The organism is Pseudoalteromonas sp. CO342X (genome assembly GCF_004208915.1).
Taxonomy (GTDB): Bacteria; Pseudomonadota; Gammaproteobacteria; order Enterobacterales; family Alteromonadaceae; genus Pseudoalteromonas; species Pseudoalteromonas maricaloris.
Window position 1 is genome coordinate 115,344 of sequence record NZ_SGPH01000036.1, and the last position, 57,671, is coordinate 173,014.

Annotated in this window: 44 protein-coding genes and 1 pseudogene (2 of these 45 cut by a window edge); 13 read left to right on the plus strand and 32 right to left on the minus strand. The window is 44.5% G+C overall.

Translation table 11 applies throughout. The features are described 5' to 3' along the window. Both EXT47_RS17250 and EXT47_RS17255 read left to right on the plus strand, forming a co-directional pair. A protein-coding gene (locus tag EXT47_RS17250) for a TonB-dependent receptor (RefSeq protein ID WP_130127153.1) crosses the window boundary here: on the plus strand, window positions 1-1,131 show its end. 1,719 nt of this gene lie to the left of the window's left edge; only the last 1,131 of its 2,850 coding nucleotides appear in the window; the start codon falls outside the window, past its left edge; it ends in the stop codon at window positions 1,129-1,131. 38 nt (window positions 1,132-1,169) lie between these two features. Then, complete coding sequence (locus EXT47_RS17255; RefSeq protein WP_130127154.1) at window positions 1,170-2,459, plus strand: DUF3472 domain-containing protein; 1,290 nt, start codon at window positions 1,170-1,172, stop codon at window positions 2,457-2,459. On the opposite strand, the gene EXT47_RS17260 is transcribed toward EXT47_RS17255, so the two are convergent. Genes EXT47_RS17260 through EXT47_RS17285 form a run of 6 tightly spaced genes read right to left on the minus strand, consistent with a single transcriptional unit; the run spans window position 2,456 to window position 9,066 of the window. Beyond that, complete coding sequence (locus tag EXT47_RS17260; RefSeq protein WP_045987842.1) at window positions 2,456-3,160, minus strand: response regulator; 705 nt, start codon at window positions 3,158-3,160, stop codon at window positions 2,456-2,458. The genes EXT47_RS17255 and EXT47_RS17260 overlap by 4 nt on opposite strands. 2 nt (window positions 3,161-3,162) lie before the next feature. After that, window positions 3,163-4,791, minus strand: coding sequence for a sensor histidine kinase (locus EXT47_RS17265; RefSeq protein ID WP_039493375.1), 1,629 nt, complete (start codon window positions 4,789-4,791; stop codon window positions 3,163-3,165). Between the two features lie 21 nt (window positions 4,792-4,812). Continuing rightward, window positions 4,813-6,321, minus strand: a complete 1,509-nt coding sequence (locus EXT47_RS17270; protein WP_010606897.1) for a tripartite tricarboxylate transporter permease — start codon at window positions 6,319-6,321, stop codon at window positions 4,813-4,815. A 3-nt stretch (window positions 6,322-6,324) separates the two neighbouring features. After that, window positions 6,325-6,801, minus strand: a complete 477-nt coding sequence (locus EXT47_RS17275; RefSeq protein ID WP_039493372.1) for a tripartite tricarboxylate transporter TctB family protein — start codon at window positions 6,799-6,801, stop codon at window positions 6,325-6,327. A 60-nt stretch (window positions 6,802-6,861) separates the two neighbouring features. Beyond that, on the minus strand, window positions 6,862-7,824 hold the full coding sequence (locus EXT47_RS17280) for a tripartite tricarboxylate transporter substrate binding protein (protein WP_017218314.1): 963 nt from the start codon (window positions 7,822-7,824) through the stop codon (window positions 6,862-6,864). A gap of 12 nt (window positions 7,825-7,836) precedes the next feature. Next, a complete protein-coding gene (locus EXT47_RS17285; RefSeq protein WP_130127196.1) occupies window positions 7,837-9,066 on the minus strand; it encodes an OprO/OprP family phosphate-selective porin in 1,230 nt (409 codons plus the stop codon). 1,652 nt (window positions 9,067-10,718) lie between these two features. Here EXT47_RS17285 and EXT47_RS17290 point away from each other — a divergent pair. Then, window positions 10,719-12,128 (plus strand): sensor domain-containing diguanylate cyclase, encoded by a 1,410-nt coding sequence (locus EXT47_RS17290; protein WP_130127155.1) that lies wholly within the window; start codon window positions 10,719-10,721, stop codon window positions 12,126-12,128. Here EXT47_RS17290 and ylqF read toward each other — a convergent pair. Next, the gene (ylqF, locus tag EXT47_RS17295; RefSeq protein WP_130127156.1) at window positions 12,125-13,069 is read right to left on the minus strand and encodes a ribosome biogenesis GTPase YlqF; all 945 of its coding nucleotides are present in this window, start codon (window positions 13,067-13,069) and stop codon (window positions 12,125-12,127) included. The genes EXT47_RS17290 and ylqF overlap by 4 nt on opposite strands. Window positions 13,070-13,554: 485 nt before the next feature. Between ylqF and EXT47_RS17300 the strand changes: the two genes are divergently transcribed. After that, window positions 13,555-13,719, plus strand: coding sequence for a PoNe immunity protein domain-containing protein (locus EXT47_RS17300; protein WP_223193720.1), 165 nt, complete (start codon window positions 13,555-13,557; stop codon window positions 13,717-13,719). Window positions 13,720-13,733: 14 nt separating this feature from the next. On the opposite strand, the gene EXT47_RS17305 is transcribed toward EXT47_RS17300, so the two are convergent. Together EXT47_RS17305 and EXT47_RS17310 are read right to left on the minus strand one after the other, a co-directional pair. Further along, entirely contained in the window at window positions 13,734-14,597 is an 864-nt protein-coding gene (locus tag EXT47_RS17305; protein ID WP_130127157.1) for a hypothetical protein, read from the minus strand. Between the two features lie 127 nt (window positions 14,598-14,724). Next, window positions 14,725-15,894, minus strand: coding sequence for a GGDEF domain-containing protein (locus EXT47_RS17310; RefSeq protein ID WP_130127158.1), 1,170 nt, complete (start codon window positions 15,892-15,894; stop codon window positions 14,725-14,727). 255 nt (window positions 15,895-16,149) lie between these two features. Here EXT47_RS17310 and EXT47_RS17315 point away from each other — a divergent pair, with 255 nt between their 5' ends. After that, the gene (locus EXT47_RS17315) at window positions 16,150-17,112 is read left to right on the plus strand and encodes a GlxA family transcriptional regulator (RefSeq protein ID WP_130127159.1); all 963 of its coding nucleotides are present in this window, start codon (window positions 16,150-16,152) and stop codon (window positions 17,110-17,112) included. Between the two features lie 18 nt (window positions 17,113-17,130). Here the strand turns inward: EXT47_RS17315 and EXT47_RS17320 are convergent, their stop codons facing one another. Then, window positions 17,131-19,014, minus strand: coding sequence for a methyl-accepting chemotaxis protein (locus tag EXT47_RS17320; protein WP_130127160.1), 1,884 nt, complete (start codon window positions 19,012-19,014; stop codon window positions 17,131-17,133). Between the two features lie 84 nt (window positions 19,015-19,098). Here EXT47_RS17320 and EXT47_RS17325 point away from each other — a divergent pair, with 84 nt between their 5' ends. Next, window positions 19,099-20,259 carry a porin gene (locus EXT47_RS17325; RefSeq protein WP_130127161.1) on the plus strand — a complete coding sequence of 387 codons (1,161 nt, stop codon included), beginning with the start codon at window positions 19,099-19,101 and terminating at the stop codon, window positions 20,257-20,259. A 120-nt stretch (window positions 20,260-20,379) separates the two neighbouring features. After that, a complete protein-coding gene (locus EXT47_RS17330) occupies window positions 20,380-21,021 on the plus strand; it encodes an alpha/beta fold hydrolase (protein ID WP_130127162.1) in 642 nt (213 codons plus the stop codon). Here EXT47_RS17330 and EXT47_RS17335 read toward each other — a convergent pair. Next, entirely contained in the window at window positions 21,018-21,227 is a 210-nt protein-coding gene (locus tag EXT47_RS17335) for a hypothetical protein (RefSeq protein WP_010376516.1), read from the minus strand. The genes EXT47_RS17330 and EXT47_RS17335 overlap by 4 nt on opposite strands. A gap of 403 nt (window positions 21,228-21,630) precedes the next feature. On the opposite strand from EXT47_RS17335, the gene EXT47_RS17340 reads away from it, so the two are divergent. Then, window positions 21,631-22,104 carry a Dps family protein gene (locus EXT47_RS17340; protein ID WP_010376518.1) on the plus strand — a complete coding sequence of 158 codons (474 nt, stop codon included), beginning with the start codon at window positions 21,631-21,633 and terminating at the stop codon, window positions 22,102-22,104. Between the two features lie 291 nt (window positions 22,105-22,395). On the opposite strand, the gene EXT47_RS17345 is transcribed toward EXT47_RS17340, so the two are convergent. The 7 genes from EXT47_RS17345 to EXT47_RS17375 all read right to left on the minus strand — a co-directional run bounded on the left by EXT47_RS17345 (window position 22,396) and on the right by EXT47_RS17375 (window position 33,857). After that, entirely contained in the window at window positions 22,396-24,453 is a 2,058-nt protein-coding gene (locus EXT47_RS17345) for a S9 family peptidase (RefSeq protein WP_130127163.1), read from the minus strand. A 130-nt stretch (window positions 24,454-24,583) separates the two neighbouring features. After that, entirely contained in the window at window positions 24,584-27,736 is a 3,153-nt protein-coding gene (locus EXT47_RS17350) for an efflux RND transporter permease subunit (RefSeq protein ID WP_039493347.1), read from the minus strand. A gap of 15 nt (window positions 27,737-27,751) precedes the next feature. Continuing rightward, window positions 27,752-28,918: an efflux RND transporter periplasmic adaptor subunit gene (locus EXT47_RS17355; protein WP_130127164.1), complete on the minus strand. Its 1,167-nt coding sequence runs from the start codon at window positions 28,916-28,918 to the stop codon at window positions 27,752-27,754. A gap of 243 nt (window positions 28,919-29,161) precedes the next feature. Then, on the minus strand, window positions 29,162-29,452 hold the full coding sequence (locus tag EXT47_RS17360) for a hypothetical protein (protein WP_240701626.1): 291 nt from the start codon (window positions 29,450-29,452) through the stop codon (window positions 29,162-29,164). A 53-nt stretch (window positions 29,453-29,505) separates the two neighbouring features. Continuing rightward, window positions 29,506-31,890, minus strand: a complete 2,385-nt coding sequence (locus EXT47_RS17365) for an ABC transporter permease (protein WP_130127166.1) — start codon at window positions 31,888-31,890, stop codon at window positions 29,506-29,508. A 10-nt stretch (window positions 31,891-31,900) separates the two neighbouring features. Further along, the gene (locus tag EXT47_RS17370) at window positions 31,901-32,605 is read right to left on the minus strand and encodes an ABC transporter ATP-binding protein (protein WP_099029957.1); all 705 of its coding nucleotides are present in this window, start codon (window positions 32,603-32,605) and stop codon (window positions 31,901-31,903) included. 10 nt (window positions 32,606-32,615) lie between these two features. Continuing rightward, entirely contained in the window at window positions 32,616-33,857 is a 1,242-nt protein-coding gene (locus EXT47_RS17375; protein ID WP_130127167.1) for an efflux RND transporter periplasmic adaptor subunit, read from the minus strand. Between the two features lie 213 nt (window positions 33,858-34,070). Between EXT47_RS17375 and EXT47_RS17380 the strand changes: the two are divergent. Next, window positions 34,071-34,382, plus strand: a pseudogene (locus tag EXT47_RS17380) (hypothetical protein); the annotation flags it as partial. An 88-nt stretch (window positions 34,383-34,470) separates the two neighbouring features. Here the strand turns inward: EXT47_RS17380 and EXT47_RS17385 are convergent. Next, entirely contained in the window at window positions 34,471-35,085 is a 615-nt protein-coding gene (locus EXT47_RS17385; RefSeq protein WP_026001012.1) for a PQ-loop repeat-containing protein, read from the minus strand. Window positions 35,086-35,296: 211 nt separating this feature from the next. Between EXT47_RS17385 and EXT47_RS17390 the strand changes: the two genes are divergently transcribed. Both EXT47_RS17390 and EXT47_RS17395 read left to right on the plus strand, forming a co-directional pair. Next, entirely contained in the window at window positions 35,297-36,475 is a 1,179-nt protein-coding gene (locus EXT47_RS17390; RefSeq protein WP_130127168.1) for a lipopolysaccharide assembly protein LapB, read from the plus strand. Between the two features lie 210 nt (window positions 36,476-36,685). Beyond that, a complete protein-coding gene (locus EXT47_RS17395; protein WP_130127169.1) occupies window positions 36,686-38,488 on the plus strand; it encodes a PKD domain-containing protein in 1,803 nt (600 codons plus the stop codon). Between the two features lie 78 nt (window positions 38,489-38,566). On the opposite strand, the gene EXT47_RS17400 is transcribed toward EXT47_RS17395, so the two are convergent. The 6 genes from EXT47_RS17400 to EXT47_RS17425 all read right to left on the minus strand — a co-directional run bounded on the left by EXT47_RS17400 (window position 38,567) and on the right by EXT47_RS17425 (window position 47,458). Continuing rightward, window positions 38,567-41,380: a hypothetical protein gene (locus EXT47_RS17400; protein ID WP_130127170.1), complete on the minus strand. Its 2,814-nt coding sequence runs from the start codon at window positions 41,378-41,380 to the stop codon at window positions 38,567-38,569. 152 nt (window positions 41,381-41,532) lie between these two features. Further along, window positions 41,533-41,769, minus strand: coding sequence for a hypothetical protein (locus EXT47_RS17405; RefSeq protein ID WP_010376548.1), 237 nt, complete (start codon window positions 41,767-41,769; stop codon window positions 41,533-41,535). A 58-nt stretch (window positions 41,770-41,827) separates the two neighbouring features. After that, window positions 41,828-43,099: a PAS domain-containing sensor histidine kinase gene (locus tag EXT47_RS17410; protein WP_130127171.1), complete on the minus strand. Its 1,272-nt coding sequence runs from the start codon at window positions 43,097-43,099 to the stop codon at window positions 41,828-41,830. Continuing rightward, window positions 43,077-44,426: a sigma-54 dependent transcriptional regulator gene (locus EXT47_RS17415; RefSeq protein ID WP_130127172.1), complete on the minus strand. Its 1,350-nt coding sequence runs from the start codon at window positions 44,424-44,426 to the stop codon at window positions 43,077-43,079. Before EXT47_RS17415 ends, EXT47_RS17410 begins: the two co-directional genes overlap by 23 nt. A 61-nt stretch (window positions 44,427-44,487) precedes the next feature. Continuing rightward, window positions 44,488-45,339: a D-hexose-6-phosphate mutarotase gene (locus tag EXT47_RS17420; protein WP_039493321.1), complete on the minus strand. Its 852-nt coding sequence runs from the start codon at window positions 45,337-45,339 to the stop codon at window positions 44,488-44,490. Window positions 45,340-45,499: 160 nt separating this feature from the next. Beyond that, window positions 45,500-47,458: a methyl-accepting chemotaxis protein gene (locus EXT47_RS17425; protein ID WP_130127173.1), complete on the minus strand. Its 1,959-nt coding sequence runs from the start codon at window positions 47,456-47,458 to the stop codon at window positions 45,500-45,502. Window positions 47,459-47,725: 267 nt separating this feature from the next. On the opposite strand from EXT47_RS17425, the gene EXT47_RS17430 reads away from it, so the two are divergent. After that, window positions 47,726-49,021: a porin gene (locus EXT47_RS17430; protein WP_130127174.1), complete on the plus strand. Its 1,296-nt coding sequence runs from the start codon at window positions 47,726-47,728 to the stop codon at window positions 49,019-49,021. Between the two features lie 102 nt (window positions 49,022-49,123). Here EXT47_RS17430 and asnB read toward each other — a convergent pair whose 3' ends face one another. The 5 genes from asnB to EXT47_RS17455 all read right to left on the minus strand — a co-directional run bounded on the left by asnB (window position 49,124) and on the right by EXT47_RS17455 (window position 55,568). Further along, entirely contained in the window at window positions 49,124-51,139 is a 2,016-nt protein-coding gene (gene asnB / locus EXT47_RS17435; RefSeq protein WP_130127175.1) for an asparagine synthase (glutamine-hydrolyzing), read from the minus strand. 9 nt (window positions 51,140-51,148) lie between these two features. Then, complete coding sequence (locus EXT47_RS17440; RefSeq protein WP_039493315.1) at window positions 51,149-52,219, minus strand: aspartate carbamoyltransferase; 1,071 nt, start codon at window positions 52,217-52,219, stop codon at window positions 51,149-51,151. A gap of 109 nt (window positions 52,220-52,328) precedes the next feature. Continuing rightward, window positions 52,329-53,750, minus strand: a complete 1,422-nt coding sequence (locus EXT47_RS17445; RefSeq protein ID WP_130127176.1) for a sodium:solute symporter family protein — start codon at window positions 53,748-53,750, stop codon at window positions 52,329-52,331. Then, window positions 53,747-54,178: a hypothetical protein gene (locus EXT47_RS17450; protein ID WP_130127177.1), complete on the minus strand. Its 432-nt coding sequence runs from the start codon at window positions 54,176-54,178 to the stop codon at window positions 53,747-53,749. The genes EXT47_RS17445 and EXT47_RS17450 overlap by 4 nt, the downstream gene beginning before the upstream one ends. Before the next feature lie 142 nt (window positions 54,179-54,320). After that, window positions 54,321-55,568: a Zn-dependent hydrolase gene (locus EXT47_RS17455; RefSeq protein WP_130127178.1), complete on the minus strand. Its 1,248-nt coding sequence runs from the start codon at window positions 55,566-55,568 to the stop codon at window positions 54,321-54,323. A 233-nt stretch (window positions 55,569-55,801) separates the two neighbouring features. Here EXT47_RS17455 and EXT47_RS17460 point away from each other — a divergent pair, with 233 nt between their 5' ends. After that, window positions 55,802-56,212: a YbaN family protein gene (locus EXT47_RS17460; RefSeq protein WP_039493312.1), complete on the plus strand. Its 411-nt coding sequence runs from the start codon at window positions 55,802-55,804 to the stop codon at window positions 56,210-56,212. A gap of 23 nt (window positions 56,213-56,235) precedes the next feature. On the opposite strand, the gene EXT47_RS17465 is transcribed toward EXT47_RS17460, so the two are convergent. Beyond that, window positions 56,236-56,775, minus strand: a complete 540-nt coding sequence (locus EXT47_RS17465; RefSeq protein WP_039493309.1) for a carboxymuconolactone decarboxylase family protein — start codon at window positions 56,773-56,775, stop codon at window positions 56,236-56,238. Window positions 56,776-56,963: 188 nt separating this feature from the next. Further along, window positions 56,964-57,671, minus strand: partial view of a retropepsin-like aspartic protease gene (locus EXT47_RS17470; RefSeq protein ID WP_039493307.1) — the 3' portion only. The gene runs 168 nt beyond the window's last position; 708 of the gene's 876 nt are visible here — the last part of the coding sequence; its start codon lies off the right edge, out of view — the gene reads right to left on this strand; the stop codon is at window positions 56,964-56,966.

A 57,671-nucleotide genomic window follows, 5' to 3' on the forward strand; every position in this document is an offset into this window, starting at 1 on the left:
CAAGCCGCAGATGAAAAAATTAGAGCTTCCAAGAGCCCTAAAGATTCCTACGAGCTTTCTGAGTCAACGTTTGCACTTTATTTAGAGACCAATCTAGTCGGCGAGCTGTCAGAAATGCCTTATAACTTAAACCTAGGCGTAAGAGCAATCAAAACCGAGATCACCTCTGATGGCTACGTTTTTGATTACCCAAGTCTGGTATACAACGTAGAAGAAGACGAAGATGGCGACATTATCTATCGCATAGAAGGGGATATTGCCGATTATTACTCCGATTCTTACGTAGAAGATGATTACACTGATGTACTGCCTAGCATGAACTTTAAGTTAGAAATAACAGACTCACTGTTATTTAGAACCAGCGCGGCTAAAGTTATCACCAGACCTAGCATCGATTTTCTAACCCCATATAGCTCAATTAATTTCAGTAAGTTTGAGCTTAATCTTGCCAATCCTGGGATCAAGCCACTTAGAGCAGACCAACTTGATTTGGGACTAGAGTGGTACTTCTCTGATTATGGTGCACTCACCTTTGCAACCTATTACAAAGACATTAAATCGGTTATCGCTCAGGGGCGTGTCGGTACGATAAAAGTGGGTAAATTCATAAAAGACGGCGTTGAAGTTGACGGTCCGGAATTTACTCAAGTATCGCCACGTTCTGAAGCGGGAGCAGAGATAAAAGGTTTCGAAATTGCTTACCAACAGTCGTTTGAGGAATTGCTACCTGCACCATTTGATGGCCTAGGTATGCAAATCAACTATACATTTACGGATAGTAAATACGACGACCCCGAAAAAGACGAGCTACCATTCGCTGGAATGTCTGAGCATTCTTACAATGCGGTTATCTATTATGAAAAGGATGACTACCAAGCGCGTATCGCTTACAACTGGCGAGATGATTACCTGAAGTATCCAGATGCGTGGGGCGGCCCAGAATGGGCAGCGGATTATGGTCAGTTTGATTTCAGTGCCAGCTATAATCTTACTGCAAAGACACGGATTGACCTAAACGTGACCAACCTCACCAATGAGCGTCAATGGTCATACATTAAAACCCAAGAGCAAGTGAGCCACTTGAGCCGTTACGGCCGCAGTATCAGTTTAGGCATTAACACTTCTTTCTAATCAACATGGGGCAACGCGCCCCATTCAAGGAACTTAAGATGAAGAATACAATAATGACACCGATACTGCTGTGCGCCTCGCTATTTGTCTCAGCACAAGAGGCTTATATCAGCAGTTACGGCAACGCTTGGGTCAACAACGATATTGACGCCAGCAGGCAATATATAACTCAAGCCGGAATTGCCCCATGGCAAGATAAGCAGCTTAGGTTTAATCACTATTTTTATGCCAATAACGTTGGCACCTATACCCTCTATTTACACCTTGATAAACCAAGTGCACCAAGCACATTACTGGTAACGCATAACAACAAACAAGTGACGCTTAACCTCGATAGACAAAGCCCCACTAAGGTTAAAGTCGGTGACTTTGCCGTGACGCAAGTTGGCTATCAAACTGTCCAAATAGCAGGTGATACATTAGCCAATGGGCGAAACAGTACCTTCCCCGCCATTACCGGGCTCAGTCTCGATGGCGAGGCCATGACCCCCGCGCCTAACTATGTCAAAGAAGACTTTTACTGGGGTCGTCGCGGCCCTTCAGTACACCTTTCCTATACCGTACCTGACAAAAAGGACTATAACTGGTTTTACAACGAAGTAACGGTGCCATCTGGCTATGATCCACAAGGTTCGTATTTTATGGCGAATGGTTTTGGCGAAGGGTACTTTGGTATTCAGGTAAACTCACCCACCGAGCGCCGCGTGCTATTTTCGGTTTGGAGCCCATATCAAACGGATGATCCGAGCACAATTCCCGACAACCTTAAAATCAAATTACTCGCTAAAGGCGAAGGCGTTTACGTCGGTGAATTTGGCAATGAAGGTTCTGGTGGGCAAAGCTATTTACGTTATAACTGGCAACCGGATACGACATATCGCTTTTTAGTCAATATCGAGCCCAGTACAACTTATGAAGGCCATACTGAATATCGTGGCTATTTTTATGCGCCGGAAACCGGTCAATGGAAGCTGATCGCAGCCTTTAGCCGCCCTGAAACCAACACCTATGTTGCAAGACCGCATAGCTTTTTGGAAAACTTTTTACCCGAAGCTGGGCAGTTTGAGCGTAAGGCATTTTATAACCGCCAGTTTTTGCGTGACACCCAAGGTAACTGGGTTGAGTTAAATCAAGCTAAATTCACGTATGACGCCACCGCCAGAAAAGGGTCGCGTTTGGATTATCAAGGTGGTGAGGAGCAAAACCGTTTTTACTTACGTAACACCGGTTTCTTCACGGGACCCACGCCTTATCTCAGCGAATTCACTCGCCCTAGCAGCAATGATGCGCCGGTGATCCCATGGCAGTCACTACAGGCACACCCTTAATTTAAATAATAGCTTCTCTCTGGTCGGCCAATGCTACCGTAGCTTTGGTCGGCTTTTACTTCTTCTATACTAACCAAAAACTCTAAATAGCGCCGAGCGGTTGAGCGACTCACCCCCACCAATTCTCCCATTTGAGTTGCTGTAAACACCTGCTTGGGCTGACTTTGAAATGCCGTACGAATTTTTTCCAAAGTAAGTGGGTCAACGCCTTTAGGTAGTCTAGCCGTACTTTGTACGCTCGCCTGTTCACTACCAAATAAGGTGTCGACCATAGATTGCGTCACTTCATTAGCACCATCCAAACACTGCTGACGCGCCTCAAAGCGGGCGAGTGCGAGGTCGAGCCGTTCCAAGATCAGCGGTTTAACTAGAAAGTCGCAGACTCCCAGACGGATCGCTTTTTCTAGCGTCGCCACTTCTTTTGCTGCAGTGATCAACATCACTTCGCTTTTACAGCCTTGCTCGCGTAGCATCTTTAAAAACTCAAGACCGTTACCATCGGGTAGATAAATATCCAATAAAATTAAGTCGGCTTGTATCGCACTCAACAGTACCGTCGCGGTAGAAACATTGTCGCTACTGGCCACTACCCGGTATTGCCCTTGCCTTGCGCTACTTGGTGTTGCCGGTGTCACTAGGTATTGCGCTAATAATTGTGCCACAGCTACTTCATCTTCGATGATCACCACAGAATAAGTCATTGTTATTGCTCTTTTACTTGCTTGGGAATAAAGACCGTGATCCTTGCACCAAGTAATTCAGACTCCCCAACCTCTAAGGTTCCGTGGCAGGAATCAAGATTTGTTTTTACGAGATATAAGCCAACACCATGCTGGTCGCCGGACTTAGTACTAAACTGCGGCGTAAACGCCTCTTCGACGTTACCAATCAGTCCAGTGCCGCTATCTTCAACATCAAAGATAATATCCTGAACCGTTTCATCTACTGTTACGACCACTTTGGCAGGCCGCAACTGTGCCGTCGTTCTCGCCGCTTCGATGGCATTATCGATGAGATTACCTAATATTGAAACTATTCGTTCCAACATCTCTTTTTGGTGGATAGCACACAGCGCGCTGTCGGAACTCACCTCGAGTGCCACATTATGCTCTCGTGCTTTATGGTATTTACCGAGTAATAAGCCCGCGATCACTGGCTCTTGTATATAGGTGAGGAGGTTTTCAATTTGCGCTTGTGAGCCTTGGCTTTCTTGACCTATCAGCTCAATCGCTTTGTCATATTGTGCCATTTGGATAAGCGCGCCAATGGTATTTAACTTGTTTGAATAGTCGTGCGTTTGCACTCTCAATAGCTCTGCAAAAGCCTGTACTTTAGTGAGCTGCTTAGACACGTACTCTAGTTCATCGGAGGGCCGCATACTCAGTAAAATTCCTTCGTGTTGACCTTGCACTTGCAGCGCAAACCGCGACAACACCAAACGCTTGTCAGCAACAAATAGCTCAAAACCAACCAAAGGGCGATTGGGGTTATGCAACAAGAAATCGCTATGTTCTGGTAACAGATCGCTCAGGTGCAAACCTTGCTTACTCAAGCCGCGAGGCTTTTCGAGAATTTCGCACGCTCGTTGATTCAAACGGCGCACACGGCCATCGGGGTCGAGCGCGATAATCCCCGTGCGTACGGTATTCAGTATCGCCTCTTGCTCTGCAAATAAGCGCCCGATTTCATCTGGTTGCAGGCCAAAAATGGCTTGGCGGACACGTCGACCAATCCAAATCGCGGCAATGACACTGAGCAGTAACACCGCTGCAGCTCCAACAAAAACGGCAATGCTGCGCTGCAACACCAACGACTCAACGGATTGCACTAAAAAGCCTACCGAGACTAAACCTATCACCTCACCAGCGGGAGAGTACACCGGCACTTTGCCGCGAATAGACTCACCTAAACTGCCCTGTGCCGTTGAGATATAACTCTCTCCAGACAATGCGGCTTGGCTATCCCCTCCGACCATAGTGCGACCAATTTTTTGCTCATCGGGGTGGGCAATACGTCGCGTTTCGGTGTCACCAATGACGATAAAATCTGCGCCAGTTGCCTGGCGCAGCAGCTCAACATTAGTATTGAGGCGTTGGATCTGTGAGCTATCCCTATCTGTTATGAGTGCCGTCATAACATCTTCACGAACCGCCACCGCCTTAGCCAAAGCCAAGGCTTTTTCTCCCACTTCCTGGTGTAAGCTTTGCGTAATAACCTGATACACCAACGCGGTAAATAAGCATGCTTGGATCACACACAAGCCCACAACCCAAGTGATCAGTCGCGTTTCTAAGCGTTTTGGTCTGCGTGCTAATTTTTGTGATTGCGACACACGTATTTCCTCACTGCTGGGTTACTGCGCAACTTTTCGTTGCTGGAAGTACTCTTTTAACGGGATCAACAACACTAACATGGCAAGTGCAAATATGCCTAAAGTTAGTGGCCGCTCCCAAATAAAGCTAATAGAGCCATCCGAAATCATCATGGCGCGGCGGTAATTGCGTTCGATCATATCGCCAAGAATAAACCCAAGGAGCAAAGGTGCCATCGGGAAACTCAATAATCTCAGCACCACCGCCACCAAGGCAAAACCCACCATCATAAACAAATCAAAGGTATTAAATGACACCAGATACACGCCAATCAAGCTAAAGAATAAAATCATCACCGTGAGAACTGAGCGTGGCAGAGTCAAAGCCTTTGCAAAATAAGGGATCAGTGGCAAATTTAAAATCAGCAGCACAATGTTGCCAAAATACATGCTTACAATTACCGACCAAAACACCGTAGGATTATCCTGCATTAACGTAGGACCCGGCTGAATACCATAAGCGATCAGCGCCCCTAACATAATCGCAGTGGTGCCAGACCCTGGGATCCCAAGCGTTAACAAGGGCACAAACGATCCAGTACAAGCGGCATTGTTTGCCGACTCAGGTGCCGCTAAGCCGCGGATTTCACCACGCCCAAAACGCTCACGAATGGCTTTTGGTGCCAAATTTCGCTCTGTCGCATAAGCCATAAAACTCGCTATCGTTGCGCCAGCCCCCGGCAATACACCAATGATAAATCCTAAAATTGAAGAGCGCCCCACAACTGGCGCCATTTCTTTCACTTCAGCGCCAGATAATTTTGTTGAGCCGATAACGGGAGTGTCATCATCATTCGAACCTTGATTAGCTTTTTCTGGACGGATCACGTTGATCAGCGCCTCAGACAATGCAAAGGTTGCCATTGCGACCAACAAAAAGCTTACGCCGTCTAGCAAGTCCGCCTGACCAAAGGTAAAACGCTCAGTACCAGATGAAGGGTCTATTCCCACCGTCGACAGCATCAAGCCAAATACAGTCATCATCATGGCTTTTAAAAATTGCCCTTTTGCAGAAAAAGCAGCAATCGCAGTCAAGCCCAAAAACATCAACATCACATAGTCTGGAGACTGAAAGCTTAAGCTCACTTTTGCAAGCAGTGGTGCGGCTATCATAAGCATCAACGCACCAATCGTTCCGCCAGTAAATGAAGCATAAGCGGCAATAGCCAAAGCCTTGCCTGCATGTCCTTGTTTTGCCATTGGATAGCCGTCAAATGACGATGCCACAGTACCAGCTACACCGGGAGCATTAATCAAAATAGAGGAAGTCGAGCCACCAAAAATTGCGCCGTAATATACGCCCGCCATTAAGATCATACCGGAGTCGGCACCGATGTTGTAAGTGATAGGGATCATCAACGCAATCGCCGTGATTGGCCCTAAGCCGGGCAACATGCCGATAAAAGTACCGACAAAGCAGCCAACAATTACGTACAGTAAGTTTTGCCACATAAAGGCCGTGGACAGGCCAACTAAAATACCGTCTAACATGGCTTAACTCCAAAACTCACCTGGAACCAGATAGATCCCAAGTAGCTGCGTCATAATGGCCCAAAATACGATAACCACAGGTACCGACGCCAATAACAAAATTTGCTTACGTCGCTCACCCATAATTAAAAAGCCACAGCCTAAAAACAAAATGGTCGAGACAATAAACCCGAGTTCCTCAAGCGCACTGCTGTAGATAAGCATCAATACAATCAGTGCTGCACATTGGGCGATGGTTGCCTTGGAGATAGTCTCCGCTCCTTCACGTTTATCAAGCGCAGGGACGCCTTTAAACAGTGTTGCGGCAATCGACAAAAGACAAACAACAATGCCAATCAGCGCGTATACTTTAGGCAAAGTTGCTGAGTTTACCGCCTCGTATTCTTCAAAAGGCATAATCGGGATTTGCCAAGCAGATACCGCATAGAGTGAAAACAGAATTAAAAACAGCACTGGGCCTAACAATTCTCGGTTTAACATAGTGAATTACCCACTTTTAGGTGGTGCAGTAACCTCACTGCAGCCACCTATTTAATTTAATCAGCGTCTAACGAAACCCAATTCTTCCATCACCACTTTCAGCTGCGCTTCTTGTGCCTCTAGCGCCTCAATAAACTCGTGCTGTGGCTTGAATAGATTCAACCAACCATTGCGTGCGCGCACCGCTTCCCACTCTTTGCTTTGCACCAGCTTTTGTAATCTCACGGTATATTCGTCGAGTTTTGCTTGGGGGAGATCCGGAGCCGCAAAAAAACCACGCCAGTTAACAAATTCCATGTCATAGCCTAGAGACTTCAGGGTTGGGATCTCTGGATAGTCCGCGATAGGCTCTGGCGCGGTAACAGCAAGAATGCGCGCCTGACCACTTTTTGCCATGTCGAGCGCTTCACTTAATCCGGTCGAGAGCATCTTCACCTCGCCAGACAATAAACCTGCCTTGGCTTTGCCACCGGCATCGTAAGGAATGTAACGCAACTTACGACCGTCAACGCCTGCCGCTTTTACTGCTTGTGCTGCAACGAGATGATCCATACTGCCGCGAGCAGAACCACCCGCAACTGTCACAGAGCCCGGGTTTACTTCTAGACGAGCAATCACCTCCTTCCAGCTCTTAAAAGGCGAATCATCACGCACCACGAATGCACCATAATCGGCAATTACGCTGGCAACGGGCGTTAAATCACGATAACTATAGGGGATCTTACCCGACAATGCGCGCAGCACGATTGGCGTTGAATTAACCATCAACATATCGCCTTTTTTATTGCCCGATTCAATCAAATAAGCAATAGCACGGCCGCCACCACCGCCTGACATATTCTGAAACGACGCATTGGACTCAAGCCCTGATTTCACTAACGCTTCGCCCACAGCTCGAGCCGTGGTATCCCAGCCACCACCTGGACCACCGGGAATTAAAAAGTGGGTATCCGCTAATACCTGAGTAGACATCATCGCCACGCCAGCCATTGCTAACTTGAGATGCTTTAATGCAAACTTCATAACCTGCTCCCGTTAAAATAGATACTGCAAGCGTGCAGCAAAGCCAAATCCTGAATCTTCGTCACCAACCAACGCGGTACTTCCAGCTCCTGAAACATCCGCATAGACAAGGTTAGCCATGAACTTTAAGCTGCTGGAATGGTAATAGGTACTGCCCAGTGTGTAGGCGTCGACTTGCGTGCCTTGGTTGGCGTTTTCAGCATCCATACTGGAAATACGCGCAACCAACTCCCACGCATTTTTTACCCCTTTAGGCTGCTTAAATACCGCAGAGCCAGCGGAATATTGTTTGTGTTCACCGGTCAAGAAATAGCTCAAAGACAAGTGATAACCCGAAATATCTCCCCCATCTAAAGCAGAAGTAGGGTCGAGGGTATCTAAGTTGCGTGTGGCATATTCGGCCTCAAGCATAAAGGCGTTGTGTTGATAAGCGAGCTCTAACCCGGCTTGTGACATGCTATCAAGGGCAACTACATCACCGCCTGCAGCATAATCCACGAGGCGCACTTTGGCTTCGCGTACTTCACCGCGAGCAAGGCGATTACCCAGCGTTGCACCGCCCATATCACGGTACGAACCCCAACCACCTAAATGCAGGGTTTTACCGGGAGTGTGTTGCGACCAAGTCAAACGCCCCGAATAGGCAAGTGCCAGACGGTCATCTTGGTCACGCCCAGATGCACCAAAAGCGTCGTTTTTATATACCCCTAACGCATAGCGAAAACCAGAATCTTTAAAATATTGATAAGCTGATACGCCCCATCGAAAGTAAGGAGAAAACGTATCAGCGATAGAGCTGCGCTCTATGGTATTGATGTGTTTGCTGCTGGTGAGCGCATTTAGGGTGATATCTTCTCTTAATTTACCAAACTGAAAGCGCGGGCCGTTGTTCCAGCCGGTATAACGCACTCTTACTGTGACTATCTCGGCATCGCCTTCAGCAAAATCGAGTAGCAACTTATGCTCCCAATCGCCTTGCTCGCTCTCTACATAGGTGCGGATCCGACGCGGAAAAAAGTCGCTGGCGGCATTACCCTCATTATCGGCGCTGTATGCACCACTAAAATGGTTAAAATCGAGTTGTACACGCCCACCAAACTCAAGGTTTAGTGATTTATTGGACTGTAATTCCTTTAATTTCGCTTCTAGCTTTGCAACCTTGCTGGCTAGTGCTTCATCTTGTTGTGCCAAAACGGGGCAAGCAGTTACTGCAATTAATGACATTGCTGCAACTGGCTTCATTATTGTTGTTCTCATTGCTCTGTACTCATTTGTCTTAAACGTATTGTGACTAGCGACTACAACCTGCTATCAAGTACGAGCTTATTGTTAACCCTCAATTAACCATAGATTGCGGAAATAAGTTGATTAAGTTGAGTAAAGCGCGTTTTGTGCATAAAAATCATGAGCAATATGCACAAAACCCAAAGTAGTGTGGAAATAAATAACGAGTGAAGCGAAAGTATGACCGCTGCGTTAATCAAAATATCTAAGATGTGGATGATGAATTAACCTAGCTTTTCTCTGAAGCTCTGAAAACGGTGAGCCTGCAAAGCTCAATATAGAATAATACTTTGCCCCCTAGAATAAGCAGAAATAAGACATACAACACACCAAAAACCATCACATTAATAAAACAATACACTCAATAAATTTAAATTTGGTGTAATTCCAACCACTTAGATCTAAATAAGAATTATTTTCAAAAAGAACATTGACAGCCCCCCAAATCTAATTGATAATCACTATCAACAAGACGAGAGTGACGGCTCAACTTGTTATCACAATAGTTTCTTGACCCGAAACAAGGCTGGTATCCACAACTACCAAGGACGTTAGCAGGCACTTGCATTGCTCCTCGTATTTAGACGCTAACTCCACTTTTTACTTGCTACATTGCTCATATCGGTGACGGTAGATATGAAATCAAAAAGCCCTGCTCAGGGCTTTTTTTATGCCCAAAATTTATTTTTACTTCGGTATTTCCTAGAAAAACAGCCACACGAATATTAATGAGAATTATTTTCAAAAAAGTATTGACTCATTGTTAGATCTAACTGATAATCACTATCAACAAGACGGCAACGTGTTGTTTCGCCAACTCAGTTAGTAAGGTTGATAGTTGTAAAGCCCTATCTACCTGATGTACTCGCTACCTTGAGATTGGCATTAGTACTCTAGTTTGTTTCTCGACCCTGAAACACGGCTGGCCAACGTTAATGGCTTGGATGAGCTTAATTCAGTCGCCCCTAAACCTGACTAAGTTTATTCTCACAATTTACTTGCTACATTGCTCATATCGGTGACGGTAGATATGAACGTAAAAAGCCCTGCTCAGGGCTTTTTTTATGCCCAAAATTTATACCAATTGAATTAATTCTCTAATCAATTTGAAGGGTGAAATAGCATATTAGCTTCGTTAAAAATTTCTCATTTAGAACAACTAAATAGCAAAATTTTTGCCTTGCTACTAAAGCTATTTCCCTGCTTCAAGATAGATCATTTACTTAATACAACTGGTATTATATCTATTTTCAGCACTTACCGAAAAACAGCCGCACAAACATTAATGAGAATTATTTTCAAAAAGGTATTGACCTAACGGCTAATCTAATTGATAATCAATATCAACAAGAGGACATGCTCTTGCTGATTCAACCCTGAATCGTGTTGTCGGTGATGTGCTACAACGCCCCTTGATGTGTATCACTGGCAACCACTTTTTACTTGCTACATTGCTCATATCGGTGACGGTAGATATGAATCAAAAAGCCCTGCTCAGGGCTTTTTTTATGCCTACATTTTCTATCAGCGTTTGTTCAGCTGTAATGTCGTGTAATCGTTTTCTTTTACTAGAATCCGTATCATTCTATTTTTCCAAAAATAACAATAATATGAACGCTCGACGCTACCGTTATAACATGTTGTTAAGCCTGCTGCTGCTGGTAGGATTTATTTTCACCAGCTGGATAAGTATCGAGCATGCTAAACAGTCGTTGTATAAAGGAGTGAGCGATGATGCTCTGCCACTCACCAGCCATCTGATTGATTTAGACATACAAAAACGGCTTCAAGCTCCAATCATTGTTTCTCAGCAAATGGCAAATAACGTCTTTATTAAACGTTGGCTAACGTCTTCACAGCAAGATCCTGCGCTTATTTTCACCTACTTAGAAGATACTCGAGCATTACATCACGCAAAAACGAGCTTTTTAGTGGACGACAAGAACCTCACTTATTACCACTTTGATGGTAACACCCAGCAGTTAGACATTCGCGCCAAACAAAACGATTGGTACCGAGAAAGCCTGCATAGCGATGCTGACTATGCGCTCAATGTTGATATAGACCCAAGAGATAACAACGAAGCCATTGTTTACGTCAATCATAAAATAAAACAAAACAACGATGTCATTGGCGTTGTTGGGGTTGGTATCTTATTGGCTGATTTACACCATTTAATCGAACAATACGAAGCCAGCTACGCACGCAAACTGTACTTTATTGACCACAAAGGCAGGCTCTTATTTTTTAACGATCAGACCCTATCTGGCACCAGTATTCATGATCGTTTTCCAACCCAAGCAACGGCGCTGCTCAATCAATCCGAATATCAATTTCGGTTGGAAACCGACGACCATGCCGAGTTTGTCCATTCGCGCTATTTGGACTCTATTGGCTGGTATTTAATTGTTGAGCAAACAATAGATAAATCCAGTGGAATAAACGACATACTCACAACCAATTTATGGGTAGGGAGCCTCGTCACCCTATTAATATTGGCCGTGGCGCAGTTGACGTTTAATCACTATCAGAAACGCTTAGAAAAAATGGCGAAATACGACAAACTCACCGATACCTTTAATCGCCAAGCCTTTGAGCCACAGCTTCAGCACCATTTAGCGAAAGCGCGTACCCAATCAACCCCAGTAGTAATGTTGATGATGGACATTGACCACTTTAAACAAGTGAACGATCAGCATGGCCATGTGGTAGGCGACAGAGTGCTGCAATGCTTCTCGAACGTATGTAAACGCGAGATAGAAAACAACGGTTTGCTGTGCCGCTGGGGAGGCGAAGAGTTTATGGTATTGCTACCCAAAGCGACGTTAGAGCAAGGAATTGCGATTGCTGAGAAGATCCATGTTGCTCTAGAGCAGGCGGAATGTGAGGTCAAAGTGACAGTCAGTATTGGCGTTGCACAATACCATATTGATGAATCAGAAGATGGTTTTATAAAGCGCGCCGATGCCGCGCTCTATCGTGCCAAACAAGGCCGGAATCAAACCAAATTTGCCGCTTAGCGGCGATTCTTACGCGCTCTTGCGCGGCGTTGACGTTTTTCGTCTTCACGCGCAGCCTTTTTGGCCTCAGCTTGTGCTCTTAGCTCAGCAACCATTTCTTCTTCCGACTCTCGCATTTCCGGCGTTTCCATCGTGATCTGCCCGATAACAGCATCGCGCAGTTCGTTGATTAAAATCTCCGACATCTTATGCGTATCGACTTGATTGCCGCCCTTTACACAACCACGCTTGCGGCCAGCCATCTCAATAAATGTCCAATCACAGTCCGGTAATTCGTCGAGCTTGTAACGTGCTTTTAAAAGCTCTGGATATGCACCCAGCAGATATTCAGCGGTGTAACTCGCCACTTCTTCATAATTGATAGCCGTATCGCGGATAGCACCCGTTGCCGCCAAACGATAGCCCGAGTTTTCGTTCTCAACCTTTGGCCACAACATACCCGGCGTATCGTAAAGCATAATGCCGTCTTCAAGCTTAATACGCTGTTGCGCTTTAGTTACCGCTGGTTCGTTACCTGTTTTTGCAACAATTCTGCCAGCAAGTGTATTGATAAGTGTCGATTTACCCACATTTGGAATACCCATGATCATGGCTTTTAGCTGCTTATCTTGACCCACTTTATGAGGTGCAAGCTTTTTACAAAGCGCATTAATACGCTGTACTTCATTCGCCTTATCATGACCAAACGCCAGCGCTTTTACACCGTTCTCACGTTCAAAATACTCCATCCACTGCTTGGTCAGTTCAGGATCGGCAAGATCCGCTTTGTTCATAATTTTGATAACCGGCTTGTCACCGCGTAACTGCCCTACCATCGGGTTTTCGCTACTGTATGGAATACGAGCATCCAGCACTTCAATAATGACATCCATCTGCGGCATGATCTCTTTGATCTCATTGCGCGCTTTATTCATATGCCCTGGGAACCACTGTATTGCCATTATAACCACCTGTATTAATTAACTTTAAAAGCTCATATGTTGAACACCTTGCCAAACTCACACACCATAACTTCGTTCATACGGAGCGTGAAATAAGTGTAGGGTACAACATAGGGTACTAAACGCTTTTAATACAGCAGCAGTACCTCATCACTAAGTTGGCTATTCTACTATAAATTGACAGGATTGGGTTAATGGCTTGGTGAACCCATTAGAGCAATTTTCACTTATTGTTTCACACCCTCTCCAAACATAGTTTCCAATTTTTTGTTCTCTACAATGTTTTATCTGTCTTAGGAAGTTTTTATTCGAAGCTAACTTAGAGACCCAATTCCAACTCGCGATTATACGAGCCATAGCCCACTAGCCATGCGGTGATCGTCGTGAGGGGATCAATCGCTACACCTAAGCGATTTTACGGTACCGCAACCAACTGAAAAATAAAGTGATAATTTGCAACAAACTGGTACAGCAAGTTAGAAGGCTTGGCGGACTGGCATGATAATCACAACTGTGAATGCAAATTCGGATACACGGATTATTATATTGGTTATTGGTGCTTTGAGTTGGCTTTAGTCACTAATGTTCTAGAAATACTAAGAGAATCCTTGAGAGATAGCGTTTGTGTACTGGTTGATTTAATCAGGTAAACCTCTTTTCACATTTAATAATGCATGCTTTCCTGAGTTAGGTAATGAGAAAATTCTTTAAGTAGAGAATGAGTACTTTTTTCATAAGTACTTTGAAGCGCATCACTAAACTCAATTCCTGTTAATAATAACTGTATTAATTCGTTAAATTGTTTAGGGCTTAGGTCATAGATGAAATGCAAAAATAACCCACCAACCCTGTACGACACCCGGTTAACCACCCCATTTTTTGTTACTGCATCACTTGCATCCTGTGATAAAAACCAATAATTCAACTCTCCCGACAAATAGGTATTTACCTCATTTTCATTCATTAGCTCGAAAATCTCTTTGCCTTTAGTATAATCTTGCCCTCCATTTGCAACAAACTCAGCGATCCCTTCTCTAAACCATAAAGGTACTTTTTCAATATGGGCCTTATCCCCAAGGTGGGTGTAAAAAAGGTAGTGTGTTAACTCATGATTAAGTAACCTCCCAATCGAACTGCTATGAAATGCATTTGGCGATAAAAATAATTTACCCCAATATACTGCACCAACAACATTTTTGGATAAAAATACATATTCATTGAAAGAGTCTTGACTAGCACACACATAAACCGAGATTGGCTTTTTAAATTTAGCCTTGAGCACATGCTCTACTGCATACTGACTCTCACTCAAAACTCTACTTACACGAAATGCATTGTTTTCTGCTGAAGCTTCGTATCTGATACGTCTATCAATCTGAAGAGTTAAAAAATGATCCGTAGACTTATATTTAGCCCATATAGCTTTGATTAACACAGGCTGCATGAACGTAATCAGGACGATGAAAATAGCACTTATCGATAGCAGAACAATAATATACTTCTTAAAGTTTTTTCCGTTAGATCTCATCACCTTTCAACTTAGCCTATTTAATTCAACGAGGAAATTTCTTTTACTTTGAGCAAAACATTGGTTCTCTATGCTACAGGAAACAATAAAAGAGTTCGAATACCAACTGGCGGCAATACAAAAATTGCTAGGGGTTAGATAACTTATAGCCACATTTGCCAGAAGACTTAACGGCATACATTGCTTTATCAGCCTTTTCAATTAATGATTCGATGCAATTCCCCTGAGTGGGGAAAAAGCTAATACCGATACTCCCCCCAACTTTATACACCTGATGTTCAACTTCAATTTCTTGCGTGATACTGATGAGTAACTTTCTAGCGATAATCTCCGCTTGTTCTTTTGAGTCTAGTTGCGTTGCGATTACAATAAATTCATCACCTCCAATTCGAGCGCATATGTCGGTACTTCGTGTACTGGCAATTAGCCTTGTTGCTATGCATCTGAGCACTTCATCACCAACCTTATGACCACTACTATCATTAATGGGCTTAAAGTTATCCAAATCAATGTAAAATACCGCGGTTAATTGATGTGGGCGATTGGCAAAAGTGTTCGCTTGATTAAAAAAGTTAGTCAGATAACGCTTATTCTTAAGCCCAGTTAGTGCATCGTGATAAGCAAGTTTCAGTGCATGTTTTTCTGCCTTCAGCAAGCGGCGTTGAAAAGTAATAAGGACTGATGCCAATAAAGCTAAATAGAGCACCAAGTTCACCATAGTGCCTAGAATAAAACCGTAGACTCCCCAGTTTGGGAAATAATAGATTATTGGGTAAGAAACCAGCCAATGTATCGAGAGGATGAGGGCTGCAAGGGAGATAAATCGATACGCACAGGTAAAATATGGTTTTTCCTTTCCAAAAAAAAGTATAAATATATAAAATAAAAAAGAAAAATTAGCCATTGCACAAAAGATCTTAAAGTACCAAGGAGATAAGTTTAAGATTGAAATTATAAACAGCGTACCAAGCACACAACTAAATAATTGAATAACTCTTCTTTTTGCACAATCCAATTTAAAGAATTGGCATACTCCAACTAATAGGATTGGCTTTTCAAACAGGTTAAGTACGAGATATAGGTTACCACTTAGCTCTGTTGAAATAACAAGTCCCCCTAGCAGAATACAAACTCGTGAGGCAATTGCAAACAAGATAGCGCTTGACCAAAATCCAGCTCCGGAAGGTGTTCTGGGCACGGTTCTGGTAGCAAGTAACAATACCAATAAAAAAGAATATAGCGTCAGCCCAACCGTATGCACCAAATGAAACATAACGACACCTACCTCTAGCTTCATTGATTAATCACCACAGCAGTATTGAAATTGAAGCTGCAACCAAAATAGTAGGCCAAAGGTCTACACTCTATTGTTCTTCACTTTGATAAAAACAATAAGTCCTTTTATTTAAAAGTTTAGAATAAACAACGAATGAAGTAGGAACGAATAAGGACTAATTAACATCGAATAAAGTCAATATCAATGTTCTAGAGTTCCCTTTACCATTAATATTGTGCTAACTATTAATATATCATCATAAGTTAAGTGGTCGTTATGGGTTGTGAATCCACTTTGATTAATCTTCATATTTTAGTTGTCGATGGCTTTGTACCATATGATTTAGCCGTGGCTTACCAAATGTTTTTTGTTGCAACAAAAGAATGTGAACAACCAAGCTATAATATCCAATTTGTAGGTAGCCAAGGACAAGTTCAAAGCGATAGCTTTATCATTGGGAATGTACAGCCTTTATCAACTATCGGCGCGAAAGACACATTAATTGTTCCAGGCTTATATACGCCGACCACCTATGATGATGAAAATGTTCTCCGTGCAATTCGCGCCGCGTATCAACAAGGTTCTCGCATCGCTTCTATCTGTAATGGCTCACTACTTTTAGCAAAATCAGGTGTATTAGATGGAAAACGGGCCACTTCACATTGGGATGTTTTTTCAGAGTTTGAGCAACACCATACAGCGGTAGATTTATTGCGTGACGTATTGTACGTTGACGAAGGACAAGTTATCACATCGGCCGGTCTTTCTGCCGGACAAGACCTGTGTCTACACATCATTAAAAGTGATTTTGGTGCTACTCTTGCGAACAAAGTTGCGGAGCGCTTTGTAATGCCTCTTGAGCGCGGTTTTTCGCACCCTCAACTATATAGACCTGTGTATAATGTCTTAAATGACATTCAGCGAGTGCAATTATGGCTCTCACACAACTATCATAAACCGATTACGCTCGCTGAAATAGCTGAGCACGCATGTATGACAAGCCGAGCTCTGACTAGAAACTTCAATAAATACGTTGGCCAATCTCCCATGATGTGGCTTCGAGAATTGCGAGTGCAGCGGGCGCAAATCTTACTCGAAACAACCACTTTTAACATCAATGTGATATCTGAACTGAGTGGCTTTGGTACCGTTGTGAACTTTCGCATTGCATTCAAGCGTTATGCTGGCTGCTCGCCAACAGAATGGCGCTGTCGCTATAACAACAGTCACGTGTTGTGACCCGTTATATTTTCAAGCTCACAACGTAAACTTAGACAGCAGTGCCTCTTGTTCATGGGCATTTTTCGCTAGTTCTTCGCTGGCATTATATTGTTTGTCTGAAAAGCTGCCGACCTCCACGCTAATATCGTTGATATGTATTGTATTTTTATTGATTTCTTCAATCACCACACTTTGCTCTTCTATGGCGGTTGCGATTTGAATATTGCGATCCATAAGCTCTTTTACTGCTTCTGAGATTTCTTCTAGCATATGTGTCGCTTGCTCGGTTTGTGACACACATTGCTGGGTTTTATCTCGGCTACTTCCCATAGATTGCTGAACTTGAATGGATGAGGCTTGGATCTGGTCGATCATGGATTTAATTTCAGTGGTGGATTCCTGTGTTTTTGATGCTAAAGAGCGCACTTCATCGGCCACAACCGCAAAACCTCGGCCCTGCTCTCCGGCACGTGCGGCTTCAATTGCAGCATTAAGTGCCAGTAGATTGGTTTGTTCTGCAATGCCATTGATGACCGAAAGAATATTCTCGATATTTTGGCTATATTCTGCAAGTTGCGTACTCAGCTCGTACGATGCAGTAATATCGTCAGCCAAAGCATTAATTTGGCTTCGCGCTTTAAAGAATATCTCTTGCCCTTCAGAGGTCTTTTCATTCACCGAGGTGATAGAGCTTGCGGCTTGCTGCGCGTTACCCGCGATTTCGGTCGAGGTAGTGCTCATTTCATTCATCGCGGTAGCGAGGTTTTCAATTAGGCTAACTTGTTGATCAAGTTTCTGTGAGGAATGTGTCGACAGCTCTTTGGCGGCATCACTGCTTATCACCACATCGTCTGCACGTTCTTTTACGTTACTTACTAACCCATGCAAAAAGCCCAAGAACAAATTAAATTGTCGCGCTACCGTACCGCACTCATCTTCGTTCACTATTTTTAAGCGCTGAGTTAAGTCACCGCCTCCACTTGCCATGCCGGTGATTGCAGATTCCAAATCCCGTAATGGTTGGAGTAAGTGAATTGCTAACGTCCGTACGCAGAATACTCCAATAGCCACGGCTAAAATAGCAATGATCAGGGAGTTTATTGTAATTTCAGTCAGTGTTTTGTAGGCTTTTGATTTATCGATTAATACCGCCAAATACCAGTCCGTACCAAAGGTGTTATCAAGCGAATGTAAGTAAAACAACCTTTTGCCTTCTTTGGTATCCACTTCTTGCAACTTATCTACGCTATCTAAGCGTAAAGCTGGATATACCTGTTGCAATTTTTTGCCGTTAAATTCGGCCTGTTGATGAGAAATGACATTACCAGACTTGTCGACCAAAAAGGCATAGCCCGTGTTATCAAAGTTAACCTGATTGACACTATTAGCGATGGTTTTTAGGCTTAAATCTCCCCCAATTACCCCTTTAAAATTACCGTTCACTACAATGGGAGATACCACCGACAGCAATAATTCACCTGTCGCCGCGTCCGTATATGGACTGGTATAAACGGTTTTATTTTGGTTTTTACCAAGCTTATACCAAGCTCGCTCTCTAAAATCTACACCCGGAGGATTTTTGCGAGTGGGGTTGTTCGACCTGAGCCCTTCCTCATTAGCCAAAGTACCAAAAGCCAGCAGAAACTCCTTTTTAAACACTGGTGTATTCAGTGCTTGTTGAAAGTTATCATCGCTAAAGTTTTGCTCTAACTGACTTTTTATCACATTAATTTGCGTTGCTTTACCGGCCAGCCAATTTTCTATGCTCACGGCAAGCAATTGCGTGCTATCCGTTACATAGGCATGGGTTTTGGTTTTTACCGAATCGCTAACAAACCAGTAAGTAGAAAGCGTCGTCGTGGTGATGATCAATAAGATCACTATGGCAGAAGTCACAGAGAACTTAGTGCGGATCTTCATATTCAATAGCCTGAATAAAAAGTGCTCGAATATCAAAAGTGTTGTCTATAATTCGATTATTGGCAACTGAGCGATGTAAAAACCATGAATTTTACTTTGAGCAACTCAACCGCACTGATTGGCCTAGCCTGTTTACTGACTTCCTCAGTAGCTTTAGCAGCCGATCGACCTGTTACCATGGCCGACATTGAAAATCTTGAGCGGCAATTAGCTGAGCTTAAAGCTCGGTTTATGACGCAAAATAGCGAACCAAAGGCCGCAGCTCCTGTGGCAAAATCAACACCACAAAGTGACCCCGTCAAACCACCTACCGAGCCCTCAACCACGCTCCAAACCTATGCCACAATACGCCCGACATTTGGCGTAATCAATCAAGATGACGCAAGTAACTGGGATGTTCGTGACGCCTTATCCCACGCAGGGATTAAAGTGACTCATGAATTTATGCCGGGCTGGCAGGCCGAACTTCATGGTGAATGGGGCATCGACCTCGCCAATGAAGGAAATTTTGGCAAGTCACGCCGTGCTTATACTGCACTAGGTACACCGTATGGTCGGTTTGGCATTGGCAAACAAAGGCCTGCACAGTATCTGTTTATTGCCGAATACGTTGATATTTTTAATCACGCCAGCAGCCCATTTGCTTACGATCCAGAGAGCATTTTTTTCGTTGATAATTTAGTTACTTACCGCTACGAATTGGGGCCGATGACGTTTGTCGCCGCAGGCCAATTTAATGGTGACAAAGGCGATAACCAAACGGATTTATTCAACACTGGGTTAAGTTACGATAACGCAGGTTTACACGCAGCGATTACTTATCAACAAAACGATGTATACGATAACGAGCAGCATATTGGCGAAAACCAACTTTGGTCTGGTGCGCTGGCTTATCAATTTACCTCCCGCTTTTACGCTGCCATGGCGTATCAGGACAAAGACTATCAACGCGTGGGCACACTTGATTCTCGACAAGGCCACACCTTTGATCTTTCGTTGGCCTATCAACTCGCAAAACACTATAAACTCAAAACCGGATATTTTGATTTTGATGACGGTTACGGCAGTCATGACCCGCTTAATCAAAGCTTTGATGGCTACAATGTGACACTTGAGTGGCTACCAACACCGCCGCTCAGAGTACACTTGGAGTATTTGAACAAGTCCTTCGACAACCAAGTCGATATGGACTCCATCTCCATTGGCTTTAGGTACGATTACAAGCAAGAGTGGCAATTTGATTAGCCAAGATCACAGGATCTAGGATAATAATTTTTCAATTTGGATTGATTTATACATCAAGTATTCAAGTGAGGGTGGTACACTCGCGCAAGGCTTAGAAGTATTCAAGTTTGAAGAGGCGGTATGAACCACGCACCTATTCCACTCAATATTACCGCAAGCGCCAAAATCGAGAGCATTGTGGTGCTACATGGCTTGTACATGTCTGGTTTTGTGATGCGCCCGCTTAGCGCTCGATTAGGTAAATCGGGCTACCGTATTCTCAATTTAAGCTATAACACGTTAACACCAAATATTGATGAGATCTGCGCCGCTATTGATACTTTCGTTGGCGATCGCCCCGCCGCCCTCGTTTGCCACTCCATGGGAGGCTTAGTTGCAAGAGCATATTTAGAACGAGGTTCTGCCGCGAGCAAGCAAGTAAAAAAAGTGGTGACCTTGGGGACACCACATAAAGGCAGTGCCATTGCCAAGCATATGCACGACAAAGGACTGGAGCTACTGTTAAAAAACAGTGTGGAGTTTTTATTATCTAACAATCAAGATTGGCCTTTCGACGCCAAGCTTTACAGTATTGCCGGTGACTTACCCATTGGACTAATGCCACTGCTACAAAAAGGTAGCCAGTCGGATGGCACTGTGCTGTTAGAAGAAACCAAGCTCAGTGGCATGGCCGAGCACAAAGTATTTCATCTCAGCCATACCAGCTTAATATATTCCCGTGCGGTAATGGACTATATCTGCGAGCTGTTAGAGAGGCCTTAGTGCTCTGCGCTTGCAGCTACTTTGTAAGCAATCACTGCGATCAAGCCAACTAATAACGGTACTGGCGCTGCGATATAGCCAAAGGTATCTGAGTTTGCAATGCTTGCGCCAGCTAAGTGACCTACTAGCCCAACAACAAAAGCCACTAAAGCGATAACAACGACGACGAGTTCCATTTTATGTTCTGATTTTGTTTTGCCTTTCATACTCATTTCCTCAAGTAGTAGACACCGCGTTTTTTGTGTCTTGATGAAATGATTATGCGCTTATGATGCGGCGATATTTTGACCTAAATCAAGTTTAAAACCGCCAAAATACGAACGAGATTAAACACTTGTCTTAGATCAAAAACCACGCGCTCTGGTAAGATTTTGGGAAAAGTTGGCAAGCTTTATTCCCGCCAAGTATTCATGTCACTTTGTTATTTTTGAGCGCTTTTTGGGGTTTCATCTTGTTTTTTACCACGCTCATCCCAACGTCATATTGTATTAATATTTGATATGTTTTTATTTTATTAATTGATTTTTCCGATTAAACACTTTGATTTTAATCATTGGGCAATCACCTAAGGTTGCGCCATACTGACTGTGAATCAACAAGGAGCATCGCATGACAAACATTAATTCTATCGGTTTAGACAAAGCTAAGAGCCAAGCACTAGTAACGTCACTTAATACGCTACTAAGTAGCTACCAAATTCAATATATGAATGCCCGTGGTTTTCACTGGAATATCAAAGGTCGTGAGTTTTTTGAACTACACCTAAAATTTGAAGAAATTTATACGCTATTACTTGAGAAGGTAGACGAAATCGCAGAGCGTATTTTGACGATTGAAGGCAATCCATTGCATGCGTTTTCTGATTATTTAGAAACCAGTAAAATTCAAGAAGCAAAAGGGATCAGCAATGGCACACAAGCACTAGAAACCTTGCTTGATGGCTATACAACGCTTATTTCTATGCAGCGTGAAATTTTAGCGCAAGCGGGCGAAGCCGAAGATGAAGGGACAGCAGCGCTAATGAGCGACTACATCAAAGAGCAAGAAAAGCTGGTGTGGATGCTTAAAGCGTATTTAAACTAAGATAGACGGATAGGTCGGGCTAAAGCTGCGATGTACAAGTCGAGCTAAAGCTACGACCTATAAACAGAGCCGGCTCCCACCTAGGTTCTTCTTTGGTAGGAACGAGTTTACCTCGCGAGCTTTTAGCGCTTTTTGTCGAGCTAACATCAGGATGTGCAAGTCGAGCTAAAGCTACGACCTACAAGCGAGGCTGCTCCTACCTAGGTTCTTCTTTGGTAGGAGCGAGTTCACCTCGCGAGCTTTTATCGCTTTTTGTCGAGCTAACATCAGGATGTGCAAGTCGAGTTAGAGCTACGACCTACCATTCAATAAGCTGATAAAGAATGCCATTTCTAGCGCTCTTTCATGTAAGCTTTTAAATCGGCCTGAGGCACCACCGTGACCCGCTTCTAAGTCGGTTTTAAAGACCAGTACATTATCATCCGTTTTATATTCTCTAAGCTTAGCAACCCACTTCATTGGCTCCCAATACTGCACTTGCGAGTCGTGCAGGCCTGTGGTGACAAGAATATTTGGGTAGGCTTTGGCTTCAATATTGTCATACGGTGAATACGCTAAAATGCTCTGGTAGTCCGCTTCATTATTCGGATTACCCCATTCATCATACTCGTTGGTGGTCAATGGGATTGACTCATCCAACATGGTAGTTAACACATCCAAGAAAGGCACATGGCAGCCTAACCCTAAATACAGCTCTGGAGCTTGGTTTGCAATTGCACCCATTAACAGGCCGCCTGCACTTCCGCCTGATGCAAACACTTTGTCTTTATGGCCGTAGCCCTGCTCAACCAAGGCCTTGGTAACATCAATAAAATCGTTGAAGGTATTTTGCTTATGCGCTTTTTTGCCTTGCTCATACCATTCACGACCAAGCATCTCAGAACCTCGAATATGCGCAATCGCGTATACAAACCCTCTATCTAACAGGCTTAGAATTTGACTAGAGAAGTTAGGGTCGATAGTAATACCATAAGAACCATAGCCATACTGCAATAGTGGATTGCTACCGTCTTGATTAAACTTATCTTTGCGATAGACCAAAGATACAGGGACTTTAACGCCATCTCTTGCGGTAATATGCAAACGTTCAGAGTGATAATATTCTGGTTTAAAATCACCTAACACTTGCTGCTGCTTTTTAAGCGTTTTCTTACCTGTGGTTAAATCACAATCGTACACTGAGCTGGGAGTTGTCATGCTCGAATAGTGGATACGAATATGACTTGAACTTGGCTCAGGGTTATTTCCTACCGTAGCAAAATAACAAGCATCATCAAATCCAAGGTGATAGCTCTGCCCTTGATAATCATGGACAACAAAACGGATCTGCCCTTGTTCACGCTCAGTCAGCACAAAGTGACTATTGAACAGCTCCAAGCCTTCTAATAGTATATGGTCGCGATGGGCAACCAACTCTTCCCATTGCTCGACATCACCAACGGTTGCTGCTGTTGCACGCATTAAACGGAAGTTTTTAGCATTCTTATTACTCAGGATGTAAAAGAACTCTCCCATTTTTTCAAGACCATATTCATGGCCAATTTCTCTTGGAATAAGGGTGCTAAACTCACCGCAAGGATCGTTTGCATCCAGTATTAACTGATCGCTCGTTTCCGTCGCAGCAAGATAGATATAAATAGCGCTTTCGTCACGACTTTTACCCAATCCCATATAAAATTGGCGATCTTGCTCTTCAAACACCAAAATATCATCACTTTGTGGCGTTCCCAACACATGACGATACACTTGGAAGCCGAGCAACGTTTGCTCGTCTTTTTTGACATAAAATACGGTTTTATTGTCGTTTGCCCAAATTACCTGACCTTCCGTGTTATGCAGCACATCTTGCAGTAATGTATTGGTGTTTAAATCAAGAAACTTGATGGTATAAATTCGACGCCCGTCGGTATCTTCACTATAGGCAAGCAGTTGCTCGTCTGGGCTTACAGTAATATCACCGATGTCATAAAACTCGTTGCCAGCGGCTAAATGATTAATGTCTAACAGCTGTTTTTTATCCGACAAATCTTCTTGTGATGCGCGATAATACTTAGCATACTCCTCATCACCACTCACTTCACTCACATACCAATAGTTGCCATCTTTGGCGGGCACTGAGCTATCGTCTTTTACGATACGACCTTTCATTTCTTCAAACAGCTGGGTTTGCAGCGCTTGATGAGGCGCCATTTGCGCTTCACAGTAATCATTCTCTGCTTTGAGGTGTGCCAACACATCAGCATTTTTACGCTCGTCATCACGCATCCAGTAGTAGTTGTCGATACGCTCATGATTATGGTGCAGTAAGGATTTCGGCTGCTTTTTGGCTAGCGGTTGAGTTTTTTCCATCACCAAGTGGTCATCCTAAATTCGTTATTTTTCGCCAGTGTATCATGATTCAAGAGCCATACCAGCGCGCAAAGAAAAAGGCCGAGCATCACTGCGCGGCCTTTATATTATTGAGTGTAAACGAGAGTTTCTAAGCTTCTGCTTTCTCTAGTTGGTTATCGTCAGATTTAGGCTTGCGTCTGATCTTCGCTTTTAAGCGTGAACCCGCACCCTGCACATCCGTTAAGATGATGTATAAGGCCGGCACTAACACCAGCGTGATAAGCGTTGCGAATAGCACTGCAAAGCCAAGTGATACCGCCATCGGAATAACAAACCTTGCTTGTAGACTCGTTTCAAAGATGATTGGCATGACACCGGCAAACGTCGTGATAGAGGTTAGCGTGATTGCCCTGAAGCGTGCACAACCCGCTTCAATAACCGCCTCTTTAAGCTTAACACCCTCGGCACGTGCTTGGTTGATATAGTCCGTCATTACCAAGGAATCGTTGATCACAACCCCAGCGGCGGCTACTAGTCCAAACATAGACATAGTACTCATATCTAAGCCAAACACTAAGTGACCCCATAGCGCGCCAACTAAGCTAAACGGAATAACCGACATCACGATAAGCGGTTGCGCATAGCTCTTCAGCGGCACAGCCAATAGGATATAAACCATCAACATACCTGCGGCAAAGAATAAGATCTGCTCACTGGTTTGTGCTTGGCGCTCTTCCACACTGCCACCTAGCTTAGTTTTTACGCCTGGGAACTGTTTTAGTAGCTCTGGTAAGATATTTTCTTCGATATTCTTAACCACGGCATCTGGCTCAATCAGCTCTTCATCGATGCTACCGTATACATATACCGTTCTAAAGCCATCTTCACGACGAATATAATTGATACCCGGCTTCTCGGTAAACTCTACGACATCGCCTAGCATCACTTCTTTGCCTTTTGGCGTTGTGATGATAGTACGCTTAAGTGAAGCCAAAGCTTTACGATCTAGTTCAGGATAACGCACCATCACTTTGATCTCTTCGCCATCACGAATAACACGCTGTGCTTCGCCACCGTAAAAACTATTACCAACCTGAATCGCAACATCAGCAAGTTGCAAGCCAAGCTCATAAGCCACTGGCTTAAGCGCGATCTGCATTTCTTTACTTGCAGGGTCAATACTCGAGCTGATATCAAATAACCCGGGTTGCTGCTGCAACATAGAAATAAGCTGTCTGCCCGCCGCATTGAGGGTCTCGATATCAGAACCTAGCAAGCGATAACCAAATTCACCCTCACCACCACTTTGATCGCCAACACTGTCATACACAATGATTGATTTCACTGCGGTGATCTCTGGCATTGCCTCGCGCCAACGACGTGCAAGTTCAAAAGCCGTAAATGGTCTTTGCTCTTCATCAACTAATGTCGATAACACCGAGCCCTTAGTGCGGCTTTGGTTCCAAGAATATACATCCTTAATCATGCCTTGACCGAACTCTTGAGCAATCTCTTTATCGACATTGCGTACCATTAACTCAATAGACTGCATCGCTGTAATGGTCTGCTCGTCTGATACGTTGTCGTTCATGGTAATTTCGATCTTTGGATAATCTTCAGGCACCTTAGGGAACGGAATAAAGCGCACTAAATTCGAAGTCACTAAGCTAAAGCTAAATACCAGCATCGCCACAAAAGTTAATAATACAGTCCAGCGCCAATCAACACAGCGCTGAATAAAGCGTCTGTATGGTCCGTTTACAAATGCGAAGAACTTCTTGTTAAATGCAGCACGACGACTGTTTGGACGTAGTGGTTTAATCTTAGTGTGAGCAATGTGCGCTGGTAAAATCCATTTGGATTCAATCAAGCTGAACACCAAGCACAGAATAATAACGCCCGAGATTGACTTAAAGAATGCACTTTCAGGACCAGATGAGAACAACATAGGTGCAAACACAGCAATAGTTGTCAATACACCGAAGGTTGCTGGCGTTGCAACACGCTTAGCGCCAATTACCACATTCTTAACGCTGTGACCTTTGCGTTCAATTTCGGAGTAGGCGGACTCCCCTATGACGATGGCGTCATCCACCACGATCCCAAGTACCATGATAAAGGCGAACAGCGATACAATATTAATACTGATCCCAAGTGCTGGCATAAATAGGAACGCACCGAGGAAACACACCGGCAAACCAATCATTACCCATAGCGCTAATTTGAAGCGTAGGAAAATAGTCAGCATGATTGCGACAAGTAACGCCCCCTGTAACATATTGCTCTTCATCATCTCGAGTCGAGCGTTCAGGTAGTACGTCATATCAACGATTGGTTCTAATCTTAAGCCTGCAGGTAATTTAGCGTTTTTCTCTTCGATATATTTATGTACCGCTTTCGCGATTGGGATCATATTTTGGTCTTTGGTCGCTTTAACCGACAGGAATACCGCATTTTCACCATTCAAACGGAAGTAATATTCACCTTCAGTCAGGCCGTCTTTAATTTCTGCGATATCTTGAAGATAAATTTTGGCGCCGTTATCACCGACCTTAACAGGAATGTTTCTAAACTCATTACCGCGGTACATTTGATTTTCAACACGCACTGCAATAATGCCAGATTCGGTCCTGATTTGACCTGCTGAAATGTTGGTCGAATAACGTCTAATTGCGCTACTTACATCACTAATCGTTAGGTTGTAGCGGCGCAGAGCATCTGGATCAACTTCAATGCCAATCTCGTAATCAGGGGTTGAACGGTCAACCAGTGAAATCGTTGAAATTTCTAGTAATTCATCCTCGATTTCTTTGGCAATTGGCTTGAGGGCATTCAAGGGTAGATTACCAGCCAGCGCGATGTTCACCACGTCTTGACGAAATTCTATAAGCTGAACCTGCACAGGCTCCATGGACGCTGGGAAGGTCGCGATACTATTCACACGCGAGCGAATTTTATCTTCTACTTCCGTTAGGTCTTCATCTTTATAGATTTCAAGTTGCGCACTACCGCTGCCTCTAGCGGCACGGTAAACCCCTTTTTTGATTTCTGTAACGTCTTTTAATGCTTCTTCAATTTTGATCAAGATCCCCTCTTCAATTTCTTGAGGAGACGCGCCAGGATACACGGCTGACACCGTCACATAATTGATCTCAAAGTTTGGAAACATTTGCCTTTGGATAGTCATATAACTGATAAAACCCATTATCAGTATGAAGACCATCAACAAGTTTGCCGCTACCGTATTATTCGCAAAATAAGCGATAATACCGCGCTGCGATGCTTTTTCTATATCACTCATGGTCGCTCCTTGCTGTTACAGCTTTTCCGGCTGACTACTTGGCTTTGATGAGGAGTCCGTGCCAGCAACTTTAACTTCCATGCCTTTTTGTGGATATTCAGGTGGTGTCATGACCACTTTATCGCGACTTGTGATGCCATCACCAATTAGGAAGAACTCACCCTCTTCGCGGATAACTTGCACTTTACGTGGCTCAAGCTGGTTATCTTGATTAAGCAACCAAACCGACTGATTATTCACGATATCCTGAGGTAGACGGTAGATTTGTTTTAACGTTTTACCCGCAAAGCTAACTTGTACATACGTACCGTATTTTATCGCTGGCTGGCGCGTTGTAAGACCATACGGGTCGTTAATACGCACCACCAAGTTGTTCATACGCGTTTGTTGGTCAACAGTACCTAAATCTCTATCAATTACCGCTTCACGAGTGAAAGCACTCACACCACGTTGATAAACCGTAGCAGCAAGGCCTGACACTCGCTCAGGTAAAAACACAGAATCAAAACCCGCGATAGGAATAATCACTTCCGCAGTTTCGATGTTATTGACCGTACCAACTGAGCTACCCATAGAAACGAACTGACCAAGACCAACGTCTTTTTTCACCACTAGTGCGTTATAAGGCGCGATAACTTCGCAGTTTTCTAGGTCTCGCTTTGCACGCTGCAGTGCAGCTTTTGCCGATTTTACTGAGGCTTTGGCGCTCATGACCTGCGGTTTACGTAAAAATAGGTCGGTATGCTTTTTATTTGGAAATCTTCTTGCTTCATCAGCAGCTACATCAGCTTGTGCTTGCTCTTCGATAAGCTGCGCCTCGGCTCTGGCAAGTTCTGCTTCTGCTTGTAGTAACGCGGCTTCGTAGTTATCTTGCTCAATACGCAGTAACACTTCGCCTTTTTGTACCACACCGCCTTCAACAAAGTTAGGGTGCCAGAATTCAACTTCGCCCGATACTTGAATAGAAAGTTGTGTACTTTCTAGCGGTTTTACTTCGCCATAGCTTTGGATCACAACTTGGTGATCTTGCGCAGCGAGAGTTTCAACTTCAACAACAGGACGAGAATCGACTTCTTGCTTCTCAGGTTCACTCTTAGCAACGGCATTGACGAACATAAATCCGACAACACCGACTATAAGCACGGTAAAGGGTAGAATCCATTTTAAAGTTTTAGCTTGCATGACAGTACCTATTGATAATTTCCTGACCGTATAGTACCAAGTTTAGCGCGTTCTCGGATGTGACATTTGTAAGAATCTGTTACACCTTTAGAACAACTTTTTATAACTATCGAAAAACAGCGAAAATTATAAAGTAATTTCAAACAATGAAGCACCAAAACCTTTGATTTATAAAGATCTTTATAAGTGCGATTTTTGTGAGTTATATAACAATTTTTTCGGCTTTTTGTCACATTTATCACCCTAAATCTGCTTAGTGACATGATGAAGCTCAAGCACTAGAACGATACAGCCTACCAATACGATAGAGAACAACAGATAGATCCCAAGCAGCGGACTCAAAATGCCAAACATACTCGCTACAACTAAAGACAAGAAAACAGCAATAACCACCGCGACTAACACGAGAGAAGCCCGACTCCAACACTGCTCAATAAGAACATCGCGTACCTTAGCACCGACTAAACGCTTGATATAGAAGACTGGCGTACTCAATATGGCGGCGAAAGCGCCGCTCAATAACACAACTAACATTAGATTAAGCCTATACCTCACACGCCTCAATAGCTTATGCCATAATGTCATGCTTATCCCTTCACTAATTCAGATGGGTTGATTAATGCATTGAGTGGCCTGCGCAGTATTTGCTGTAGTGAAAAGTACAAACACGAACTCGACACCAACACTATCCCCACAGCCGCAATCGAAAACTCTGCCACATTAAATGTTTGCTGAAAGTATGGCGACAATAATAAACACCCTGTCAGGGAGATCATTAACGCAATACCTATGTGCTTAAAGTGGGTAGTAAGATCCTCTCGAGTGAGATCGCTGTGTTTGGCACCCAGCACCATTTTCGTGCCGTAATAAGAAACCTTAAGTGATTGGCTATAACGAAAGACACCAAACAGGCCAATAATCACGAGCAACAACGCCAATGCAAAGATAAATAGTGCTCCATAGGTGACCAAGGTATCGGTCAACAGGTATTGCTCACGCTGCGCAGTAAGTGATTTAAAACTAAAGATTTTCAATGCTGGATGAACTTGCGTAAGCAGCGCTGCAAAATGGGATTTAGTAACCGGCTGCTTAGTCTTAATTAACGCCGTATTACTTCCTTGTACTGCTCGATACACATGGGGCAGTGCGGGTTCGCCTGGCACGGCTAAATCAGCAACGACACCAATAATTTCAAATGCCGCGTCTTCGTCGGCAATGTTAAAGCTAAGGCGCTTGCCTAGCGCCTTTTCCTCTCCACCTAGCTGCTCAGCAAAGGTTTTATTGATAATTAACTGCTGCTCACCGCGGCGCACCGCTTCACTATCGAAAAACTGACCTTGTAGTAACGGCAAAGAAAAAAACTCAAGATAACCACTATCCACAACTCGGCCAACCGGATGCACGCGTTCAAGCGTCTCGACTTCTTGCAATGACCAAGTGCCAACACCTTGCCCGATGGGTGAACGGCTTCGACTCACCGCGATTACTTCTGCGGTATTCCCTAGGGCTTCACTGGCTTGACGCATTACCTCTGTGTATTCGTCTCTCGACATTGTGTCAGGAGCATAAAACGTGACTTCGTATTTATTCTTGAGATCTACCGCATAAGCATTTTTGAGATGAGATATGGCAGCAACACCGACATTAAAGCAGAAGAAGGTCAAGATAATAGAAATACTTAACTGACTCACCGCCATGATCCGTTGTACTCGCGCACTCACAACAACGGCATTCCCCTTACCGCTTTGTTTTAGCATGTGTGTTAAGTGACGAAAGCGTATTGCTGACATTCCAGCTAACAACAATAACCAGCTCGTCAATAAAGCGACCAATCCCAGTGCAAGCACACTTTGCCAGGTTAACGAAATCAGCTGCGCTTGCGGCAACAGCCCTACTAGTTCTTGCTGTAACCACTGGCAGATAACATAAGACGCGCCAATTGCAACCACGAGTGATACTAAGCAAAGTGCTAGCAGCGGTAACCACTGCATCAGCGCAATATCTCTTATTTTTGCTCCCACCACCGCTTGAATTGCCAGCCGGCGCTGGATCTGACTGAGTCTTGCAAGGTATAAATTACTGATATTTAAGAGCGCGATACCAAGTAAACCAAGCGATACCACAAACATTCCAAATAACAACAAGGGAGACTTACCGAGCATAATTGATTTCAACGGCATCGCGCGAATGCCAATATGCCACTTCGCAAAATACTCACTGTCGCTCACTTTGCTGCGCCAAAGTGTGTTCATTTCGTTGGAAAGCGAGAGGCTGACTTGTTCATGCTCCACCCCTGTAGCCAGTTTACCCACCATCAAGTTAAGCGCATAACGGTTCCACCAGTAAGGTTTAGCTTCCTCTGAAGTTAGGTTGTATTGCCAAGGTAGCCATACCGCAGTGTTGTGCGTGAGCTTTTTTAAGTCAGGTTCATAAAACCGCTCTGCCGCCACCCCGACAATCGTAAACTCTCGCTCATCCAGACGCAGCGTTTTATTTAAGATATTAGGATCGCCATTGAAGTGGTTTTGCCAAGCTTGAAAGCTCAGCACAGCCACAGGGCTGCTCTCATCGACAGGTTCGGTAATAACCCGCCCCATCGCAAGCGGCATATCAAAAATACTAAACCACTCGGGCGAGACATAAGCCGATTCAACTTGAGGCGCACCAGCATCTGAGGTAAGCAATTGCTCCGCATAATGCACCATCGCCAGTTGCTCCATTGCGGCAGGTTTATGCTCGTATAAATGCATCAATGATGGGTAGTTAAAGGCTTCGCTGCTCTCGTTGCCATTTTCATCAAACATCGGGTATTCAAGCTTCACAATACGTTCTGAATCCGGGTATGGTAGAGGTGAAAAATACAGGCTATGTAACATCCCCATTGCGACCAGCATCACTACGAATACACAGCTCAGCGTAGTCACCACACTAACATGATAAATATTTGCACGGCCTAAGTTGAACACTTGCATGGTGCCCTCTCTATGCTCGTTGACTAACAGGTTGAGCAGAAGCAACGGTGCCTAACAGCTCACCATCGAACAATTTCACCTGCCTTGGAGCCATATCGGCATAACGTGGATCGTGCGTCACCATACAAACTGTGGTGCCTTGCTGATGCAATTCAGCGATTAATTGCATCACCTGATCGCCACTTTTCGAATCTAAGTTACCTGTCGGTTCATCCACCAGTAGAATGCTTGGTTCGGTCACCAAAGCACGAGCAATCGCGACACGCTGCTGCTGCCCGCCTGATAGCTGATTTGGCTTGTGTTGAACACGATGCGACAGTCCAACCTTTTGTAAACAAGACTCGACTCGCTGCTTTACTTCAACCTTACTCAGCTTTTCAGAGCGATACTTTAGCGGTAAAGCAACGTTATCGAATACCGAAATTTCATCAATGAGATTAAAAGCCTGAAAGACAAACCCAATATGCTCATTGCGAAGCTCAGCGGCTTGATCAAGCGTCAGCGTTGTCACATCATGAGCACCAATCGTATAACTACCACTTGTCGCTTGGTCAATTAAACCAATGATGGATAGCAAAGTAGATTTACCGCATCCTGATGGGCCAGAGATCGAAATAAAATCGCCTTTTGCTATTTCCAGTGAAATATTTCTCAGTGCGTGTGTTTGCAGCTCTTCGGTTTCGAACACTTTATTAATATTTTTAAGCACTATCATTTTGATATTCCTACTCTAATAAGATTGTCTCATCTAGACTGGCAAGATAGGCTAGATCAGAAATGATTAATCGTCTCCCGGCTTCAACGCCAGAATCTATAACAATATATTTCCCAGTTGAAGCACCAAAAGTGATTTCTATCGGCTTTGCGGTGTCATCACTAGTCAGTGCAAATAAGGTCTGCGTTTGATTATCTTTGGCATTGGCGGGGCGTTGTACATAAGTGGCATTGGCAAGATGCTTAATGGCGACGCTGGCAGAAATGCTCAGCTGCGCTCGCGCCTGCTTCGGTAAGGCATTTGGTAAACTCACCTCTACTTCCACGCTATTGTTTGTCACCACCGGGTCAACTCGGATCACTTTGCCTTTTACTTTATTGGCTTGCATGTTCACCATCACATCTTGCCCAGTTTCAACCCAGCGCACTTGGGATTGTGGCACAGACAATACCGCCACCAACGACTGGTTAGAGCCAATTAATGCTAACTCGTCACCAACATTGACTCGTTGCCCAAGCGCCAGAGGCATTCGCTCAATAACCCCTGAGGTACTAGCTCTAATCTCTAGTTGCTGTTGTTTTTCTAGCAAGTTATTGAGTTCTTGCTCGCGAATATTAATTTCTTCATTGGCAAGGGTAAGCGCCGAACCATGCAGTGCTTGCAGCTGTTTAGCTTGCTGTTCTAGCATGGTAATTTCATGTTGTAAGGTACTCAAACTAGTTTCAGTTTGGGCAAAATTAAGCGCGGAAATAATGCCTTGTTGTGCAAGGTTTTGCTCAGCACGATGACGCAACACTAAGGTTTTTAACTCCCCCCGCTTTTGCATCAGCTGTTTTTGTTCGTTTAACTGCTCCCTTTGCTGAGAGAGTAGCAGCTGCTCTTTTATTGCCCACGACTGACGCAAAGCTTGTTTGGCTTGCTGAACTTGCAACACCAGATCAGGACTCATGAGCTCAGCAATCACATCACCTTTACGAATAATTGCGCCCGCTTTGTGATGGATCACTTTAACAATGGCCGCACTTTGCGCGTTTAACAAAAACTGCTCAGCACTACGTAACTCTCCAAAGCTATCTACTGACAACGTAAGCGGACCTTGTTTCACCTCCGCGACCAGTATTTCAGCGCGCATCACACTAGAATGAGGCGCCCATTGTTGCCACAGCAAATAGACAACTATCACCGACATTAAACAGATAACAACGATGTAATGTGTGGTTTTTTTTGGCTTGGCCGGTTTGACTAAATCCATTTCCCCTCCTAACTGAATAAGCGCTAAGAGCGAGAACTATGCCAAATTGAAATAACATTACATTTCAGCATGTTAAAAATCACGTAACTGAAAAAGTCAGCTGATATTCCGAAATCGGAGCATTCACTCCGGGATCGGAGATTAAAGGCAGTAGATGCAGTTTATCTTTTGTGGGGCTCTAAATAAGTACACAACAAGTCAAAAACACAAGGTATCAACGACTCTGCGTACTATGGTAACGAATACAGCCTAAACGAGGTGATGAACGACCTGACTGCCGCTATTTTCGTTGCTGATACGAGTGCAACGACACTGAGCCAAAACCTGAAAATAGAGTACGTTTCTCGCTTAATTAATGTTGCAGGATTGAGCAAAGCGAGCAAATACGACAATTTGGCAAAAGCCACTGCACTATTCCAACTGCAGAGTATTTTGGATAAGAGCACAGCTTGGGGTGCCGATCAGGCAACTAAGGCACATAAAGCGTATATTGACCGTATGATCACAAAAGCGCTTGAAGCGTAACTCAAAAATTTTTGTATTGCGCAAGTGAAGTTAGCGAAAACGTTATGGGCTAGCAATTTGCTAGCCCATGTTTTATCTGTTTATATCACTAAGCTAAAGCAGGTTTAGAGCGATAGTACTGAATACAACCTAATTGCGCCGCATTAGTCAGTAAAATCATCACAAACATCAATACATGAGCCACGCTAACATGACCTAAGCTCAGTTCAGCAGCCAATCCAATTCCTCCAGCTAAAAACTGCAGTGAAAAATACCTAGCGCTTAAGTTAGAGACATCACCGCTTTTTATCGTTTTATAGGTTTGTGGCATAACTCGAATTGAGCTCATCACTAGCCCTAAGTAAGTTAACGCATTTAACAACGCCGCTGCTTCGATGTCCTTTGCCAATAAAAGCCCAAATGGCAACGTCGACAAACCAAGCAAAAGTGCTAATTGATTACGCTGTTTCGAGCTTGCGTTGTACCGAATAAAATAATATAAAATAAGTGCACTTAAAGAGCCTGTAATAACAAAAGGTAGCACCATAAAAAAACGTTCAAAGAAAACGTTGTAGGCAATAAAGTAAGAGCTTTGTGCAACACCAAAACTCATCATTAACAGTGATACACCTGACACACTGCGATTTTTACGGATCTTCCTAATCAAAGGAACAAAGCTTAAAACCAAAACGAAGGAAGAAACGATCGGTAAATATTCGCTCAATGCCAACTCCAAATGTCTAAATTGTTGCTAAGTTAAAGTGCTGTAAAACCTTTAAAAACACATTGTAAATTTATGATTTTTAAGGTTTTATTTTTGAAGGCGCGCATTTTAAGAGCTAAGTTTTAAAATACAACTGGACGCCGAACATCCAACTTTGAATAGATGGCAAGGCTGGAATACAGGTGTATATAAATAAATACAAGGAATTACTATGAAGTGGCTACTCATTATACTTACTAGCATTGGCTTGAGCGGATGCAATTCCACTCACACCACTACAGCTGACACGAAACAGAAGGTAGACGTAACTTCTTTATTCAACCACTCTCTTTTTACGCTGAAACCAGTGCAAACTGAAGCTGAAATTTTCGCTTTACCTGAATCCGAACAGCAAGCTGCAATCTCCTTTTTTGGCAAATATGCAGATGCCAACATGAGAGATGACCAAGTATTAGGAAGATTCCTAGACGCAAAATTGGATAACTTTTCTTACGATGGGGAAACGCTTACTGCGACTGAAGCAACGCTCAACAGAGCTGGCAATTGCATTTCTCTTGCCGTATTAACACAAGCGTACGCCAATGTATTAGGGATCAAAACAAGTTATGCTAAAGTTGACAGCTATCCAATGTTTCGGAAGCACGAAAAGTTTATCATCACCTCAAGCCATTTTAAAACCAAGTTATTCGCAAATAGGGCGACAGAAGGTGGTGAGAATGAACAACAAACTTTGATTAAAGGTACTGTCGTTGATTACTTCCCAGATCAAGATAGTGTGTTTTCTGGAAACGCACAGTATGAAGATTTAGTCGCAAAGTTTTATACTAACTTAGCCGTTTCTGCTCTGCTGGAAGCTGATTATGACCTAAGTTACTCTTTATTGTCTGCTGCGCTCAAATACGCCCCAAGAGACGCTGAAGCTATCAATACTGCCGCGCTGTTACATAAGCATGTTGGTGATATAAATAGTGCGAAGCAAATCTATGGTTATGCCTTCAACAATCATCTCACCAGCACCAACTTGTTATTGAATTACCTTAACTATGTTCCCAAAGATCAAACCGTGCTCAAGAATATGATTCAGACGGAGCTTGATCGAAGCCCTGCATCCCCTTTCGATACCCTCTCGTTAGCTTCCAGCTACATTGAACAACAACGCTATAAAAAAGCCAAAAAACTTATTGAGCCTTTATTGCTGAATTATCATTACTTGCCGGAAGTTTATGTCGAGCTTGGAAAAATTGCTTATTTAGAGCAAAGATACCAAACCGCATCTGAATATTTTGAGCAAGCTGTCAATAAGTCTAGAGAGCAGTATAAAAAGGACCTATACATCGCCAAGCAAAAAATGTTGAACCATTTATTGGTTCGTAATGAGGATATAAAATAAGGAATGACATAAGTTAAGTAAAACTTATGTTAAAATAATATATATATAACTTTACAAAATACATTATTGTTTCTATTTTGGTGTGTGGATGTTCAAAAAACATACCACCACTAGTCGTGCTCTACAGTGCACCCAAGGCTTGGTTCGGTATTGAACGACGCCCAACTTTTTATCTCAAGTTGGATAACCACACACTCAAAAGGAATAACAATGAAACGACACATTCTTGTCACAGCATTAGGTTTAGCATCTGGTATCGCGATGGCACAAGCGCCATTAACGGAAGCTCAGATGATGGAATATACCAGCAAAGCTAGTAAAGCAATGATTGGTAAAAAGTATGAACTCAACCTTCCGCTTATTACTCAAAGCAGCGCTACAAGTACTTCAACGTCTACACAGACCATTGTGCAAACGGTTTCACACCCAGATGCAAGCTACATCAAACTACACTTTAAAAACCTAAATCTTGCAAACGGCGGTAAACTCGTTGTTCGCTCGGAAGATAGTGGCGAGCGCTATGAATACACCCAAGGAAGCCTCAGCGCAGCAACAATTGATCCAAACCTCGGCGATGACGGCGTTAAACAGTTTTCTGCTATGTCAGTCTCTGCTGATAAAGTCATCATTGAATATACCTCAGGCCAAGATAATGCGGGCAAAACACCCGAGATCGACTTTTACTATCATGGTACTGAAGGGCAAGCAACTGTTGAGGGCATGACCGATGTGACGCCCATGTCAACTTGTGGTGCAATGGAACGTAAAGACGTGCAGTGCTGGGCGCAATCGCATCCGGTAGAGTTCGAGCGTTCACGTCCAGTCGCCAGACTGCTTATGAACGGCAGTCGTTTATGTACGGGTTGGCGTGTTGGTGCAGATAACCGCATGTTTACCAATAATCACTGTGTGGGATCAGCATCAGAGCTGGCAAATACTGAGGTATGGTTTAATTATCAAAGCACAAGCTGTAACGGCAGTCAGCGCGAGACTGTGGTTAAGATCACAGGTAAAGACTTCCTCAAAACAGATTATACGCTAGATTATACGTTGTTTACCGTCAATGATTTCGCTAAGGCTCAGCCATTTGGTTACTTCGGCTTAGATGTGCGTAATCCATCGCAGGGCGAGCGTATTTACATTCCTCAACATGGTTCAGGTAACCCCAAAGAGCTGTCTATTGAGTCTGATCAAGACACCAATGGACTGTGCTCTGTTAACCAAGCAACAGCGAATGGTCGAGGTACCGGCACAGATATAGGCTATTACTGCGACACTATTGGTGGCTCATCAGGTTCACCCGTACTTGCAGCCTCAACCAATAATGTTGTTGCGCTACACCACTTAGGTGGCTGTACCAATAAGGGCGCTAAAATTAGCTTAATTTGGCCTCAGGTTTCTACTCACTTTGGTGGCCAAATTCCTGTTGGTGATAATGGCACTACCGATCCATTGCCTGTTGCGTTATTTACTTACAGCTGTAATGACCTAAGCTGCAGCTTCGATGGTTCAGGATCTAGCTCACCAAACGGTTCTATTACACAGCATAGTTGGCAGTTTGGTGACGGCGCATCCGCCTCAGGCGCGCAAACTTCACATAGCTTCACAAACTCTGGCAGCTATACCGTAGAACTCACCGTGACAGATAGTAATGGCGACACCGCGTCAACAACACAACAAGTTGCCGTAACGCTACCGGGTGAAGAGCAAAAGCTTATCAAGGGAGTTGCAAAAACGGGGCTTGCTGGTGCTAGCGGCAGTGAAACTTTCTTCTATTACGATGCGCCAGCTGGAGCAAATACAGTGACATTTAACACTAGCGGTGGCACTGGTGATGCTGATATGTATGTACTAAAAGGCACAGAGCCCACAACCAGTAATTGGACTTGTCGTCCTTATCGCTCTGGCAATACTGAATCTTGCAGCCTCAATGAAGGGGCTGGGCGTTATTGGGTGATGATCCGCGGATATAATGCATACTCAGATTTGCAAATCGTAGCAGATCACAACTAGCCTAAACTTCGAATAAACAAACTGAATGATTTGCGGGGGCTCGCCCCCGCTTTTTTGATAGCAATCTTCAGCGATTACCTACAACTCATACCAAACACTAAACCAAACACGGTTTTCATTGGTCATGTTACGCCCCTCTATACGACCCACTCCAGCACTAAACTGTAGATCGGTTAATCCTGCAGGAGCAAAATCAGCGGCCTTATCTAATATCACTCGAGACAAAGGCATGTGCATCTTAATACCGTAATTTTGCCCAATTACTTCTCCATCTAACTGATGCTGCTTATAAAATAACTTAGGTTTACCCTGCTGCCATGAAGTTGCAAATTCATAGCCTAAATAGCGGCTTCCCGTAGCAAATAGATGCGGTAACATAGGTTCGCTGACAGCGTGTAAACTGTTACTAATACTAGTGCTGGTAAGCGCTCCACCACCCACAGATAGAGGCAATTCGCTGCTGTAGCGGCTATCGACCGATGCATAGAATGGAATTTGCCATGCTTTAGCGAACAGATTCACCTGATAATCAAAACCATCTAATTCACCTAACCACTGAGCTGCAGAGACTTGCAGTGCTACACCATGCTGCTGAGTATCCCACATTGCACGACCGTTAAAGCTGTAGCGCCCGCCGTTCCACGTCTTTTCACTATGTTGCACACGAATAACACCCAATTCAGGAGCGAGGTAATTCAATGCTTCACCAAAACGATAGCTAGATGACAAGGCAAATTGCTTAAAGCTGCTCTCATTCGAGGTATTTACTTGTAGTGAGTGAGACTGCTTATCCGCTTCTAGCTCTTGATATCCAGCATCAAACGTCGTTTTCCAGTTTTCATGACGATATTCAAGTTGGGCAAATGCGCCCATCAACGCGCCATTATTGATACTTTTCTCAGCTCCAAGCTGCCAAGCAAGTTGGCGCAGCACATCCTGCCCTTTTAGTGACACGCCCAAACTATCAAAGGAGGCGCTATTTAATGCGCCAGATAAGGCGATAGAATAAGACTGCTCGAACACAGAATAATCAGAACTGGGCAGCGCAGTTTGATCTATCTTAGCCGCAGGTAATTGATGGGGATGCAGCTCTTTTTGTTCCGCCTCATCCACTTGCTCCAACACGCTCACGGTGCGCCAAGCCGGAGAAACTATTTTGTTAACCTTGACCCCTTCAGGGGTCGCATAGCTCACCAGTAACTGCTGTGAATGGGTAATAATTTGCTCAAGCGGTTTAGCACTTGCAGGTAAGGTCTCAAGTACTTTACTCTCCACATCATAACGCATCACTGCTAAGTGGCCTGCGACTCCAGAAATAAAGTACAACTTGTCATCATCATGAGACCAAGTTAACCCCGAAAGGTATTGATGTGACTTGGGCAAATAGACGATTTCGGTTGCATCATGGCTAAGATCTTTAACGACAAGTTGCCAGCGTTTGTTAGGAGTAACATGCACATAGGCTAATGTCGTCTTTTTATTAGAAAGCACAGGAAAGTCATGGACATCACCAAGCTTACTTGTGGTGATTGGCGTTTGCTTGCCTGAGTCCAACTCCATGATCACTAGCTGTGAGTAACCCAAACGGGACACCTCCGCAATAACGGTATTGGCATCAATAATACTAAAGCGGCGAATACCCGCACCTTCGGTTAGTTGTTTAGGCTTTCCAGTACCAACTTTCCAGACAAATAAATCATTAATAAAGCTATCGTCTGCAGTCGGCGTTTTTGCAACGAAGTAAATATGGCTGTCATTCAGCCATTGGGGGTAATAGATACCAGCAAAATTATGAGCATTAAGCTGCGCGAGTCGTTTCTTTGGAAAGACTTCAGGTGCGATATCCACAATATCTTTAGGATCGGCATTTAATATCGCTTCATTGCGCTTATTAAATTGCTCAATGGCTTCTACATTTTCTTTGCTTTCGTAGATATTGAGTGTGACTTGGCGTTTACGATTTTGCTCTACCACCAAAAACTGACTGCCATCTGGAGAGAACGCGATATCTCGAGCAGCATACGCAAACTGCTGCCAAAGTTCACTCTGTGTCGGGATCAAGGCTTTCTCTTGCTGCATGGCCTGATAGCTATATTCAACAATAAAGCGACGATATAACTGGCTGGCTGGCGCTCCAAAAGCCCCACTAAATGCGGTTTCAAAACTGCGAGATTCCACCGCCTGCACTCTTGTCCACACGGCATCTAACGTCTGTGCGCCATAATTATCCTCAAGCCATGCTAGAAAACGTACGCCGACTAAGTACGCCATGGAATTGGAAAGGTAAGACTTGTCGCCATCATCTAAAGCGCTATAGGTCGGTAATGCGCCTTGCTGCGCGTAATAACGCACAATGCTCTCACTATAGTTATCGTACAAACGTCCTCGCCCCGTTAATCTAGACTCCAGCAAGGTCGCATAGCCTTCGCTGACCCAACGCGGTAATACCGCATCGAGTAAGTCGGTAATATCGTGCCAATCTCTGAGATGTTGTCGCCATTGATTACGGCTAGGCTGTGATAGATGAACGAGATGAATATATTCGTGCAAAATGAGCAACTGCTGCCAACTGGTGTTATTTGCGATGACGGAATCAGCTTGAGGTGGCGTTGCTTGCAATGCCATCATTGGTTTATCAGTGCTGGGTAATGCAAAGCCATTGGCCGCATTTTCTGGATCGTAAATAATCACATCAGCACGTTCACTCAATGCTCTGCCTTGTTGTGCCAGTACTTTATCTCGTACCACCTCCAGCTCATTTGCTGCAGAATACGCCCATTGCTGAAGCGACTGGGGATAATGCACATTGAAGTTTTCGGTTTTGATGGTTTGCCACTTAGCCTGTAAACCAAAGCTAGTAAATGCAACAAAAATTATCAGTAGCGCTCGCATTACCTTTCCTAAATAAGTCCAGTTGCGCTAGCTTAACAAGAGATATAAAGAAAAAGTGTGCTTTTTAGTAACAATTTCTTGCGCACGCTACACCTTAAAACGTCTATTTTGAGGCAAGCAACATGTTAGTTGCTCTAAATGCGCGTAATTTTTCAGTGTTTTTGTGGCTGTGCGAGGGTGATAAACAGGCTAAGTACCCCTAGAGACACAGCAAACACAAAAAATACCACGGTTGAACTCAACCCAGCCTGCCATTTTGCCGCAGCGATTAAACCCGCGCTCAATAACACCGCCAACTTTGCCTTGGTATGTGCATGTGGGTTGAATGATTTGGAGTAGCTATACGCCATAAAGATAAAGCCGCTGGCCAACAGATAAGTGACTAACATGGTAGCTCCTTGCCAAGGTTTTGAAGGAACTTTAATTATATGCTAATGATAATTATTATCAACAAGGTAAAGTGATTTTTATCAATCCTCCCGAGTCGGTGTTGTGACAACTCAGTTGTCCATCGTGTAACTCCACAATGGTGCGACTAAAGGTTAACCCTATTCCCTGCCCACCTTCTTTGGTGGAATAGAAAGGTGTAAGCATGTTATCTAGGTTGGCAAAGCCAGGGCCATTGTCTTGCACATCAATCACCGCTTGTTGCTGCTGATAATAAGCATGTAGCGTCAACTTGGCATTTTCACCACAGGCCTCAATGGCATTTTTAACTAAGTTAATCAGCACTTGCTCAATTAAAGCTTTATCAAGATTGAGAGTATTCACGGTGCAATTTACTTGGATGCCGGTATCCTCAAATAACGCAGCAACAGAAGACAGTAACAGCATGATGGAGACTGACTCCCGATCTAGCCTTGGGGTTTGCGTAACTTTGGCGTATTGGCTCACAAATTGTTGTAAATGCTGGCAACGCTGACCTATTACACTTAGCGCATGCTGCTCTTTTTCGTCCTTCGCTCTTGCCAATAAGGTTTGCGCTAGGGAGCTGACGGGCGTCAAACTGTTGTGAATCTCATGACTTATTACTCGGATTAAGTGTTGCCAAGCAGCCAGCTCCTTTTTACGTAATGCCTTAGTAATATCGAGTGCGACAAGTAAAGAAAACTGCTTACCCTCTTGAAAGAATTCACTACTTTGTAGTTGCCACCGAGATTGCTGCGCTGTATCTGCAAAATGCCAGTGATTATCTTGTTGCACCAACCCAAACTGAGCCGCGCTTATTCCCTTACACTCTACCCAAGGGCGATGATAAAGCGACTCAAATGCCCCATTGGCATAGGCAAGTTTGAGTTTTTCGTCAAACATCATAATTGGCGTATTAAGGCTGTCTATTAGCTGATAAATGATAAACTGCTGACTATGATAGCGGCGCTTTTGACTGTGTAGCTGTGCACTTAAGGCCAGCAAGCGCTGTTCAAATTCGGCTACCACGCCCGCTGTGTAATGTGGCTTAATGGTTTGCGTAAAATCACTTTGTGCAATCGCTTCTAGCTGCCAATTAGCACGCATGGCAATACGCTTAAGGTGAGACAGCAGTATTTTTTGTAACCCGCCCAATAACCCCAATACACTCACCGATACGACAGCCACCCACATTACCCCAAGCTGTAATTGCAGAAGCAGTAAAGTCAGTAAAACCGTACAGCTAATGGTTAACAGCGTACAGTAAGCCCCAAACCGCCACTCGGCACTAGCCAGATGTTTTAAGACCATATTTTTCCAAACGCCGATAAAGAGAAGAGGCCGTGAGTCCAAGTATTTTAGCGGCTTCTGCGACATTACCTTGGGCCCGTTGCATCGCTTGCTCCACCATTTCTTGCTCCACTTGTTGCAAAGTCTTGCTTGGCATATCACTGGTCACTTTCGGTGCGGCGGTAAAGCGTAGTTGGCAATCACTAAGCTCAATCTGCAAGCCCTCCGCCATTAACACGGCACGCTCCATGACGTGACTTAACTCACGCACATTGCCGGGCCAAGCGTGTTCAATCAACGCAGCTTTAACCGCTGAGCTAAGTTCACGAATTGGCTCACCATACTGCGCACAGAATTTAGCGACAAAATACTCAGCCAAAGGTACGATATCGCCAAACCGCTCGGCAAGCCTTGGCACTTCAATCACAATCGTATTGATGCGATATAACAAGTCTTCTCGGAACTCACCGGCTTTCACTAAGTCGTCAAGATTGGTATTGGTTGCGCAAATAAGTCGACAATCCGCTTGTTGCGTCTGACTGCTACCCACAACTTCATAACTGCCATTTTCCAGCACCCGCAGTAATTTTGCTTGTAAAGGAAGTGGAATAGTCGCAACTTCATCCAAAAATAATGTGCCCTGCTTTGCCATTGCAAAACGACCAACACGATGCTGCTTTGCATCTGTAAACGCCCCTTTGCTATGACCAAACATCTCACTTTCGAACAAGGACTCTGGCACCGCGCCCATATTCACTTCAACCCAAGGTCCTGCTGAACGATTAGATTGTTGGTGTAACCACTGAGCTAAATGACTTTTCCCCGCGCCACTTGGCCCAGTAAGCAGCACCCGAGCGTCGGTTTTTGCTACTTTAGCAAGCTGCTTATATAAAGATTGCATCGCCTGAGAGCGCCATTGAAACGCGCCGCGCTCGCTGTGTTTTGCTACGATATTCGCTTGCTTTAATGATATTTTGAGTTGTTGCTGCACGGCTTGTAGCAGCTGCTGATTGTCCCATGGCTTTTCGATAAAGTCGCTCGCACCAAGCTGCATTGCAGACACCGCTAACGCGACATTTCCCCAACCGGTAATACAGATCACAGGCACATTAAGATTGGAGTCACGTAGCCAGCGCAAAAAGTCCAGCCCTTCATTGCCGGAAGTGGTATCTCGGGAGAAGTTCATATCGAGCAAGGCTAATGACACTTGCTTAGCGGTGAGCAGAGACTTTGCAAGCTCTAAGGTTGCCGCCTCAATTACATTGAAACCTTGATCTTCTAAAAAGAATACGGCGCTGAGGCGTACTTCGGCGTTATCATCAATAACCAGTATTGTGGGCTTTTCCATAGGGAGAATTTTTATTGTTATCGGGTTTCAGCGGAGCATAGTGTGCTCCGCGAATATAAAATTATAACCAATGGATGATTGTACTTAGGGTATGGCTTTCACCTGGTGCAAGTTGCACGGCATCGTCCATTACGTTACAAGCTTCTAAGCACAACATCTTGTGGTATTCATCATCATTAAAGTTGCTTAAACGCTGTGACTTTTCAATCCATGGGTTCCAAAGCACACAAGAAGTTGAGTTTTCACGTTTTACTTCAATAATGCCCGCAGGTGTATTGATGGTTTGTACTGGGCTTGCTTGGGTGTATACCATATCGGTTTCGCGGGCAAAGCCAACCACTTCGGTTTGCTCAAATGGACCTTCATCAAACTCGATATATTTCGCGCCTTGTAGCCCGTCTACCGTGGTATTACTGACTTCTGGCGTTGGGAAATACGTATGTAAGGCTTGCGTTAACGTAAATGGCGCATCACCAGTATTGATATTGGTCAGTCGCACCTCAAGCTTGTCTGATAACACAAACTCGACCTCTAATTGTGATGTGTGTGGCCAGTATTGCGCTTCAACTAAGGTCATTGGTAGTGTGAGTTTAACGGTAATTTCATCGCTTTTTTCTTCAACGCTGTGCGCGCGCCAAAGTAGCTTGCGAGCAACCCCATGAATTGGCCAATCCGCTTTGCTATGTACGCCAAACCAAGGCCAACAGATTGGAATACCACCGCGTACCGGTTTGCCTTCAAGGTAATCTTCCGCCTCAGAAACCCAAATTAAATTACCTTTTCCTGCTGGTGTAAACTCGGTAAGTTGCGCGCCTTGTAAAAAGATCTTCGCTTGGCAAAATGCACTGTCGACCCAAATATATTCAAGTCCGGACTCGGTGCGCTCGATTGAAACTGAAGGTGATAATTCCATGGTGATTCCTACGTCAACTCAATGATATGCCTACCTTACCACTTAAATACTACGAGTAAACTGTTATCCATCCAATTTGAAAGTTATTCAATTATACCAATGCGGTAGCACCGTGAGAGTGTTGCTCTCACGGTTTATGGAACTTGGGATTGAGCTAAAGCTATACTTTAAATTTGCCCACCAGCTCTGTGAGCGTGCTCGATAATGAATGTAATCTCACGCCATTTTGATTGGTATTCACAGCGATATCACTCACGCTATCCGCAGCATTTTTAATTTCCACCACGTTGCGATTAATGTCTTCAGCAACATGTTGCTGCTCTTCAGCTGCGGTGGCGATTTGCGTGTTAAGGTCGCTAATATTGACAATCGCTTGGGTAATTTCACTAAATTGTTGTTGCGCTGAGTTTGTCAGTTCAACCGTTTGCTCCGTACGCGTGAGGCTGCGCTTCATTTCTCCCGACACCATTTCTGTCATTTTTCTAAGCTTATCAAGCTGAGAGGCAATTTCTTCCGTCGATTCAGAAGTACGCTGCGACAACGCGCGTACTTCATCGGCCACTACGGCAAAACCGCGGCCATGCTCACCTGCCCGTGCCGCCTCAATTGCCGCATTTAATGCCAAAAGATTAGTTTGCTCTGCTATGCCTCGGATCACGCTGAGTATCGACATAATATTTTCGCTTTCGGTGTCAAGCTGCATGATATCTGCGGTTGCCTTGTTGATCACTTCAGATAATGTTGTAACGCTCTCAACAGACTCTGTGATCACCCTTTGGCCCAGCTCAGATGCTTGCTGAGTTTGCCCTGCCAGCTCAGCGGCATTGGCGCAGCTTGCCGCCACTTCGTTTGCGGTTGCCGCCATCTCATTAATAGCGGTAGCAGCCATTTCAAGCGCTTGCTGTTGTTGACTGGTAGCGCCCGTGAGCTGATCAGATTGCGAAGCGGTTTGTCGTGAGGTTTCATTAACTTGCTGTGCACACTCATTGATTTGCGTCACCAACTCAGCAATGAGATTTAAAAACAAATTGAAACTCGTCGCCAGTTTGCCCGTTTCATCCTGAGCTTTAATGTCTAAACGCTGCGTTAAATCACCACCGCCTTGCGAAATTTCAGTTAAACCGTCACTCACTTCTACAATGGGCGCTGAAATCAACTTAGAAATATAACTTGCTAGCAACAAAAATATGGTGATCAGGACGGCACTTAGAATCAATATCGTCAGCGTCATCGCATTGGCTGCAGCCATTACCTCACCTTTTTCAACTAAACCAATAAACTTCCAGCCTAATTTGGGTGCTGTATAGATGTTGGCAAAGTAGTCTTGCCCGTTAATTTCGAGCTCAAATAGCCCATCTTTATTTTGAGCCAATTCACGATAGCGACCGTTCGCAATGTCTGCCAACTTTTTAAATCTATGTTCGGAGAACTTGGCATCGACCAGCACATTTCCAGTGTCTTCCACTAACATCAAATAGCCAGTCTCGCCCAACTTGATATTGCGGATGATTTTGGTCAACCCTTGCAGTGACACATCCATACCTTGGACACCCACAGTTTGACCATTGGCAGTTATCGCTTTTACCGTCGACACAATCACCATATCATCCGGCGCCCAATAATAGGCGCTGGTGCGGATCGTCTCGCCATTTCCCGATTGTCCCGTTTGATACCAAGGACGCTGTCTAGGGTCGTAGTTTGCATTCACTTCACCTAGAGGCCATTGAATATAACCACCTTGGTGATTTCCCATGTAGATATAGGCAATACCGGGGTGCGTGTTACCAAAGTGCTCAAATAACGAATATGCTGCTTGCTCTATTTTGCTTCCTGCTTTGGAATTAAGTCGAGCGGTGCTGGTTGAATCCATATAAGTTTTCACGTCTTGCTGCGCACTCAAGACTTGTGCATGGGTTGCTAAATAGTCTACGTTTTTTGCAATTTCATCAAAAAACATCTGAATACCATTCTCAACCTGTAGCGCCTCTCGATCACTGAGCTCTGAGAAGGTCTCTATCCCCTGCTGCCGAGTTTGACTGATAATAAGCCCCGCGATGATTAACAAAGGAAGCGCGATTGCCGTTGCGAAAGACAGCTTTAATTTTTGCGATATATTCATGAATAAACACCATTTCACAGATAGTAAAAATATAGTGAGGGATAGGCTATTGGGCAAGAATGACATACAAATGTGATCACTTGTTCGCCTTATATTCATCTTAGATATGGTTAAATGTTGGGTAACTTTGAGGTCGGATAGGCCACAGTGTTACTATGGATAATTCAATCAAGGGCCATAAAATTTATCTGCTTTCTGCAATGATAGCTTTGGTGGTCTACAATTTGTAAGAGGTTTTGCGCTCAACCATTTAACAACGGGACAACTATGTTAAAACTTTCAACCATCTCACTCGGATTAGGTCTAGCACTTTGCTCTAATTCAGTGCTTGCCGAAAACTCAGAAATTGATGCGTTAAAGCGCCAATTGGCTGAACTTCAGAAGAAACTCACGCAGCTAGAACAAAAAGAGCAGGCGCGAGCACAACAGGAAAAAATCGCTAAGGCTGAAAAAGCCGAAGCAAAAGCTGAAACTAAAACTCAAGTTGCAGCAGCTGAAACAAAACCGGCCATCAAAGTCGGCGGCGCGATCAGAACAAACTACAGCCATACGTCTTATGACGATGACAACAAGAACCGTGGCGGCGATTTTGACTTCGATATTTTCAGATTGAACTTCTCTGGCAATGTCGGTGGCTTTGGCTTAAATGCCGAAATCCGCTTTTTCGACTATATGACTGCGGTAAAATACGCTTACCTAGACTATGACTTTGCCGATCATTGGCAAGCTCAGGTTGGTATGACTAAAGTACCTTTTGGTAACTCACCTTACAATTCGCACAACTGGTTCTTTAACACTACTTATTATATTGGTCTTGAAGACGACCACGACATGGGGGTGGTATTTAAACGTAAAGTGGCGGACAACTGGCAGCTTGATCTTGGCTTTTTCAAAAATGATGAGCTAGGTGGTGTCGATGGTTACGTGGATGACCGCAGCGATCGCTACTCTTATGACGTGGTAGGTTTCCGTAAAGCGGGCGATGGCGTTTATGACGACCCTACGCAACCAATCGGCGAATACAACACCTTTGTTGGTCGTTACGCGTATCATATTGAACACAACGGTGGCACAACTGAAATTGGCGTCTCTGGTCTTGCCGGTGGCCTTCACGATGGTAATGACCGAGCAGGTGATTACAACGCGTGGGCACTGCATTTAAATAGTAACATTGGCCCTTGGAACTTACAGCTACAACACGGTGAGTACCAGTACGATATTGATGACGTAAACCGTATGGCGGTAGGTGCTTATGCGTTTTATGATTCCATCGCAGCAGAAGCCACCATGTCGAACTTTAATGTAGCGTACAACCTGCCAGTTGAGTTCGGTCCAATTACCGATCTGCAATTTTATAACGACTTCGGTATTATTTACGACAAATCCGATAACACCGAAGACACTTGGATGAATGTCACTGGTGTGTCACTCGCTGCGGGTGCATTCTTCACCTATGTTGATTTAGTTCACTCGAAAAATCAGCCATTTATTGGTGGTTCAATCGCCGGCGATAGTGACGAAAGCGAGCGTCGCTTCAATATTAACTTCGGTTATTACTTTTAATCTAAGGGATTAATCTTAGGTATTAAATGAAAAAGGCGATGCACAAGTTGATGCATCGCCTTTTTATTTCCTTGTTTTCTGTAATACCAATAAGATCAGCCTTTACTCTGTGGCTGCCCTCCAACCAAGGCGCTCCGCTTCAGCGGCAGCAAATTGAGGTAAGTCTGCGGCAATAAATTGTTTGTGGAGTATTTGCACACCAAGTAAATGATTGATCACGGCATCTAGTTGCACTTTGAGTGAATCATCGGCGTCTGGCGATTCATGTAACTCAAATAGCGCATTTACCGCTTCAAAGTCTAATAAACCAGCGGCTTCTAACGCTTGTCTAGATAAGTATTTATCAGCCAGCACACGCATTGCCGCCCATTTTTTCTCATCCGAGTGCGCCGGTGGTGCCATAAAAGCAAACTTTTCTCGTTCATACAGCACTTCTGGCAGCAGCCCTTTCATCGCTTCACGTAACACATACTTTTCTTTACGGTCTTTAATACGATATTGCGGGGGAATGGTAAAAGCAAACTCTGCGAGGTGATGATCCAAAAAGGCAGGCCTTGCCTCCATCGAATTAGCCATGTCGACCCTATCACCGCCCCAAGTTAATATTTGTCCCTCAAGCATGGTCTTAATCCATACATACTGGGCTTTATCGAGTGGATGGCGGGACTCTAACATGGCATCATCTAAAGTCTCAGCGATTGCTTTGCCTGCATCATAACCCGTGAGTAGCTCTCTGTGTTCGGCGGCAACGAGTTGATGGGCAAAGTGACTGCACGACAGCCAAGGCTGTAAACAGCTCGGCGTAAAGCCTACAACTTCGTCTAATGCCGCACTGTCGTATTGCTCACGCGACAACATCGCCCCCTTAAACAATTTATTGCTGTCTTCCAGCATGGTTTGCCACTGGGCTTTTTCGGTGTCATCAAGTTCATCTAAGCCATATAAAAACAGGTCTTTTCTAAATGCGGGATAACCCGCAAAAAGCTCATCGGAGCCCTCCCCGGTCATCACAACTTTATAATCAGACTCGTTAACTTGCTTACTCATCAAATACTTAGCAACACCAAGCGTGTTATAAATGGTTCGTTCGGTATGCCATAAAGTTCGCTCAAAATGGCCATATAGCTCATCACCGCTTAACGACATAATATGATGATCAGCCTTGGTGGCTTGTGCCATCTGTTTTGCAATTGGCGTTTCGTCGTACTCTGCACTATCAAAGCCAATGGTAAAGGCCTTAATTGGTGCTTGTGCCGCAGCTGAAGACAAACCCAAAATGGCGCATGAATCTATGCCACCACTTAAGTAACAACCTACCGGAACGTCTGCGCTAAGTCTCAACTGCACCGCTTCTAGCAGCTGTTTGCGCACGCCATCAATGTAGTATGCTTCATCTTTGCTATTTAAATACGTTTGCGCCGTTGGAAAGTTAACATCCCAATAAGGTCTATCTTCAATGCTAAAACCTTGTTCGCTTCTGGTGATGCTAACAACATGTCCAGGTTTGATTTGATGTACATTCGCAAACGCCGTGCTGCCGGGCACCATGACTTGGATCAGTTGATGAAATAGACCTTCACTTGAGAATCGGCGCTTAACGTTAGGGTTGGCAAACAGCACCTTCAGTTCTGAGCCAAACACAATTTCGTCTTCTGTTTGGGTGTAGTACAAAGGTTTAATACCAAAGCGGTCTCTCACCAAGTGCAACGTATCGGTTTGTTGGTCATACAACGCAAACGCAAACTCACCGCGCAAATGTGTCAGCATCTCATCGAGGCCAAGCTGCTGATATAAGTGCATGGCAATTTCTGAGTCGCTCTTACTTTGGAACCTTGCCCCTTTTGCTACTAGCTCAGCTCGGATCCGCGCGTAATCGTAAAACTCGCCATTGTGCGCCAACATTAGGCGCTTATCAGAACTAATAAAGGGCTGTCGCCCTCGTTGCTCGTCGAGGTCGATTATCGACAGTCTGGCGTGACTAAATCCCACGCCAGCCATTTGTTTATAGCCAAAACCATCAGGACCACGATGATGTTGAATGGCTGCCATGTTTACCAATAATTGATTATCTATTTGTGTTTGCGCTTGCGTTGAAAAAATACCAGCAATTCCGCACATAATATCTCCCTAAATCACATCCATCACAGTACTGGCGCGCTGCACCATACAGGTCAATAAGGCTTGGCGTAAAAAGACGGCACCACGTGCCTGACTAAAATACCAATTGTGTGGCGTGGCATCTAAACTGGTGCACAGCTCTTCACCTCGAGCCAGAGGATGAAGCACTATCGCATCGGGCTTAAAGGGGGAATCCGCGCTCAATTTAAACGACTTTCCATAGGTTTCGAAGCTTTCACCAACCCATGCAATGGAGTTGATATATACCACATCAAGCTCAGGTAAAACGGCGTTCAAGTCATGGCCGATAGACACCTTAACCCCCGCCTCCTCTAGCTGGGCTAATTGCTCGCTTGATACTGCGTCCTCGACACTCTCGTCGTAGAGCAGGAATATTTCGTCCACAATGCGCGGAAAATGCGTAAACATTTTCAACAGGCTACGCACCGTACGCATTTGGCTCGGCACGCCAATCACGCCAATTTTTATAGGGCTAAAGGCTTCGCTGTCAGGGAGTAATAACGACGGCCGCCATTTGAAGATAGTGTAGAGATCAGACATTGCTTGTGTTGGGTGCTCATCAATGCCATTACCAGCATTGATAATTGGAATGCGTAGACTGTGGATCATCTCTTCAATAGACTCCACTGAGGTGTCACGTAAGACGACACAATCGCCATAATTATTGAACATCTCGGCGACATCCTGCAACGACTCCCCTTTCGCAATGCCCGTAGAGGAGCGATCAGTGATCGACATAATATCGCCCCCTAAGCGGTGCCATGCACTTTCAAACGACAGACGGGTGCGGGTGCTGGGTTCATAAAACGCACTGATCAAAATTTTGCCACTAAGCGGCGAGCTGAACCTTGCAGGATTACTTTCATACTTCGCGGCGAGGCGAAACAACTGGATCAGCACGTCTCGGTCAAGGTGGTCGACACTGATAATGTGCTTATTCTCCAAACAATGCAGCCTGTCACCGTCTTCTTGTATCGCTCTGAGTAATGCTTTGGGATGTGCATCCCCGTAAACATCCGGCTGCGCTCGATTAAACTCTACTTGCTGCGCACTTACCATAACTGCCTCTTTTTAAAATCAATAAGGAACATAACGACAAGGACAACAGGACATAAACAACTGAGCACTATGGCCAGCCAAATTAAACTAGAAAATGCGCCCAACGAGATCATACATCCTCCACTTTGCTTTGCGTGCCCAACGCTTGCCAATGGAATGATTGCTGACTAAAACGCCAAGCAATCACACAAATTAATAACGACACCGCACAAGAAACTAATGCGGCGACATAAAAACCAATATAAAAATACCCAATCAAACCTGATACCGTACCAAGCAACATAGCCCAGCCAGCGCTATTTCCCGTCATTCGCGCAAAGTACAAACCAAATACGATAGGCCAAATAGTGCTGGCGACGAAGGCGCCAGCGAAGTTCAACAAGGCACCCAGCGTGGCGATTTTTGGTAAACATAAGAGCCAAGTCACGACGCCGAGGATGACAATAATCCACTTAGCACTTTTTAAGCGTTCACTATCGCTCGCCTTTGGTTTGATGTATTGCAGGTAAATATCTTGATTGATGAGATCTGACGTTGCGGCGAGCAAGGAGTCCAAACTCGATGCCAGCGCTGAGAACACCACAATGAACAGAATGATCGAGCCGGTATAGCCGAGCACTTGGCTTGCAACCAAGGGTCCCACCATATCGGCGCTAGCGGGATACAAGCCTAAACTCGGCGCTGCCAGCGCAATAAACCCTGTCACGATGGGGATCGGTAGCCACAATAGACCTGCGATAAAATACGCCTTTTTGCCCACTCCACCTTTAAATGCAAACGCCCTTGACCACCATACGTTGCTGTGAAAAATCTCTCCTAAACCAAAAAAGATATTGTTGAACAAAAACATCACAGCAGCAGGAAAAAGCAGGTCGAGTAGTTTAGGATGGTCACTACTGAGTTTTTGATGAATTGGTTCAAGCCCAACATTCATCGCCACGACAATGGCAATTCCGACGACACCTACCAAAATAATAATGGCCTGTAGAAAGTCCGTGGCGATCACCGCTTTTAGACCGCCAAACAACGTGTAGACCACACACATCAGCAGAATAATTGACATACCAAGGTGATAATCTAAGCCACTTAGGGTGTGTAGCAAAATGCCACCCGCCATGCCTAGGCTAACGAGCCAACTCATGGCATACACGAAAGAGATCAGCAAAAAGACCCACCAAGAGAAACGCCCAAACCGCAACCGCATAAAGTCGCCACTGGTGTAGCCGTGGGGTAGTAAAGTTTTGATGCGTTGGCTTAGCGGCGCAAATAGCAACAATCCGAATGCGGCACAGGCATAGCCAATCATGCCCCAAATACCAAACTGATAAGTGAGCTGTGGCGCAACCAAAGTGGTGTTACTGGTGACCCAAGTTGCCATCGCAGTGGCACAAGCAAAGGCCAACCCAACATTTCTACCGGCCAGCGCAAATTCATTATGTGACTGCACGCGCCTGCCAATCCACCAGCCAAAAAATACCCATAGCAAAGCAAACGCTAGGGCAAGACCGAGCGCCAATGAAGCATTTATCATACGCTTTCCTTATCGTGCATTTGCTTATTACCCACCACAATCATCCCTACAAGCAGCACAAATAAGCACAAGCCCAATACAAACAGTGCAAGCGCCAGCGTTAACTGATGATGTTTGACTGAAAATGAGACCGACATTTGTGCCGAGTTAGCAGAGGGGCTATCTAAGGTTGCGAGATAATCACCATCAGCCAAGCCACTAATGGTTACCGCTTGTTGAGACGGCTGAAGCGAAAGGGAGAGGGAGTAAGGTTCTGAAAGATGTTGAATGGATAGCTGTGTTGATTGCTGTAGAGGTGGACCTGTGCGCTCAATGTGCAGCGTAATAAACCCAGCAGTCACGACCTCATCGCTCACCCTCAGCGAGGCGGCAAGCCCATTAAAGCTCGCAGCAAGTAAGACTAAGGTTACTACTCGGGCGATCCACATCCTCATAATCCCTAACTGCGGTTATCCAAGCCTGAATTCGCCGCAAGTTTTGCTATCCACATTATTCTAGTAGTAACAAAGACTAGCCCAAGGATCAAATTTGTCTAGTAAAGCCTCACCCAATTTCACCCCAGCCTTACATTTATTCTTTTGTTTTTATTGCTCTTTTTTGAACACATTGCAACAGTAAATTACTCCCAGCTTCAACATCATGCCAATGACTCCATTCATCTGGCGCATGGCTAACGCCGTTGAGTGATGGAATAAATATCAGCCCCGTGGGACACACTTCTGAAAAAAACTGGCTATCGTGACCAGCACCACTTGGCATGATTTGATAATTCAGTGACAAGGCCTCTGCCTGTTGACTAATAAATTCAACCATCTCAGGTGTGCATTTCATTGGAGACAACCAACTCACCTGCTCGTATTCAAACATTAAATGGTGTTTCCGAGCGATGGCTGAAAGCGCTTTACGACAGGCAATTTCAAGGTTCTCCATCACCGTTTCGTCCATATCACGCGCGACGATGGTGAAATCCACCTCTCCAGCAATCGTATGTGCAAAACCCGGCTTTAATTCTGCCTTACCGACGGTGATCCTTGTGGTATCTGTGCCATCCTCTGCAATAATGCGGTCTAACTGGTAGGCAAAATCAGCCAGCCCCATAAAGGCGTCGCTACGCATCTCCATGGGGGCTGTGCCTGCGTGGTCGGCCTTCCCAATTAATTTAACCATCCATTTAAATACCCCTGAAATCCCTTCCACCACACCAATTTGAATGCCTTTTTGATCAAGCACAGGTCCTTGCTCTATATGTAATTCAAAAAAACTGTTTATTTGCTCAGGTTCTAGCCTCGCATTCAGTGCATCCATGGGATCTAACCCTTGCGCACGCATGGTATCGCTAAGCATACAGCCATCCGCATCATGACTTGTGAGCAATTGGTGAGGTGTTAATTTTCCAGTGAGCGCTTGCGCCCCGATCATGCCACCAAAACGCCCTTCTTCTTCACTGGTACCGATGACCCAAATCGGCCTATCCAATTGCACATTGTGCTCTTTTAAAATACGAATACACTCAAACCCCGCAATGACGCCTAGGGTGCCATCAAACATGCCACCTGCTGGTACACTATCGAGATGAGAGCCAATGATCACCGCGGGTTTTGCTGCAATATCCGGGCTGGTCATTTCAATAATCACATTGCCAGCGCCATCCATACGACTCACAAATCCTTCGCTTTGTGCACATTCCATCAGCCATTTACGCGCTGCAAAATCCTCATTGCTAAAACCTTGGCGATAAATTCCCTTATCCTCATGGTTATAGCCGAACTCCGCGAGCGCAAATAAGGTAGACTTTAGACGTTCTAAATTTACTTGCATACTTTGCTCCTCAACGTTTCAGTCGCACCACTTCCCTGTACTTAACCTGAGATCAGATTCGCTATTTCAAACACTGACGTCCGACTGATAATCTCTTTGCTTTAGCTTAGTTGAAAATTCGCGAATTTCAGCCGCTGTGATATGCTTTTAATAATTGGCTTCTGGTTAACAATGTTGGCTCAGGTCACCGTGATGCGCTGCCAGTTCAGCACTCCCGAAATATGAGGATGCCTATGCGTAAGAAAATCCCCCTATTCAATCGTTGTTTTTGGCTGCATGTTGCTGGCATCGTATTTGTTGGTCTCGGCTTTATCGGCATGGCACTGCCTGTTATGCCTACCACCATCTTTTTTATTCTTGCCCTTGCTTGCTTTACCCGCTCTTCTCCTAAGTTAGAAAACTGGCTGCTTACCCACCCCAAATTTGGCCCGAGTCTGCTTGCATGGCGACAACATCAGGTGATCCCCATAAAAGGCAAGATTGGCGCGGCGGTTGGCATGAGTGTTGGCTTACTGGCACTGAGCTTTAGTGGCGCACCTGTTTGGGTCGTGTGGTCTGTCGCGATAACTGAGGCTGCCGTACTCAGCTATATTTTTACACGTCCATCAGTCATTCCTATGGATGTAAAACAGCCTCACTTATAGCGAAATAAATGCCTCTCTACTAATTAGCTAAACGCTTTAAAAGCATCATCCAGCGGAGTATGCGCGATATGGTTTACGTAGTTACTCATCACTTTTTGACTTAGCGCTAAGATAATTTCCAGCAGATTTTGTTTAGTATAACCTGCGGCAAAAAACGCTTTCGTTTGTGCATCGCTCAACTTGCCACGCGCGCGCAGCATTTCAAGTGTTGTGGCACGCAGCACTTCTAGTTTCTCATCGCCAAGTGGTGCTTGCTCACGCAGCGCTTTGACCAATTCATCACTTACTTTCATTGATTTTGCGATGGCAGAATGAGCCGGCACACAGTAGTGACATTCATGTTCTACATTAATCGCTTGCCACACCACAGTTTTTTCATCGTTATTAAACGAGCTATTTAAAAAAGCCTCATGTAACACTTGATAGCCATGCAGATGCTCTGGTGATTCCGCCATTACACCATGAAGGTTCGGAATACGTCCAAACGCTTGCTGGGACTTCTCAAGTAATGGTTTACCTTTTTGCGGTGCAGATTCTACGGTATGGATTGTAAAGTCAGTCATCAGTTGCTCCTCTTGGTGCATTTTGGATTGGTATAATCTCAGGTTAACTACTCACTAGGTGCTAGACTAACCTTACTTGAATGATCGTTCAAATAACTATTCGCTATAGTAAACACAATAACTGTCTAAATTAATATGAAATTTATTCAGCTACTGACTGGTCGAGCGTTAAGCCAGCGGCGTTGGGATCAAAAGTAAATTTTGTTCTCAGCGTAGTCGATAATTAGCTTATCATCATTAAAGTTACTTAAACCAAGTAGGATAAACGGCTCGTCTTTATATCCAAGCACCTCAAACACTGGCATATCCGATAAGTGACTTTCGGTATTGATGATTTCCTTGCCTCCTAAGCTAAAGCGCAGTGATCCTATGGCCACCTTTTTAGTTGCTTGGTCGTTTAACCCGCGGCTGATGTCTTCTTCGCCCAGCGTTAATGTTAGTTTATTGGCCAAGTGTGAGTTGATGTAATTGGTTGGAGCGCCGGTATCAAGCACGGCGTCTACTTCTACGCCATTAAAACTTGCTGTCAGCTTGATAAAATTGTTATCTATTTTAAAACTTTCACTCTCCAAGCCCTGTGTCACGCTACTTGGGCAAGCCCCTTGATACAAACTCAGTTCATTATTTTTAAAATCAAACACATTACAATATTGCGACATGTATCCATGCCCCAAAATTCCAGGCAAGACGCCTTCCACATCTAAGCGGGTCATATCTTTAAATACATATGGAAGCGACTCTGCTGCTAAGTGGCCGACGCTGGTGTGGTCTATCGTTGCCAATACTAGCTCTGAGCTGCCACTTGCGCCTTGTACGTCCATTTTGCTTAGCTTGTCTTCAGGCAAGGCAAGTGCTGCTTTCAGATTAACCGGTAAAATACCAACATTCGCAGCACT

Bases quoted from the DNA above. Each gene is read 5' to 3' on its own strand.
- EXT47_RS17345 (WP_130127163.1), bottom strand. From the start codon at position 24,453: ATGGAAAAAACTCAACCGCTAGCCAAAAAGCAGCCGAAATCCTTACTG.
- EXT47_RS17395 (WP_130127169.1), top strand. From the start codon at position 36,686: ATGAAACGACACATTCTTGTCACAGCATTAGGTTTAGCATCTGGTATC.
- EXT47_RS17325 (WP_130127161.1), top strand. From the start codon at position 19,099: ATGAATTTTACTTTGAGCAACTCAACCGCACTGATTGGCCTAGCCTGT.
- EXT47_RS17275 (WP_039493372.1), bottom strand. From the start codon at position 6,801: ATGTTAAACCGAGAATTGTTAGGCCCAGTGCTGTTTTTAATTCTGTTT.
- EXT47_RS17270 (WP_010606897.1), bottom strand. From the start codon at position 6,321: ATGTTAGACGGTATTTTAGTTGGCCTGTCCACGGCCTTTATGTGGCAA.
- EXT47_RS17450 (WP_130127177.1), bottom strand. From the start codon at position 54,178: ATGTGGATCGCCCGAGTAGTAACCTTAGTCTTACTTGCTGCGAGCTTT.
- EXT47_RS17330 (WP_130127162.1), top strand. From the start codon at position 20,380: ATGAACCACGCACCTATTCCACTCAATATTACCGCAAGCGCCAAAATC.
- EXT47_RS17360 (WP_240701626.1), bottom strand. From the start codon at position 29,452: ATGTTAGTTGTGTTATTGAGCGGCGCTTTCGCCGCCATATTGAGTACG.
- EXT47_RS17350 (WP_039493347.1), bottom strand. From the start codon at position 27,736: ATGAGTGATATAGAAAAAGCATCGCAGCGCGGTATTATCGCTTATTTT.
- EXT47_RS17370 (WP_099029957.1), bottom strand. From the start codon at position 32,605: ATGATAGTGCTTAAAAATATTAATAAAGTGTTCGAAACCGAAGAGCTG.
- EXT47_RS17425 (WP_130127173.1), bottom strand. From the start codon at position 47,458: ATGAATATATCGCAAAAATTAAAGCTGTCTTTCGCAACGGCAATCGCG.
- EXT47_RS17315 (WP_130127159.1), top strand. From the start codon at position 16,150: ATGGGTTGTGAATCCACTTTGATTAATCTTCATATTTTAGTTGTCGAT.
- EXT47_RS17260 (WP_045987842.1), bottom strand. From the start codon at position 3,160: ATGACTTATTCTGTGGTGATCATCGAAGATGAAGTAGCTGTGGCACAA.
- EXT47_RS17430 (WP_130127174.1), top strand. From the start codon at position 47,726: ATGTTAAAACTTTCAACCATCTCACTCGGATTAGGTCTAGCACTTTGC.
- EXT47_RS17305 (WP_130127157.1), bottom strand. From the start codon at position 14,597: ATGAGATCTAACGGAAAAAACTTTAAGAAGTATATTATTGTTCTGCTA.
- EXT47_RS17465 (WP_039493309.1), bottom strand. From the start codon at position 56,775: ATGACTGACTTTACAATCCATACCGTAGAATCTGCACCGCAAAAAGGT.
- asnB (WP_130127175.1), bottom strand. From the start codon at position 51,139: ATGTGCGGAATTGCTGGTATTTTTTCAACGCAAGCGCAAACACAAATA.
- EXT47_RS17335 (WP_010376516.1), bottom strand. From the start codon at position 21,227: ATGAAAGGCAAAACAAAATCAGAACATAAAATGGAACTCGTCGTCGTT.
- EXT47_RS17375 (WP_130127167.1), bottom strand. From the start codon at position 33,857: ATGGATTTAGTCAAACCGGCCAAGCCAAAAAAAACCACACATTACATC.
- ylqF (WP_130127156.1), bottom strand. From the start codon at position 13,069: ATGGCAATACAGTGGTTCCCAGGGCATATGAATAAAGCGCGCAATGAG.
- EXT47_RS17390 (WP_130127168.1), top strand. From the start codon at position 35,297: ATGAAGTGGCTACTCATTATACTTACTAGCATTGGCTTGAGCGGATGC.
- EXT47_RS17455 (WP_130127178.1), bottom strand. From the start codon at position 55,568: ATGCAAGTAAATTTAGAACGTCTAAAGTCTACCTTATTTGCGCTCGCG.
- EXT47_RS17365 (WP_130127166.1), bottom strand. From the start codon at position 31,890: ATGCAAGTGTTCAACTTAGGCCGTGCAAATATTTATCATGTTAGTGTG.
- EXT47_RS17460 (WP_039493312.1), top strand. From the start codon at position 55,802: ATGCGTAAGAAAATCCCCCTATTCAATCGTTGTTTTTGGCTGCATGTT.
- EXT47_RS17310 (WP_130127158.1), bottom strand. From the start codon at position 15,894: ATGAAGCTAGAGGTAGGTGTCGTTATGTTTCATTTGGTGCATACGGTT.
- EXT47_RS17445 (WP_130127176.1), bottom strand. From the start codon at position 53,750: ATGATAAATGCTTCATTGGCGCTCGGTCTTGCCCTAGCGTTTGCTTTG.
- EXT47_RS17340 (WP_010376518.1), top strand. From the start codon at position 21,631: ATGACAAACATTAATTCTATCGGTTTAGACAAAGCTAAGAGCCAAGCA.
- EXT47_RS17285 (WP_130127196.1), bottom strand. From the start codon at position 9,066: ATGAAGCCAGTTGCAGCAATGTCATTAATTGCAGTAACTGCTTGCCCC.
- EXT47_RS17420 (WP_039493321.1), bottom strand. From the start codon at position 45,339: ATGGAATTATCACCTTCAGTTTCAATCGAGCGCACCGAGTCCGGACTT.
- EXT47_RS17400 (WP_130127170.1), bottom strand. From the start codon at position 41,380: ATGCGAGCGCTACTGATAATTTTTGTTGCATTTACTAGCTTTGGTTTA.
- EXT47_RS17255 (WP_130127154.1), top strand. From the start codon at position 1,170: ATGAAGAATACAATAATGACACCGATACTGCTGTGCGCCTCGCTATTT.
- EXT47_RS17410 (WP_130127171.1), bottom strand. From the start codon at position 43,099: ATGGTCTTAAAACATCTGGCTAGTGCCGAGTGGCGGTTTGGGGCTTAC.
- EXT47_RS17415 (WP_130127172.1), bottom strand. From the start codon at position 44,426: ATGGAAAAGCCCACAATACTGGTTATTGATGATAACGCCGAAGTACGC.
- EXT47_RS17280 (WP_017218314.1), bottom strand. From the start codon at position 7,824: ATGAAGTTTGCATTAAAGCATCTCAAGTTAGCAATGGCTGGCGTGGCG.
- EXT47_RS17290 (WP_130127155.1), top strand. From the start codon at position 10,719: ATGAACGCTCGACGCTACCGTTATAACATGTTGTTAAGCCTGCTGCTG.
- EXT47_RS17355 (WP_130127164.1), bottom strand. From the start codon at position 28,918: ATGCAAGCTAAAACTTTAAAATGGATTCTACCCTTTACCGTGCTTATA.
- EXT47_RS17405 (WP_010376548.1), bottom strand. From the start codon at position 41,769: ATGTTAGTCACTTATCTGTTGGCCAGCGGCTTTATCTTTATGGCGTAT.
- EXT47_RS17320 (WP_130127160.1), bottom strand. From the start codon at position 19,014: ATGAAGATCCGCACTAAGTTCTCTGTGACTTCTGCCATAGTGATCTTA.
- EXT47_RS17440 (WP_039493315.1), bottom strand. From the start codon at position 52,219: ATGGTAAGTGCGCAGCAAGTAGAGTTTAATCGAGCGCAGCCGGATGTT.